The organism is candidate division KSB1 bacterium, assembly GCA_034506335.1.
Taxonomy (GTDB): domain Bacteria; phylum Zhuqueibacterota; class Zhuqueibacteria; order JANLFK01; family Oleimicrobiaceae; genus Oleimicrobium.
This window is the reverse complement of sequence record JAPDPR010000024.1, coordinates 1-48,022: the sequence shown is the minus strand read 5'-3', so window position 1 is coordinate 48,022 and position 48,022 is coordinate 1. Positions and strand designations below refer to the sequence as shown.

Sequence of the window (48,022 nt, the reverse complement as noted above, 5' to 3'; positions counted from 1 at the left end):
ACCCCTGGTGGCTGAACCCCGTCCACCAGCGTCTTCACCCTGCGACCGAGGGCATCGAACACCACCAGGCGGACATGGGGCATTCCCTCCGGCACTTCGTAGCGTATCGTCACTGTCGGGTTAAAGGGGTTCGGATAAGCCTGGTAGAGCCGGAGCTTGGCAGGGGTGGGCGTAGACGGATCATCCACCCTGACTGTGGTGGGGCGTGCCAAGCGCAGGTCGTCAATAACCAATGTCCCCCTGACTGCAGCGCCCGGCGCGTAGGAAAGCTGAATACTGTCGAAGCCGAGCGTGCCGTCGAGATTGCCGTCGCCCAGCCAGGTGCCGGTGCCGTCGCGGGACATGTCCCAACTCACCAGGCGCCACCCTGCCCAATCCACCACGAACCAAGGGCTTACCTCGTGGTTGGTGGCCTGATAGTCTGGCACACGGTCGTCCACGCAGAAGCGGAACAAAGTGCCGCTGGCGTCGCCGAACACGTAGGCCTGCAGGAGGTAGGAGCTGTCAAAGCGCACGTTCTTGGGAGCGCCCCCTGCCAGGTAGACGCGGATCAGCCATGCGGACGCCCCTGTGTCCCATGCATAGTTGACGCGCATGGCCGTTGTACTTTTCGTCAAGAGGTTGACGACCTCCCCCTCTGGCAGTCTGGCTGTGGCGTCGGTCACAACACCAGTCGTGCTTCCGCTCTGCTGCGGCGCCCACCAATTGCCCAGCCCGCTCTCGAAACTATCGATGCCGGCAAAATCCAAAAATGTACCAGTGGTGACAAAGCTGTAGGACCTGGTGTTGAGAACCACGTTACCAAAATAGTCCCGCAGACCCGCGAAAATCCTGGTCACATACGTCTCCCGCGGGTATAATGGGGCCTCGGGGAAAAACGTCAAGATGCTCTGCGCATTCACCACATAGTGTTTGATAGTGCCCGGCACGTAGGTGTGGTCAACCCATCGTTCCACCTTGTACAGCGCGCCAAAGTCGACAGTGCTGTCCAGTTCCTCGTCGTACCAGGCGCTGATGATGGGGTGCAGCTCCACGTTAGTGGCATTCTGCTTGGGATACATCTTGACTATCTTGGGCGGGGTGATGTCGGCACGGCTGGTGCGGAAGCGGACCACGAAATCATCCCCGCCAACACCGTCACTATTGCCGTCCAGAAAGTAGCCGTGGATACTTCGCGCCGTGCCGGCGATGGTCAGCACGTAGTCGGTGGTGAACTGCAGCGTGTCGGTGCGCACCGTGAGGCGGGTGCCGTCGGAGGACCATGAGAACGATACATCCGCACGCGGCTGCAGGGCAAAGGCACTTTCCACCGTTTGCCGGTCCATGGGCCTGCTAAAGGTGATCACCATGTCTGCCCACGCCGGGAAGGCCGTGTCGCCGTCTGCAGGGTAAGTGGACTTTACCACAGGTGGCACGGTGCTGTACATTCCCACGTCGACAAAGGTGAAAAAGGTATCGGACAGCACCACTTGCACGTGCTCTGGCACGTAATTGTCTGCCTCTACGCTCAGCTCGACGCTCCCTGTGCCCAAGCCTTCAACGTAGTAGAAGCCGTTATGGAGTTGGTTGGGGTCACTTGAATACAAGTGGAAAAGGGATTCGTAGGTATCCGTCACGTACGTGGTGCCGCCGACGGTGACCCGAGCACCGTTCAGTGGCACACCAGTCTCGGCATCGTAGACGATGCCGGTGCAGATACCCGGCGCCGGCCGCGGGAGGCCATGGAAGCGCAGAATCGACCAGAAAAACGTGCGCGCCTCCAGCCGCTTCCAATCTGCGTTCATGAACAGCTGGTTCTGCCGGGGATTCGTGTGGAAGCCTGCCTCGCTCAGCTCTGAGGGCATGGTCGTTTCGCGATTCACATGGAGGTAAGGCCCGCCCGAAGTCCGACAAAAGTCCGACCAGGTGTAAAAGCTGCAATCGCCGATCGAACCCCTCGTGGTGGTTCGCATGCCCTTAGTGAGCAACACCACCATGATATCCGCCATCGCCTTACCCCCACGGGGGTACTTTTCCTGACCGTTGTAGTACTGACCCCACAAAAGGAGCGTGCTATTAGCCGAAGGATCCCCTGCATCGCTGTGTATGGAGTGAAACCACGCCGCGCCTACCCGATTTGCAAAGTCCGTGCGCTGGGTCAATGACACCTGCTGCTGGTCATTGGTGCGCGAGATGTACACCGTGTCAATGTCCGTCTCATTGAGGAGCATCTCGCGTAGACGCAAACCGACGCGGAGATTACGCTCAGCCTCGGAATAGCCATATACTCCCATGTTTTCTTTCTGACTGTGCCCTGGGTCCAGAAAAATGTTCCACCCGGCCAACCCCGTGACCTGGGCCGATGCTCCAGAAAGAAGAGCCATCCACAGCAACAGCATCGCCCCAAGTGTCAAATCCCAATTTCGCCTCTGCATCCACTTCCTCGCTATTCTTTCGCACGAAAACCGTCGTCTCTGCTTATCAGTGCTCGATCCGCACCTTGCTCGTGTCTAGTTCCACTTGGACCACATAGATGGCACCCTCGTCCATGGTGTCGAAGGCGATCATGCGCCCGTCCGGTGACCAGGAGGGGTTCATTTCCAACCGGTCTGCGGTGGCGGTGATTGCCGTCGTGGTGCCGCCTTCCAGGTCCACACAGTAAATGTCCGAAGAGATGAACTGGTGCCCGTCATCTTCAGCGACCATGTAGGCCAGGTGACGGCTATCCGGTGCCCACTGGGGCCGGTTCCCCCGACCCAGGTCCACAAGCCCGGTGCCATCGATATTCACCACATACAGGTTGCCGCCCAACACCTCGAAGGCCAACCGCTTCCTATCTGGGGAGAGGACCTCGTTCAGGTATTGCTCGCCCGGCAGCGGGTCCAGCGTGGCCACCGGCTTGGCACCAGGTCCGGCCACTACGATTGCCCCTCCTTTCTGGTAGCAGAAGTAGCGCGGCGTTGCCCGCACGGTCTCAACCGCCTCCTTCCCAGAGTCCAGCACTTCCACGTCCCTGGAGCTGACGATGACCACCTTTGCGTCTGCCTCTGCCCAGTGCGGAAGTTCTGGCATCGAAGTGCGAAAATCGGTTAGAAGTCTGGCCTCCCCGGTGTCCACCCGAAAGATCTTGGCCGCGTTGTAGCGAAAAGGGCCTCGGTACTGCGCCACCCTGGTCAAAATCGCCCGCGAATCTGCAGACCACTCGAATCCGTACCCGGCAGCTGGCTCGGCAGTTAGCTCCCGTACCCCATTGCCATCGGCGTTCATCACCCATAAGCCCTCGTAGCGCTCCCCGGTAAAAGCTATCATCCGGCCGTCTGGGGACCACATAGGGTTCATGAAAAAGGCGCCATCGCCACCCACCAGCTTTACCGGCTTCCCCACCACCCTAACCCCTGCACCTACCTGCCCGCTGACCAGGGCTATTGCCAGAATCAGAAATACGCGTCGCATATCCATTTCCTCACGAGTAATCCTTGCGTGCACAACAGCCCCCAGGTCACAACTTGATAAAGATCTTCCTCCGATACAGAATGGTCAAAATCCCCGCCCACAAGAGAATATGGAGAACGGGGTAGAGCAACGAGCCACCCCAATTGCCTGCCACCGGTACGAGGACCTTATTGTAAATGAGGCCCTTGACGGACTGCCGCGTACCATCAGCCATAGCAAACTGCCAATAGTAGAGCAACTTGGCCAGGAGCGAAGAACCAAAGTACGCGAGGATGGCATTACTGCCATAGACGATCGTCGGCTGCAGTCCACGGCGCCACCCCTTGATGTCGATTGCCCAATAGCTCATGGCCAGGAAATGCAGCGCCAGGCCGGCGGTGTGCAGCACGTAGCTGCTCGTCCAGAGCTGCTTGTTCAGCGGCATCCAGGTCTTCCAGATCAGGGCGGCCACCAGGAACAGGTTGGCCACCACAAACATACCGCTCACCTTTTCCATCGGCGTCCGCTCGCTGCGCAGCCACTGGCCGGTGCGGTAACCCAGCAACGTAGTGGCTATGGCCGGAATTGTGCTGAGAAATCCTTCCGGATCAAAGTCCGGCTTCCACATGTGTCCTTTTAGGAGCACGTTATCCACGTACTGGGCCAGATTGCTGCCCAATGCCCACGGGTCAGCACCACGCCCAGGAAAAGGCACCAACACCATGAGGGCCCAGTAGCCCAGGAGCAAGAGGAGGATAGTCACGACCTGCCCTCGCTTGCCCACGTGCAGCACCACCAAAGAGGCGAAAAAGTAGCACAGCCCGATGCGCTGCAACACACCAGGGAGGCGCATCTGCGCAAAGTTGAACTCCGGGAACACATTGAGGAACCACCCAAGAAACAATAGGAGGGCGGTCCGCTTGAGCACCTGGAGGTACAAGGGGGTCAGCTTGCCAGCAGATTCCAGTCTGCGCGCGAATGAAAAAGCCATCGCCACGCCCATGATGAACAGGAAAAAGGGGAAGACGAGGTCAGTCGGCGTACAGCCATGCCATTCCGCATGCCGCAGCGGCGGCAGCACATAGCGCCAGCTACCTGGGTTGTTGACGAGAATCATAAAGATGATGGTCAGGCCGCGAAAGGCATCCAGGGAAACCAGTCGCCTTGTTGGGGGTTGCTCCATGGGGGTTAGTCTCCTCTGCGTCGTCTTCTTCGGGGTCAGGCTCTTACCGCAGCACAATCATCTTAGCGGTGGCCTCGTGGCGTTCCGTCACCAGCCGGTAGAAATAGACCCCCGAAGGAACATCCTGGGCATCCCAGCGAACCGCGTGGGCGCCAGGGGGCATCACTTTGTCTACCAGGATCGCTACTTGCTGTCCGGCCGTGTTATAGACCCGCAACTGGACGTGCGACTCTTCGCCAAGCTCATAAGCAATGGTGGTGTGCGCATTGCACGGGTTGGGATAGTTCTGTTCCAGTCGAAAACGAAGCACCTGCCCTGCGGGATGCGGCTGGTCCACCAGCGTTACTTCCTGTACCAGCGCGAACTTGATCGCGTCAGCACGCAACACTACACCCTGAGGGTTGGTGTTCTTGCCGGTGTCGATGACCCGCACCTGCACCGGTACGCCAGCGGGGAAGTAGTAACGGCCTACCCGCACCCATGAGCCGCTGCCCTGGTTCTGGTCGACCACCACAGAATCCAGCACAATCCCGGCGACGCTGACCTCATACAGTGCGTGGTTCGTGGTATTCACGGTGGTGGGTACTATCTCGAAGAGCTCGTACACGCCCGCCACCTCCAGCGCGCCGGTGAAGGTGGCGTAGGCCCTCGGCGTCTGGTTCAAAGGGGCATAGCGACTGGTGGGCCCGTATGCTTGGGCGACACTGTAGCGCCACTGGCCAAATTCATGATAGTGTAGCGAGTCCTCATTGTCCACGATGAGGAAATAGTTTTGCACTCGCGCGGTGATTGGCACGCTCAGCCGCGATCGGCGCGGGTCATCGCTCAGCAACACGAGTGAATCAATAGCCGCTCCTGAATTCGGCCAGAAAGCGAAAACCGGTAGTGTAACGCGCCCCATGGTCGGTACTGTGAAGGGCGTAGCCAGACCAGCCTGGACCATACCCCGGGCTGATGAAGTCGCGGTGACGGTCACCTCCTCTACGCCCCAATTTTGCAGCTGAAGGGAAAAGCGTACCGTGTCGCGGCGACTCACCTCGCCGAGGTCGACAACCTGCGGCTGCACATGCAGGTCACGGTCCCGCACGAGGGCGGAGAACTTGGCCACGTCTGCGACCGCAGTTCTTCCCACTCCATCACCGTGAGCAGCCATTTCCAAGAACGTGCCTGAACCAGGAGACAACCGAGCTGTGCCCACGTAAACCCAGGTACCCGCCGGCAGCCCTTGCTCGAACGAGCACTGGCCCACCAAAGCCCCTGCGCTGCGCAGGCGGAACTCGACCCGTCGCGCCGCGTTGCTCACGGCAGCCACCTGCACGAAGACATTATAAAGCCCTTCCTCGGTCAATCGTGGATACCAGTGCACTACCGCACTGTCACCCGCTGCCACACTGGCGGTCAAGGCTGTTCTGCCCCACGCTCCCTGCGGCACTGAGCGCCACGACCCCACCACTGGTTGGAGCTCACCGCTCTCGTCGTCGCAGAAAAGATCATCGGGCAAGAAGCTGTGGACAAAGAGCGCCTGGTTGCCCACCGTATCGCACACCGCCACACCCACCTTTGCCATGGGACGCGCGGGCAATGAAACCTGCCACGTTTTGTCGCCGACTTGTTCTGCGAATACCAGCCCATAGTCCTCGTACACATCCTTGAAGGCCACAACCGGCTGGGGCTGGAAAAGGGGTTCGTCGCTCTGAATAAGCAATTGGACCTGCTCGGCAGTGCCCGCCACCTGCACCGTGAGCCGCGGCGCTTGCACGTCGTCGCTGCGAAGCCAGCGCTGCATTGCCTCCACCGCCGTGCAATAACGGAAGCTCACCCCCGGATAGCGCGCCGCCGCAGCGTGAGCCGCACTGTCGACCTTGGCGATGTTGCTCAGAAAATCCGTCTCGGGGAGGTGACCCCAGATGCACGCCACCTGGTCGATGCCCTTGTCCGCCTCCGCAAATATCTGGTCCAGGTACCCCCTGGCCACTGTGGTCGAAAAGTGCGCGGAGCGGACATTCCATCCTCTCCCGTTTCCCGGTACCTGATAGTCGTCCTCCGACGGGTGGTATGGAACCCACTGGCTTGGCGCCCGCGACCAATCGATCACATTGTCCAGGGGCTCGGCGGTGTCCACACCTCGCGCTGGGTAGTCGTTGTGCATGCTGAAAGGGAGAAGCCGATTCAGGTACCGCTGCCAATCGTTATCCATGTAGTGCCAGCCGCTGCGGAAGGAGACCGGAAAAACCCCCTCCTCGAGCAGCAGCTGCGCCAGGGTCACATCGAAATCGTCCCGGCACTCCTGGAAGGTATGCGCCTGGTTCCACCACCACCTGCCGTCGCCATCATAGTCGCTCCAGAAGAAGGTGTGGTAGTGGAGGGAGAGCTCATCGCCGTTGGCCACGACGTTGTCGCCGTGGTACTTTTTCATCAAGTACATGGTCATGACGTTGGGCACGGGCACGTTCGTATTGCGCGCGTAGCGGAAAATGTTCCCCGCCATCATCCACCAGGTCATCTTCAGAGGCTGACCATAAGAGTCCACAAAGCGTTGGCGGAACGCGGGGGCCATCACCTGATAGGCGTTTCGGGCGGGCTCTGTGTAGAGGCTTAGATCATACAGACAGTCATAACGGCCGTCATCCATCCCATCCCAGATGGCGGTGTCAGAGCCCAAAACAAGGTACACGGTTCCCCCAGCCAAGGCCAAAGCAGGCAGAACGAGGAGTGCAACTGTGCTGGCGATAAATCGGCGTGCCCTTTTCGATGACATCTCCCTTTTACCTCACGCTCTCGTACTACACAAATTTCGGCAATATGCAGGCCAAAATCAAGGGTGAAAATACCGCCGGTCAAAAAAAAGGGCCGTTGGTCTTTGCCAACGGCCCCTCTGCCGACCAAGAATAAGGCCTGCCTACTTCACCAGGGTCATGGACTTGGTCATGATCTTGCCGTCCACCACCAGGCGGTAGAAGTAGTGGCCGGTGGGGAGACCAGAGGCGTCGAAGGTGACCTTGTGCTCGCCCTCGTTCATCTTCTGGCTGAGCAGGGTCTTGATCTCACGCCCGTTCATGTCGTAGACCTTCAGCTCCACGAAGCTTGCCTTGGCCAGCGTGAAGGGGATGGTGGTCACCGGGTTGAAGGGGTTGGGGTAGTTCTGCATCAGCCCGTAGTCCCGAACCACGCTCCCGTTGTGCACCTCGACGACGCCGGTGTAGGGGTTGGAATTCTTGAAACGCTTAATCACGTTGCCGTCGAAATCTGCGGCCAGGGCGTACCAGACATTGTCCTTCTCATAGAAAGCCACGCCGCGCGGGGAGAAGATCTTGCCACCGACCGGCGGGTTGGGGTCGGAGCTCGGATTGCCAGCTGGCTCGCACAAGCTATCCACCACGGCATAGCCTTTGCCCGGGTCAAGCTGGTACCAGCTCTTGAAGTCGACTGCGGCATTGTCCCAGTAGGTGCCAACCCACATCATGCCCCAGGGGTCCCAGTCCAGGCACTGCGCCCACATGTTGCGCGCCACCGACTTGTCGGGCTTAAATATCGTCCCCAAAGTGTCTACCAGGGTGTATGTGCCATCCGGCCCGTCCGGGCTGTAGTAGTGCCGCACGCCATTCGGACCAGCGTAAATGGCACCTACGTATACGTCTTTGCCGTCTTTGCCAGCAATGACACTCCGCTGGATGCTCTTCACGGTGTCGGCAAAGTAGCTGTAGAGCTCAAAGTCCTCATCGTAGATGTAGCCCGGGTTGCCGGAGAGCACCGTCGTCACGTACACGTAGCCGTTCTCGTCCATTGCGGCTTCGGTCAACGAGGAACCTGCTTTCGGGAATATTTTGTGCAGGCCCTCCAGCGTCTGGTAGTTGATGTGGTAGACGGCATCGAAAGCGGTGTACAGCACGTTGCCGTCCTTGTCCAAAGCAATGCCACGAGCGCGGTTCCACAGTGTATCCGGAGTCCCACCGATGTTCACGAAACGCAGCTTCTGTACAAGATTGCCGTCGAGGTCGTAGATCAACGGCACACTGGCTGCGACGTTCCGCATCGTATCCGTTCTCCCGTAGGGGGCGATCCAGACCTTGTTGTCAGGGGTGATCACAATCCCGTGAGGTTGACTCACACGCACGAAATCAGCGTCAAACACCCACTGCGCCGCGGCCAGCGAAACAAGGGCCGTCATGGCCAACAGCGTGAACAGTACCTTCTTCATCGCTTGTCTCCTCCACGTTTGCTCCTAACAACCGACGCAACCACCTTTCCCCCATCCCCTTCAAACCCTCTCTGCTGGTCTACCACCTCCTTTCAGCCTCCTGGCTTCTGTGCGCCCCGCTCGACCATTTCCCATTCACCCTTTCCAACGACATCAAGAGCAAAAGCTCTGTGAAAGATACCGAAGTCAGGGGACAAAGTCAAGCCTTTTCTGCATGCAGGCGGACAAATGTCACGTGCGACCGTAGTACGGCGCGCCCTGCTTGAGCATATTCACCTTGAGCACCGCCTTCTTCTTGGGGTCCTCGCTCCGGCGGCAAATATAGAGGAAATTGCTGTTCCCCCAGGCCAGGTAGTTGCTGGCCGGCTCGAGGACGCCCGGGTAGAGGGGCTCAAATGAGCCGTCGCGGTGGACCACTACTACTGCCTGGGGTGCATTCGTGCCGATGTACAGGTCGCCGTCCTGGGCAAAGGTAATCGCCTGGACCTCCGAGGTGGTGTCAATACGGCTCCCCCAATCGAAATAAACCTCCTTGGGCGCCAGCGTGCCGTCCGGGTTAATCCTGTTGCGCCATACGTAGTGGCGACCGGTGGCATCGTCTCTCCCGCCGATGTAGACGTAGTCTTCAAACACCCGGACAGCGCGGATGTAGGTATTGGGGTAATCGGCGACGGCGGCCGCGCTCCCGTCCGGCTTGATGTTGTAGAGGAAATCCCCCTTGCCGCCCGCGTACATGGTCCCGTCCGAGGCAAAGTCAAAGTCGTCGATGCGACCCGGGGCGGTAATCCACTTCACGGCCGCCCCTCCACCCGGCGGAATGCGGTAAAAGCTTGTTGACCGCCGCCCCACGTACAGATAGCCTCCTGGCCCCATCTTGATGCCACTTGGCAGGGAAAACGGGACTGTTCCGTACACCTGTTTTTCACCCGCCGGGGTGATCTTTTCCACATTCCTGCTGCCTAACACCACAAAAACGTTTTCGTCCCGGTCGCACTCCACCACATATGGTTCGTCGAACTCGCCGTAGCCACCGATCGTGAACACGCCACGCACGAGCTTGTAGTTGACCACATTGCTGAAGGAGAGTGCACCCAAAACGGCAACCTTGACGGGAATTGCGTCGGCCACCACATTCGGGCTCTTGACCACCAGCCGCACCGGTGACGCCTCCAAGGTGGGCACCCTCGTTTTGCCGAAATAGACAAAGTTGTTTTGCGCGATCGGGGAAAAATTCTGACCGTTCACGGTCACCGTGACCAGTCCGGCGAGGGCGCTATCGGCCGGCTCCAGCGACGTAATGATGGGGTCCGGATTGTACTTCTGCGCCGGGTCATACAGGCCAATTGGTCTCTCCTTCTCACAGTTTAGCCCGGCGGCCACTAAAACCGCGCCAACCACCAGGGCACAGGCGAATCGCCTCATGTCCGCTCTCCTTAGCGAATGATCACGAATTTGCGAAATGCTCTCTTGCCATCCGGCGTCTCGAAGACTGCGATGTAGACGCCACTGACGACCACCTGCCGCGAGGAGGTCACCGAGGTCCACTCCTCATCGCCGCTGCCATCGGTGTGCTCAATGGTCTGGATGAGGTCACCTCGCTCGGTGAAGATCTTAATCGTGCACTGCGGGGGGATGTCCAAGAACATCAGCTTGTCCGGCTCTCCGGTGTACTGCAGGTCCCTGGCCCCGATGTTGTAAGGGTTGGGCACCACCCGGATTTGGCTCAGCGACGTGCCAGCGGCCCGTCGCAAGTATGCGGGCTCAGTGGTCCTTGTGTAGAAGCGTCCGCTGCAGAGCGGCCCGGTCGGGTTAGCCTCGCCCGTGGTGTTGTTGCTCCCGTCATTGCAAGCTACAAGGTAGTAGTAGTACGAAAAGCCGCGCGCGGCAGTCAGGTCGTCATAACTGGTCTTCCCTTTAGGCACGGTGGCAATTTCCTGATACACCGTGTCCGGCTTACCCACGGCTCGGAAGATTTTGTAGCCGGCAAAACCAGGTTCCTCTTCCGAAGGGCTGGGCGCCCAGGAGAGCATGATGCGGTCACCGCCCGAGCGCACCTCGAAGACCGGAGGCGGCAAGGGTGGTTGCGGAATCCGGTAACCAAGGTCATAATTGCGTTTAGCCCGCCCAAAGGTCTGTAGAATGGAATCCTTACCGGTGTAGACCCAGGCATTCTTGTAGACATCCTTGTTGTCGGTTGTGGAGCCGTTGGGGAGCGTGAATGGCCCTTTGTCGCTCGGGTTGTCGTAGGCCTGCTTCCACCGCTTGCCAATCAGCTCGCACATCTGTCGATTCAACCCACTGACTCCCTCCGCCTCGACGATGGTGATGCTCTCGCCTGGCTCAAGGTCAAAGGGCCCATAACAGATCCAGATATTCGTGCCACCGCCGTCGTTGTGGACGGTGACCGGGTCGGGATTCGTTGCCATGTACTTCTCGTCAAAGCGCTCGTTGCCACCTAGACCAAGGTGGGGATTGCCGCTCAACATGTCGTAGAGCAGAATCATGTTCCCTTCGTCGGTAGGCTGAAGGTTCCCCACGCTGGGGTAGGTGTCGCCTGCATGCCAGCCCAGTACCGTCGGTTGGTAGGGGTCATCGCTCTTGTCCTTGGCGCTCTTGTCTACGTGCAGCACGGCGATGCCCGCATGCTGTGGCGCGCACAACCGGCCATTGGTGCGAATATCAGGGCCACCCACATTATCGAAGGCGTTCTTGGTCGACTGACCCGCCCAGGCAAATCCGCATCTGATCCACTGCACGATCGGGTTCTGCTCGGTGATGCGCTCCTGGAAATGCGAGGGGTAGTCCTCCCCACGCTTGGTGACCCAGGTGTGCTTGCCCCAGCTTTGCCCGTCACCAATCATATTGGCCCCTTCCCGGCAAACGCTATAGCGCACGCCCCAGCTGATGCGCACCCCCTTCAACGGTGCGTGCAGCTCAATCTCATCATCGTAGTCGACGTTGCCGGTGTTGGTAAACGTGTACTCACGGATAAAGTAGTTGTCGTGGTACTGCTGGCTGAAGGCAAAGATGCGGCGGGTCATCGTCAGGCCCATGGTGGTGTTCACCACATTGGTGACGATGCGATCTGGGATTTGATTGGGGTCTATCTCATCCACGTCGCCAGCGTACGGGGCAGTGATGTTGTTGCCGTCGACATACACAGTGGGGGGCTCAAACTTGGCCGTCTGCTTGAGCACCATGGGGAAAAGGGAAATGTCTACATAACTGGCCGCGAAGTAGATGCCGTACTTGCTCCAGTGGTAGCCCTTCGCGTCGGTGAAATCCTCGCAGGCGATCCACTGCCGCTGGATGACGGCATTGTCCTGCTGCGGATAATCGGCCGGCCAGATCATCCCCTCATAGTAACTGTTGTTCCAGGCCCGCTCCGAGCCATAGGCGGAGAAGAGACTCTGCAGCGAACCCACGCGCACGTAGCGCTTTTCTGTGCCGGCCACCTGGCCGGTGCTGCTGGAAGCAAGGAGCGCGAGGAGCAGCAGCATCGCACTCACCCGCACTGCCGCGATTCCTGGTCTTATTCGCATGTCACCTTCCCAAATTCTTTGGACTCATAGTGGTCACCGCTCTTGTCCACCCTGCCTAAAAGTTCACCTTGATCCCGAACTTGACATCGCGCGGGTCAAGGAAGGTGAAGTACGTCAGATTAGGCATATCGATGTAGGCTTTGGTCTTGAGTATCCTCTCCAGGTCCTCTTTGGTCTTTGTGGGGTCGCTGGGGTCATACGGCTCGTATTTTACCCCTTCCTTTCGATACTCCCCGATGCGGTCGTTACCGTGCTCTGCCCCTGTCTCCCACGGGAAGTGCAGGGACTCTAAGTAATCCAGGTAGTCGTAATAGTTCGCGAAGCCGGCGTAGCTGAGTCGCTTGATGTTGAGGGCATTGGTTACATCCATGTAGAACTGCACGTCATACCGGCTAATGCGGAAGGTCTTCGCAAGGCGTAGGTCGAGGTTGTAATAATCCTTCCACTGCACATTGTCCACCAAGCCGGGGATGTTGTGGGGGTTGTAGGTCTCGTAGGCGCCCGCGCGCCAGCTCGCCAGGACGTTCAGGTTCCACAGACCCAACGGACGCAGCCCCAACACCTTCGGGCCGAATTCCGGCGGGGTCAGAAAATCGATGTTTGCCCGCGCATAGGGACGTGGGTGCGGCCTCTCCTGGTAAGGGTTCTGCCGCAAGTAGTCCCTCTGCATGTTCGGGTCCTGGTAGTAACGCAAAAGGCCAAAGTAGCCGCTGGTGATGACCTCATAGGTGTAGTTGACGAAGCCACTCACCCAACCGCCAGCCCGCTTGGTCAAGGTGACCTCAAAACCACGCACGTCCTGGTAGTTGTTGTTCTCGGTAATGTTGTACTTGACCGACCCGGTCACATTCTGGTAGTACACCCATCCCGGCTGGTTGGTGATGTCCCGGTAGTACGCCGCGATGTTGAGCAAGAACATGTCAAACAGATTCTGCGAGTACCCCAGCTCATACGCGACGGTCCGCTCCTCCTCCAGGTCCGGGTTGCCAATTGAGGTCACCAAACCATTGGCTTCACGCTGCAGTCGGAAGCGATACGTGGACGCCGCCTCCTGCAGGAAGTGACCGTAGTTGAAGTACAGCTTCGAATTCTCCGTGATGGGGTGCGACACCCCCAAACGAGGGCTCAGGTAGAGGTGCGACTTGGCGTCGGTGACCGGCGCGGCCTTCTCGATAGTCTTCCCATATCCTTCTCGGTACAGCTTATCGTACGGCTGCAGGGCGTAACGAATCCCGTTGGGGTCGGTATAGTCCAGACGCAAGCCCACATTGGCGATAAAGCCCTGGAACTCCAGCTTGTCTTGCACGTACGCGCCAATTCGGTAGGGGAAACGATGATAGGTCTGCGTCCGGTTCCAGGTGCTCATGCCTGGGTTCTCGGTGTACGACTTGATGTTGAGGTCGTTGTACACAAGCTGGAAGCCAGCCTTGACCTGGTTCCGGTTATCCACCTGGCTGGTCAGGTCGAAGCGAAGCGAGGAGGTCTGAATGACGCTCTTGTCCCGACCCAGATTCATCCAGCCGCCGATGATCATCGCGTCGCCGATGCCGGTCACGCCATAGCCCCAGTAGCCCCACGGTGCCTCATCCACGCGGATACCCGGCACAGGTTCGTAGCGCTTGGTGGTATCGCGCAGGGACATCTGGAACGTGTTGTAGCGATTGATGTTGTTCTGCAGGCTCACCTCATAGAAGGTGCGTGGGGTGAGCACATGGGTGAATTTGAGGCCCACCATGTTGCGGTAGATGGAAGCCGGGCTGTAGTACCCAGGCATGTAGAGGATCGCATTGCCGCTGCTGCTGCTCACCAAATCTGCCACCGAGTAGGTGCCGCGCAGTAAGTCCCCGGTGGGGGTGGTAGTCCAGTCGTACGGGGAAACGGAATGCACCTCGCCGTACATGCCGGTGAGGACCAACTTCATCGAGGGGCTGATGTCGGAGATCAGTTTCAGTTGGCTGACGTTTTCCCCGTATGCATCGCGCGAGAGCGGGAACACGAACATCTCGCGCAGGCGCTGGTGGGAGAGGAAGAAGCGGAGGCCACCCAGATACTCGTCCACCAGCGGTATCGGACCCCCAAAGGAAAAGTCGATGACATAGTCCGGCTTGGTGATGTCGCCCTGGCGGCGGTGCTGCCACTTCCACAGCCGCTGTGCCCCCTCTGGGGTGAGGTCATTGGACGGATCACCATCCTGCACCGTCGCATCGGCCACCGCGATCCAGCCGGCAAACGATGGGTATTGGCGCTGGGTGTAGCTGTCCCACCCGCCGCTTGCCGTGCCCGTCCAGCAGACTGCCGGGTCCAGATAGGGCCGCGTGAAGTATGTGTTCGGGTCGTAGATCGAAGGACCAAAGTGCTTCGGGCCAGGCGGGCGGTACAAAGCGGAAATCGTCCCGCTGTAGCGGTGGCGGTCCGCCTCCTTAGTGATCACATTGACGATGCCTGAGCGCAGGTTGCCGTACTCCGCGTTGAAGCCCCCGGTCTGGATCTGGACCTCCTTGACGGCCGAAAGTGGGACAGTGGTGTAGGGCGTATTGGAGCGTTCATCGTTGAGTGACAGCCCGTCCATAAGCACTGCGGCTTGGCGCGCGTCGCCCCCGCGGATGACCAGCCCGCGCACACCTGCCTGCAGTCCTACTACCTGCGAAAGCTCCTGCACCGGCAGGCTGGCGATCACCCGCGACTCGACGTTGACCTGGCTGGCGGAGACATCCTTCGGTACTATCGGCCGCTCGGCCTCCACCACCACCTGCTCCATTGTCAACACTTCCGCCTTCAAGCGGAAATCGACCGTGGTGGTCAAATCGACGTTCACCACCACGTTGGTGGCAGTCACCCTGGCGTACCCGATCATCGAGGCCTGCAGGGCATAGGTGCCGGGCGGCACGTTCAGGATCACGTAGTAGCCATTGACGTCGGTGGCAGCACCGATGCGCGTGCCCTCAATGATGACGTTCACCCCCGGCAAAGGCGCGCCCGTTTCGGCATCTACCACCCTGCCGGCGATTTTGCCGGTCGTACCACCGTAGAGCAGACCGGCGGCAAGACCGCACGCGATAAGCACGAAAAAGACTCGCATTTTCACAATATCTGCCTCCTGGCTTGGACATTCGGCAGCAGGACAGTCCCACGGGAGGACAGTATGCATCCCCCACTCATTGCGCGCCTCCCACCGCTGGGCGGCGACCCCACCCGCCACACGGGCCCATCACCTGCCTATGCAACCGCTATGGGCCACTGCTGCGCCGCGTTGCAGGGTCAGCTATTGCCACCCATAGTACGGCGCACCCTGCTTCAGCACATTGATCTTCATCATCCTCTTCTGAGCAGGATCGGTATCGTTCCGCTGATTGGCGTAGAGATACGAACCCGCACCCCAGGCCAACGAGAACACGTACGGTTTGAGCAAACCTTCATAGAGCGGCTCAAACGACCCATCCGGATGCACGATCATGATGCCGGCTGCATGGTCGGTGCCCACGTACATGTCGCCGTCTTGCGCAAAGGTCAGGGCATAGACCTGGGAAGTGGGGTCAACCTTGGTGCTCCACGCGAAATAGACCTCAGTCGGGCCCAGCTGTTCGTCTGGCAGGATCTGGTTGCGCCAGATGTACTGCGCGCCAGTGGAATCTCTACCGCCCACGTAGACGTAGCCGTTGAATACCCGCACCGCCCTGATGTACACCTTGCGATAACTGGCCACCTTGCTGCCGGTACCATCGGGTTTGATCAGGTACAGGTCATTGCCATCGCCGCCCGCGTACATCGACTTGGTGGGCGCGAAGTCAAAGTCATAGACCTTGCCTGGGGCGTCGACCCACTTTGCTGCCGCACCGCCACCCGGTGGAATGCGGTACAGGGCGGTGGTTGTCCGCGCCACGTAGAGATAGCCGCCCGGCCCCATCTTCATGCCGGTACCCTTCACAAAAGGCACCGTCCCGTAGGTGCTGCGCACATTGTCTTTGGTCACTAGGTCGACGTTCCTCGTGGTGAGGTCCACGTAGAGGTTCTCATTGGCGTCGCAGGTGATCGCCCACGGGTCATCCGCGGCCAAAAAGGCCCCCCAGTCCCAGATCGCCGTCAGGAGCTTGTATTTGACGACGTTGCTGAATAGCAAGGCCCCGTGCACTGCTACCTTGACATTGAGCGAGTCTCCGGTCACATTGGGGGTCTTGACCCGGAGCTCGGTAGCGCTGGCGGACAAGAGCTGAGCCGCGGTTTTGCCGAAATAGACAAAGTTTTCCTCCAAAACCGGGGAAAAGTTCTGGCCCTGGATAATGATCTGGCCGATGCCCGCCAGGGCGCTATCGGGCGGAATGATCGCAGTGATGACTGGGGTGGGTCTCCCCTGGAAGTTCGGGTTGTACAGGCTCTCGGGGTATTCGTTCTCGCATCCCGCCAACCACGCCGCCAGCAATCCCAGAGCCAGAATGGCTGCCAACCTGGAGTCTCTCGCGCTCATGGTGCGTCTCCTGTGTTTCAGCACGTTCGGTTGTCTCGCGCGCTGGGCACTACAATGCCAGCCGGAAAGACATCATCTGCACCGCATCAAACACACCGAACGGGATGTAAGCGTAGTCGAGGGCGATCAGGCGGTCGCCAAAGAGCTTTTGTACGCCAAACCCAAAGCTAAGCCCACGATCCGGATTCCCGTACTCGCCCTTCTCCTTTTCGGTATGACGATAACCCGTGGTGTAACCACCTCGCAGCGCCAACATCCCCATAAAAGTGTACTCAGCCCCTATGCTAAGCTGCTCGGGGTAGTCGCGCGGGTGGCTGGCGTCCACGGAAAGGAGAAGCGAGTGCATGTCGTTCTTGCCCAACACCAGCTCCAAGAGCTCCATGGACACACCGATCCTGAAGGTGAGGGGGAGCTGGAAGCCTTCCTTCTGGAATTTGATCTCTTTGGAAAAGTTACGCACGCTCATGCCAAAGGCCAGCGTGCGAAAGCCGGTGCGATACAGTGTCCCAAAGTCGAATGCCAAGACATCCTGGAAATTCTCGACCTTCTCGGTCACACCGGCGCTCACATCCCCCACTGGCAGCGTGCTGGTTCCCAGCTTTTGGTAGCAGTAGCGTACGTGCCCACCTACGCTGAAGCGGTCGGTAAGCGAACGCGCATAGGCCACTCCCGCCGCGAATGCCGAGGGTGTGAAAGTCTCGGTGTCGATATAGCCCTTCTCGGTTGTGGGATCGACCATCGTGCCCAGAAACTCGCCATAATCCACCGCCAGGATGCTGAAACCCAGCACTCCGTATTCCCCCCGCCACGGATTGACTGCGATGGTGCCGGACATATGGTTGATGTCGGCAATCCATTTGTTCTGGCTAATGGAGATGTCCACCAACGAGTTGACGCGCGCCATATTGGCAGGGTTGTAGAGCATCGACCCCGAATACCCGGCTACCGTGGTGAACGCCTCGCCCATTGCCGCAGCCCGCGCCTCGGTGGGCACGCTAAGGAACTGAAACCCTGTCTGCGCCAACTTTTTGTCGGCTGCAGCACCCGTCATGACGCTGAGCGCCACGACAAGGAGCACCGTCAACAGACTGACCATGCGTCTTTCCATTATCGACGTCTCCCTTAACTTGTGGTGAACTTCGGTCTACCTACCGACATCCTACCGAATGATGACAAACTTCCGGTAGGTGCTCTGCCCATCGGGCGTCTCGAAGTAAGCGATGTACACGCCGCTGACCACCACCTGCCTGGAGGAGGTGATGGAGTTCCAGGCGGCGTCGCCGCTCCCATCGGTGTGCTCGATAGTCTCAATCAAATCGCCCCGCTCCGTGAAAATCTTGATGGTGCACACCGGCGGAATATCCAAGAACATGATGCGGTCCGGTGCCCCGTAGCCATACTGCAAGTCGCGGGCGCGAATGTTGTAAGGATTGGGCACCACCCTGATGTCCGCCAGACTCTTGCCTGCCTGCCGCTTCAAGCGTACCGGCTCATTGGTCCGTGTGTAGAACAAGCTGCTCTCCAGCGGCCCAGGCGGGTTGGCCGACGTCACATTGCGTGAGCCATCGTCTACGCTGGTGATGTAGTAGTAGTAATCGAACCCGCGCACCGCGCTAAAGTCTTCAAACTGATTGACGATGGTGGGGTGATCGGTGCCCGGCCCACATGCAAAAACCAGCTGGTAGGTGGTATCCGGGATGTGGATGGTGCGGTAGACACGGTATCCGGCGAATCCTGGCCACGACTCAGGTTCGCTGGACCACTTGAGGATCACCCGGTCGCCACCGCCTGTCACCTCGAAAATCTTTGGCGGCGGAGGCGGCATGGGGATGTTGTAGTTCAACTTGTAGGTCATGATTGCGCGCTGGAAGGTCTTGAACAGCGAGTCGCGCCCCGTGAACACCCACTTGTCTTTGTACTCGTCACGATTGGTGGTTGTAGAGCCGTCAGGGAGCGTGAAGGGACCGCTCCCCCCGGCCAGCCATTTCGCCCCCACCTCAATGCACTTGTCCCTACTCAGGCCCGCTACCCCCTCCGCAATCACGATGTGAATGCTATCGCCAGGGGCCATGGTGTACGGCCCAAATCCGGCGCAATGGGAAAAACCACCGGGGGTGGAGCCCCAGATGTCGGCTGCCTGCCCCGACTCCCACACGGCATCGGCGTGCATCTTCAGCGGGTGACCTGCAGTCATCGCCGCATACTCTTCGGCCATCTTGCCGGGGTTGAAAGCGTCGTTGCCCGAGGTGATCGGCACATCGGAGCCGAGGAACTGCGTGGTGGTCGGCTGCGCCGGGTCATGGGACTTGTCGGTGGCGGACTTGTCGGCGTGCAGCACCACGATGCCCACATGCTGCGCAGCCCCCAGGCGGCCATCGCCATTGGGCCGAATATCCGGGGCACCAATATTGTCGAACCCCGCTTTGGAGTGGATGCCATGCCAGGTGTACAGCGACAAATAGGGCTCGCCGGTCTGCGGGTCGTACACAAGCATGCTGTCGTTCATGGCGTTGTGCCCCCAGGATGACGACTGGGGCATCCAGTAGTATCCATACGGGCCGACCTCGCGGCATGGCGAGTAGCGATATTGGAAGAAGAATACGACGCCTTCCAAGGTCAAATTGTGCTTGGTCCCCTTGGTGTCGACGATGCCCGTATTCTTGAACACATAGTCGTAGATGAAGTAGTTGTTGTGGTGCTGCTGGCTATAGGCATAGATGGTGCGTTTCTCGGTGATGCCAATCCCTGTATTGACCTCGTTATACAGGACACGGTCGGCCACCAAGTTGGGGTCCACCTCATCGACAAAATCCAGGTAGTCTAAAACCCCGCCGGGGATGCCATCCACCAGCACCAGTGGCCGTTCGTGCTTGCCGTACATTTTGAAGGTGACCGGCATGAACTCGCTCTCTTCGTTCAGCACGCGCGGCCCGCAGTGAACAACCTTGTAGTTGAAGGTAACGCCCACCAGTGGATCTGGGTAGTTGGTGGCGCCGATCCATAGGGCCTTGGCCGCCTTGCAGTCTTGATAGCGGAACTGCGCAGGCCAGCGCAGGCCGTCCTGCTGATCGGAGACCAAATGGCGGCGGCCTACCTCGATCTCACAGCCCGCGCTGGAGAACCAATCGTGGAGCATGCCCACCGCCATCCACTTCGTCTCGTCGGCGCGCCCCGGCACCGGTAGCAGCGCCAGCGCCAGCAACGTCGCCAATAGCCAATGTGCGATTCCTCTCATGGTATGCCCTTCTGCTTGGTGAATCCTCTTGTTGCCTCGCTACAGGCGAAAGTCGATCGTGACTCCAAAGAATACACTCCGCGGGTTCAGGAACGTGAAGTGGGTCTGGTTGGGCATGTCAATATATGCCTTGTCGTCCAAAAGTTTCTTGATCTTCGGCTCGGGAACCATGACCCACTGGCCGCCAATGCACTCAAAGTACTTCTGCCTGCTCAAATCGTAGTAAATAACCTGCGGATTCAGCTTGCTCACGTCCTTCATGTCCGGCACCGGTTCCATGGGCTGGAACGCCACGCCGTCTTTGCGGTAGTCGCCCGGTTGGTCATCGCCCGGTATGTACAGGTAGCCCAGGGCATTACCCACGTCTTTCGGCAGATGCAGCGACTGCATGTAGTAGTTGTAGTCGAACACATTAACGTGGGATAGACCGGAGAACCGCTTGATGTTGAACAGGTTGTAGATATCAACGAAAAGCTTGACGTCGAACTTGCCGATGGGGAAAACCTTGGACAACTTCAAGTCCACGTTGTAGTAGTCCTTCCACTGGACGTTGTAGGTGATACCGGGCACATTGTTCGGGTTCCAAGTGAACCAGCTGCCTGCGGTCCATCTCCCCACCAGGTTCAGGTGCCAGTCGCCCAGGACCTTTTGCCCCACAATCTCAGGGCCGTAAGAAGGAGGCGTGTGCAGATCCACATAGGCCTTGAAGCGAGGCCGTGGCCTGGGCTTAGATTGCACCGGATTGCGCCGTTCGTACTCCCGCTGGTCAGCCGGGTTTTCGTACATGTAGGCGCGCCCAAATTGGCCAGAGGTCTCCACGCGGTATTCATAGTTGAGGTCTCCGGTCAGCCACGCCCCCCATAGCTTGGTGATGTCCGCCTCAAAACCGCGAATGTCCTCATAGGCATTGTTCGTCAGCTTGTAGTAGTTGACTTTGCCGTCAAAGCTGATGTAGCGCACCCAGTATTCTTCGTCGGTGATGTCCTTGTAGTAGGCGGAGAGGTGCAGCAGGTAGTCCCTGCCCAGCGCATGGTCGTAACCCAGTTCGTAGGAGACCGTCCGCGCAAGCGCGATGGTCGGATCGCCGAGATAGTCCACCGCGTTGATGGCAGAGCGTTGCACCCGGTAGAGCCGCTCAGAGGTGGGCATCTGCCGGTAGTGGCCATAGTTGAAGTAGAGCTTGGAGCTGGCCGTGATGGGATGCGAGATTGCCAGCCGTGGGCTCAGGGTCCACCGCGTCTCCGGCTTCTTGGTTCGATACTGCGACTCGCGCTCCTCACGGTACTGCTGCGAGAAGAACCCCCGGTCGTAGGCATCGACATCGAACCAATTGCCGTTGGGGTTGCTGTAGTCCAGCACAAGCCCAAGGTTGGAAATGAAGCCTTCAAACTCGATCTTGTCGGTCACGTAGAACGTGCCTCGATACGGGCTCTGGTCAACCCTAGTCCAGGTGTTGCCTTCGGGCAGGTAGGCGTTGTACTGGCCAAAGGACATGTCGAAGATGTCATATACGAATTCAGCACCCGCCTTCACCTGGTTGCGACGGTCTACTTGGCTGACCAGGTCCGCACGCCCGGTGTAGGTTGCTAGCCGGCTGTAGTCTCGCGACACGCTCACTGGCCCACCCATGATGAAGACGCCGTCGATGCCAAAGATGGGTTCCTCAGAAAAGCCGAACGGCCGCTCATCCAGGTAGTAGCCGGGGAAAACTTCGTATAGCTTCGAGGTATTGCGATACCGGCCGGGCCGGGTGTAGTACTTCTTGCCCATCCGCTTGAGCTGCACCTCGTAGAAGGTGCTGGGGCTCAGCACATGGGTCCACTTGAGGGTCGCGGTGTGGTAGAAACGGGAGGTTGGCGACCAGTAGATGTTGGTGTAGTAACGGGTCGGCACAGTGAAGCTTCCAGTGGTCATCTGCTCTGCAATCTCTTCGGCAGTCTCGAAATATGATGTGCCGCCGGAAAAACTCGAAGAGACTGCATGCGTTTCGCCGTACAGGCCAATAAACGAAAGCTTCATGGAGGGATTGATGTCCGATGACATCCGCAACATGAAGCTCTGGTCCAGAATCGACTTGCGTGAAAGCTCGATGAGGTACTGGTTCTCCTCCCGGCGACCGGAAGCAAAGAACCGCAGATTACCCAGATACTTGCCGACAAGAGGCACTGGCCCACCGAAGCCCGCGTCAAACAAGTAATCAGGGTCTTTGATGTCACCTTGCTTGCGGTGTTCCCACAAGAAGACCTGTTGCGCCCCCTGGGGGGTGAGGTCGTTGCTGGGGTCATCGTCCTGCAGTGTGAGGGCTGAAACTTTGTTCCAGCCATCAAACTCTGGGTACTGACGCTGGGTGTACGCGTCCCAGGCACCGTTCTTGGTGCCTGTCCAGCACACGGCATCATCCAGGTAGGGTCTGAGCCAGTATGAATTGCGGTCGTAGGGAGAAATGCCAAAATGTTTGGGGCCAGGAGGACGAATCTTGAAGGTAAGCGTGCCGCTGTAACCTTTTGGGTCTCCTTCCCGCGTGACGACGTTCACCACCCCGGAGCGGACGTTGGTGTACTCTGCGCTGAAGCCGCCGACCTGGACTGACACCTCACGCACGGCGCTGAGGGGCACACCGGTGATGGGCCGGTTGTCTCGCTCATCGCGCAGAACCACCCCGTCCACCATGAAAATGGCCTGGTCGGAGCCACTGCCCCTGATACCCAGGCCAGAGGTGACACCAGCTTGCAGCCCAATGGCATCGGTCACCTTCGTGACCGGAAGCGCAGTGATCTCGCTGGCAGTGACGTTCTTTTGGCTGGCGGCCACGTCCACCTGGACCACCGGCCGCTCGGCCACCACCACCACTTCCTGCCCCAGTAGGGTCTGCGGCGCTAGCTTGAAGTCCTGGGTGGTGGTGAGGTCAATTTTCACGCGCACATCGGTGACCGTCACGGTGGCGTAGCCCATCATCGAGGCACGCAATGTATAGACACCAGGGGGCACGTTAAGAATCACGTAGTGGCCGTCTAGTGCGGTTGCGGCCCCCATCGTGGTGCCCTCGATGACGACATTAACCGCCGGGAGTGGTTGGCCTGTCTCGGCGTCGGTCACCACTCCCGCGATCTTGCCGGTGGTGCCAGCAAAGACCAGACCGTACGCCGCCAGCAACATCCCGATAAAGGCAGTTCTCATCCTCATGTGCCACACTCCCTCGTAAGGTTATGGTCGGATATTTGGAGACAAAAGCCTTACCGCTTGATGCCGCGCACCTCCTTCCTCTGTGTCCTCCGCGTTCACCCAGAGCGGATGCGCCCTCGCACAGAGAAAGACAGTTAGGAACACTCAACTCTGCAGGACGTTCCGCTGCCGGCCTGGCGCCAACTGCTTTTCCTTCTGGGAATATAAGTAGCCCGCCAGCAAAAGTCAAGCAAAAAATTCCGTTCAGTCTTGATTTGTGCGTCCTTCCAGGTCACGGGTGCGCCGCACCGGGAGGTTCCGAACCTCCCCTGGTCTTTCTACTCGTCACAAAGAACTGTCGAAAAAACTGGCGCCTAGTCACAGCAGATCCTTAACTCTTGCGGCGACGTTGGCGACCAGGCCCGCGCCTTGACTGCCCGATGGCGTCGCGTTCTTCCCGGTCCAATAAGGCCTCTGGCGCCACAGGAAACGGACGTGTTCGTGCAAAGGGCGGCCGGACGCACTCTCCGCGCCACCATCCGCAAGCCCATAGGTCACTTGAGCCGCTTGAATATGGAGAAGCCGATCTTGGTCTCGACTATGTCGCTGATCTCCCCGACTTTCAGGGCTGTGATCACCCGCGCGAAAGCAGGGTCAAAGTCGTCGGGATTGAAGTAGCCCAGATCACCACCAGCCGCAGCGGTGGGGCCTATGGACTTTTTCTTGGCCACCTCGGCAAAATCCGCACCGGCGCGGAGTTCTCGCAGGATCTCCTCGGCTTCTGCTCTTGTCTTAACCAGGATATGCTGGGCGCGCAGCGCCGTTGTTTTGTCAAATGGACGCGTATAATTCACCGAAGCCTTCCAGATCCACGCGGTGACCTGTACTCGCATCCACTTGTCCGTCTCCTCCAGCACCTCAAGCGACGCACCACGATTCACCTTACCAATCACCTGGCCAGCCGGTGCCGCTCGGAGATTTTCGCTTTCGGCGCTCACGTAGACAATCCTCGCCACCCTTTGTGCATGCAGCGGGCCGGCAAGAATCACAAATCCGGCCAATGTCACGGCAATTATGGACATCGCTCTCTTCATCCTCTCACTCCTCGTTCTCTTTCGACAATGTTGGGTCTTCGCATCTACCTACGACACATCGCCAATGCTGAGTCCATCACGGCAAGGAAAGCAACTGGTGAACGATAGCCGATTGGGTGCAGCAGCTTCTCTCCCTCGGCAGTCATAAACAAGACGTTCGGGATACCCACCCCGTTGTATTTGCGCGCATTGGCATTGTACTTGTTGGCAACTTCTCCCTGCTTGTCCACGTCGATGCGCACAGCCACAAACTGGGCCGCCTTGCGAATCACTTCTGGGTGGCTGAACGTGGAGTCCTCCATGGCTTTACACGGCGGACACCAGGTTGCCATAAAGTCGACCATCAATGGCTTGCCTTCCACCTTGGCTTGGGCAAAACCCTCGTCTAGGTTGTAAAGCCACGGGATGCCGCCCTTGAGCTCGTGCTTCTTCGCCGAGCACCCAGCCGCCATGAACACCGCCACCAGCGTGACCGCAAGCACTCCCCTTTCCCTTTGCTTGCTCTGTTCGCGTCCCATTGTTTTACCTCCGTTCACACGTCCGCAGAAGAGGCTACCGTTTTGCCAAGCTATATTCGGGCCGGGCCCGCAATGGACCTGCCCACCCCAAGTCCCCCTTTTCCCGTAGACGCAGTCCCACGGTTATCTGTCCGGAGCGCGCTCCGTATGCTCACTGCCCGTGGCGTGCGGCAAGAAAGCGCCGCACCTGCGCGAAGGAGGGCAGAGCGGCCTGGGCCCCGAGTCTTGTGCAGCTCAGCGCGGCGGTAGCGCTTGCCCACCGTAACAGCCTGGGAAGTTCCCAGCCCTGGAGCACACCGAAAAGGAAAGCGCCATGAAACACGTCACCGGCGCCCGTGGTATCCACGACTTTTACCTCGAAAGCCGGCTGGTGAATGATCTCATCGTGTGTGGCGCACCAGCATCCGTGCTCGCCAGCGGTCACCACGGCCACGCGCGGCCCGAAACGGAGCAGACTGCGAGCAGCGTTGGCCAGGTTCCTGCCGCCCAAGAACTGGTGCACAAATGTGCGCGAGACTACGGCATAGTCTACGAAGGGGAGGAGAGCCTCGGTGTTTGCCCGCACACTGCCCAGGTCACAGACCACTGTGCGGCCAGCGTGCCTTGCCCAGCGTGCTGCGGCCAATGCCACCTTGCTCTCCCTCCCGTCCAAGTGCAAGATGCGCCCTTGGAGGACGTAGGCGCGGCTGACCTCCCGGCGCGTAAGGGCGAAATTCGCCGGCCTGTTCAGCACAACCGTCCGCTGGCCTGTACGACCGTCCACCAAGATCATGGCCCGCGGAGTGAACCCCCGCTTGGCACGCACTACCATGCTGGTGTCCACACGATGCCGGGCAAGCTGGCTTAGCACGAAGTCGCCCTCCTCGTCACACGCAACCTTTCCTACGAACGCACATCGTGCACCGAAGCGGGCGGCTGTGGCAAGTGCTGTGGGCACCGGCCCACCACCCTGGATCACGTAAGCCAAGGCCTCGGTCTTTTCGTCCGCTCGCGGGTATCGCGCCAAGAGCGACACATGGTCAACAGCACAGACGCCGATGCCCACACAGTCGAAAGCCGGCACCACACCGTCCCCTGATGACGGAACCTGATCCTTGCTCTTGCCCGACTTAAGAACCAACGGCGGCTTCATCAAGCCTCGCAAGCTCGACCACCAACTCGACGGCTGGGCCTTGCACCACGCGCACGGTCTGGTGGCAGGACCTGTACCCTTGGGCCATGACAGCGAGCTGGTAAAGGCCAGGTTCCAGAAGACGGAAGAAACGGCCCGTTTCCGGGGCCGTCATGCGGGGCCACACCGCCTCGGAGTCCAGCTCTTGCACGATCACGCGCGCGTGGAGTGGCGCACCTGTGCGCGCATCCACCACGCGCCCACGCAACCCCGGGCCCGCCACCCGCTGGATCAGCCACATCGCCGCAGCGAGCGCGCAGCCCATCTCTCGCTCTGCTTCTTTCCTTTCCGGAAAGAACTCCGTTCCCAGCTCCACCGTAAAGTCCAATGTCCCGAGGGCACCGTAGAGCCACACCGAACTTTGCCCTGACTGGGCGTTGAGCGGCAGAACGGCGTAGCGTGCCCCACATTGGCGCATGCTTTTCGCCAGAGACTGAGCCATGGCGCGCAGCAGGACTTGGTCAGGGGGGGTGGGCCCATTTCCCCAGGGATAGAGCACCTTGTGGCCGTGGCTGTGGAATCCTATGCCTGCCACAAAACGCCGCGCTACCGCCAAACTCTCAAATGCCGCCACCTCCCACTCGGAAAATGGTTGCGGCCCGCGATAATACCAGCTTCCTGGCTCCGAACTGCCGCCATGCTCCCAGTTGAACCCAAAATTGCGATTCAGATCTACGCCGTCGTGCTCCGGCTCGAAACGCCCATTGCCGTTGTTATCCCGGAGGTTCTTCCGCCACCAGGGATAATGGACCTTCCCGCTCCGCACCAGCTCATACCCATCGGGATTGAGCAGGGGCACGATCCAGAGCTCATTGTCCTCCACCGCTTTGGTGTAACGCGGGTCCACCCCGTATTTCGCGCAGAGTTCCTCACACAACGCCAGACATGCCATCACCCCAAGGGCCTCCTGGGCATGAAGTCCCCCGTAAAAGAGCACTGCTGGCTCGTCTTCCTGGAGGACGGGGTTATCCGAGATCTTCAGCGCTCGGATGGCCCCTCCCCGGCCGAGGCGATAACATGCAGCGAGATGGGGAAACGACGCAGCCAGTGCCTCGAGTCTGGCACCCACCTCCTGGGCTCGGGGGTAGAAGGCGGGAATCCCTGGCTCGTTGTCCAGCTCCACTACCAGGGATACTTCATAACCCCGCGTGCTGAGGCTCAAGAACTGGCGCTCCGCGAGGCGCACAAGCGCATGCCTGCTGTTGACTTCCAGCAGGCGCAGGCCTGGCACAGCCTTCAAGCTATCCAGGATCCACGGATCTGTCAGCTCCACGTGCGCGGTGACCTGCGCAGGACGAGGCCCACAACCGTGGCTGGCAACGGCCAGTAGACTGGCAAGGCAAACGGTCGCGACAAGGCGCACGCGCAACAGGCTCCTCACGAAAGCTTGCCCGCAACAACATGCAACACGCGCTCGGCCATGTCCTTGGCTTGTCTTTCCACCCGGTCGGCAGTGGAGCGCGCAGCGGCCACAAACTCTTCATCCTCGAGGGAGCCAAGATTGATGCGCACGTTAAGCGCGGCCCCTTCCGCAGCCGCTCTGGCCATGGCCGCGGCAACCCCCGCATCGCTGGCCGCGTTGGCCAAGCCATGTTCGGCAACCACCATTGCCAACTCCAGCACCTGCAGTGCCAGCTCCATGACCTTCGCTGGCACCTCGGTGGCTCGGCGCGTCGCCTCCTGAATTGCCACATGCCGGGCCTGCTTCTGCTCCTCGCTCTTCTTGGGCAGAGCAAAAGCATCCATGACTCTGTTGAAGGCCCGGGTGTCCTCATCCACAGCCAGGAGCAAGGCGTCTTTGAGCTCCTGCGCCTTGATTGCCACGTCTTTCAACTGGGAGGCGACACCTTCGTACCCCTTCTTGCCTACGGTCAGATTGGCCACCATTGCCGCCAAGCCGGCAGCAAGGGCGCCAGCCAGAGCCGCTACGCTCCCCCCACCTGGGGCGGGCGAATCGGTGGAGAGCTCGTCTACAAAGTCGCCAACATCCATGCCCACGAGCGTCCCGCGCCGCTCGCCAACCTGATACTCGATGATCTTCTTGGCAGGGTCAAACGGCGCGATGTCGTTCAACCCCAATGAGCGAACAGCGATGTCGACCAGGTCTTTCTCCGGCAGGCCTGGGGAACGCCCCTGTTTTTCCAGATAGTACCGGCCAGCCATGAGCAGCGCCTCCAGCGGGATGAGCCCAACCAGCTCGCTGCCGGTCACGCGCAGACCCAGGAGCTCCGCTTCCTTACACACCTCGTCAAAGACCACGTGGGGCGGGGTAATCTTGTAGTTGACCAGGTTGATAGACACCTGCGCCTGCTTGTATTGCGGAATGTACCAGCCCACCGCTTTCACTGCCTGGAACTTGCCCGGACGCCGCAGCGGGTTTCCATGCTCATCGCGGAGGATGTTACCCTCAGCGTCGCGCTGCAGCCGGCCGCTCTCGCGAATGTTGAGCGCGATCTCTTGTGCCAACCGTCGGTCGCGCGTGTTCAGGTTGATGTTGTAGGCAATGAGGAATTCCCGAGCGCCAATTACCGCGGCCCCAGCCTTGGGATTGAACACCGCCGGCCCAAAGTCGGGTGCCCAGGCTGGGTCTTTGAGCTTCTCGGGCAGGCCTTCGTATTCGCCTTGGCGAATGTCGGCCAGATTCTTGCGCTCCGGACGGGTGGCCGCCTCCTCGTAAAGGTACACGGGGATACCTAACTCCTCTCCGACCCGCGCACCGAGCTGCCGTGCCAACGCCACGCAGTCGGCCATGGTGCAGCCGGCCAGAGGTACAAAGGGACAGACATCCGTGGCACCAATGCGGGGGTGCGCCCCGCGATGCTTGCTCATGTCGATGAGTTCCGCCGCCCGCTTGATAGCCTTGAACGCCGCCTCAACCACTCCCGCCGGGGTGCCCACGAACGTCACCACCGTGCGGTTGGTGTCAGCGCCCGGGTCCACGTCCAGCAGCTTCACTCCTTCCGTATCGACGATTTCCCTCACAATGGCATCGATAACGGCCCGATTCCTCCCCTCGCTGAAATTCGGCACACATTCGACCAGTTGCTGCATGCGCTCCCTACCGTTCCTCAAATGACCATGTGTAACTGTGCCTGACCTTGCCAGCGACGCCTTCCAGCGCAAAATCGGATATCACCATCAAGCGCGAGGTGCCGCTTGGTTCTAAACCAAAGTTCCTCAGCCAGCGACCGCGCACCCGCGGCCAAAGGAGTATGTTCGTCCCTTTGGAGACGATGATGCGCTCATTGTCCAGATGGGCAAAGTACCGCTTAAGCACCGCCTCAGTGGCCTGGCTCGGGCTCGCGCGCTCGGCCGCAGCCGGATCGGCCGGCACCCAGCCGTAATTGGGCAGATAGAACTCCGCCCAGACGTGAGCACCTCGGTCGCCAGTGGTGTAATGTCCGCAGACTATGCGCGCGGGGATGTCCACCGCACGGCACATGGCAACAAAGAGCATGGCAAGCAAGGCACTGTCGCCGCTTCCCGTGGACAAAGCCTCGCGCACATCGTAGCGCTCCACCTTGTCAGCATAGCTCATGTTGGCCACAATCCAGCGAAAGAGGAGCCGCGCGCACAGATAGGGGTTTCGCTCCTCACCCACTGCCTCGCGGGCTAACCTGCGCACCTGGCCACCTGCCTGGATGCCATCCTCCGACCTGGTGTAGCGCCGCACAAGCTCACTCCGTCGATCGTAAGAGCCCACCTGCTCTGGGTCGATCGCGTAGGTGACTTCGAACGAGGTGATGAGCATGCTCCGTCTGATGATCAACGAGTCCCCTGCCAGCCCGATTTCCTTGACCCAGGCATCTATCAGGTTGCCGTGGTGGGGGTCAACAAAGGTCAGCGCTGGGCGCGCGCCCTGCCATCGGGGCTCATGGGCCCACTGCTCATCCCAGCTTCGCGGTCGACTGATCCAGACCAGCAGCCGGCAGGACTGACCTTCTTTGCCTGCACGCGCTCCCTCTTCCGGCTGCGTGGACGGTTTGGCCACGCCCTTCCAGGAAAAGTCCACGAGCCAGGTGCGCGGATTGGTGTAGACGCCTGCAGGCCTCGTCTCTATCTGCTGCGCCCAACAAGAGCCCCACCAGAGGCCCACGAGGCCGAGGACAAAGGCGAGCCCGCTTCGCCTACACCGCCTTAATCCGATAGCCTGCGATCTTCGGGTCGTTGTTGAAAATCCAGGCGACCACTTCACCGATGCGAATCTCCTTCCACAAGTAGGTGGACAGACCAAAGGCTGCCGAGCCCTCGCTGACGAAGCCGGCAGCCGAGCGCAGCATCTCCCGGAAGCGTTCCTGCCACAGGGCCCAGTTTTGCGGCCGAAGGTCGACCCACCCCTTGGCAGCCCAGCGCTCAACCGCCTCCGGTGTCACCGGCACCGTCCACTCGCCACGATATTCGGGGATGTTTACGCGTGGACCGCGCATGATATGCCTGCCATCAGGCAAAAGGATGGGGAGCCCGATCGAGGTGATGACGTGCCGAATAGGGTGACGTTTCAGGTAGTTGCACAGCGTCCGTGAGATCTGCTCGGGCCGCTCCGCCACCACCGCCTCAAGGGTCTTGTACTTGATCTTCAGCAGGTGCGCCTCGTACAAGAGCTTGGACAACTCCGGCGGGCCCAGCTGGCCGAGCGCCACACTGTGGGAGTTGGTGCGCTTCTCCAGGGCTTGCATCTCGTTGATCACCGGTTGCCTCAGGTAACCGGCGCGATAGCTGGGGTCCATCACCGCGCCGTCGATAGCGGCGATCACATCCTTGCCGGTGTTGCTGCCCTTGATTTCCAGGACTATGTTCTGCGCAATCTCCTCCGGCGTCACAAACTCCATTTGGTACATGGAGGTAATGGCCTCGAATTCACCCAAGGTAAAAAATCCATTCTCACCCGTGTCCACGCCCACCATCATCAGCTCGCCCACCTCGGTAAAGTCACGGCGCGGTGCCAAATTCATCTGCTCACCGAGCGACTCCACCTTGCTGGCAAATAGTCTGACCGGCTCGTTGTGTCGACGAATGGTGCGGTAATCAACCTTGCGGTACCCGATCATCGCGGCGGGCTTCAACTCCTTGACGATGGGCCCTCCTGGGGTGCGGGCCAGTAGAAAGAGGAGCCCGGTGTGCGCAAAGGCGACCGCGGTCTTGGACATGAGGCGTGCGCTCGGCTTGTCTTCGCTATGGGTGTAGGGGATGTTCAACCCCATACCACCCGTGCCAGTTGTCCCCACTTTGACCAGCACGCGCGTACCCACTTGCACCATAGCATCCCAAACTAGCTGCACGTGGCGAATGAGCTGCGGAATGGATTGGCTGACGAGCAATGTTTCGATGAGCCGCACGTCGGCCTTGCTCAAGTGCAGCTCGCTGTGACCGCTCTTGACGGCCTCCTCCCACCTGTCGCGCAACATGTGCGCAATCTCCAGGGACGTCGTATGCACGTCCTGATAGCTTATGCCCGTAGCAGTGTTGATGGTATCCACGATGACGGCCGGTTTGTATTGTAGTATGATTTCCACCAACTTGGAGGTAGCGAAGGCGGATTCTTTGTCGCCAAAGACGTCGTCAAATACCGCGCGCCGCCAGGTATGGCTCTCGAGGATCTCGGCGCGATCCTTTTGGGAAAACTCCGCCCTCGTGAACACATTCCCCCAGCATCCCTCGAACTGCACCCCTGGGAACTCTTTCTGCAGTTCCTTCAGTGCCTCGCGCACTTCGCGCTGGTACAGCGAGGCAACCACCAGACGCGCCGGCTTCAAGTCTTTGGCAATGCGCCGGCAGACCTGGAACCCTACCAGCCCAGCCCCACCGAGGACCAATACGGTCTCTTCGCTTCCGCTCATAGGCTCCCCTCAGCTTCGTTCTTAGTCTGTGCATGCCCTTCTGTGGGCCATGCGTCAATTTCTTGCACAAGTCGCTGCACGATCTCGGCTTCCGGTATCTTGCCCACCACGGTGCCGCGGCGGAAGAGGAGGGCGGTATGTTTGCCGCATGCCACCCCCAGGTCGGCCTCCCGTGCCTCTCCCGGACCGTTCACTGCGCATCCCATCACAGCCACAGTGAGCTTCTTGTCCATGCCCACAAGCCGGTGTTCAAGCTCCTCTGCGATGCGCACCACGTCCACCTCGGTGCGGCCGCACGTGGGGCAGGCAATGACCGTGAGGCCGCCCCGGCGCAGCTGGAGGCTCTTCAAGATTTCGTGGCCCACGCGCACTTCTTCCACCGGGTCGCCTGCGAGCGAGACCCGGATGGTGTCACCTATCCCTTCGGCCAGCAGCGTGCCGATGCCCACCGCCGACTTGATGGTGCCGGTCCATTTCGTGCCTGCCTCGGTTATGCCCACATGCAAAGGGAAATCAACCTGCGTGGCCACAAGCCGATAAGCCTCAACGGTGGTGCGCACGTCGGAGGCCTTCAGGGAGAGGACGATGTCTTCGAAGCCGAGCTCCCGGCATAGCGCCACGTGGCGCAGGGCACTTGCCACCAGCGCTGCAGGCGTTGCTCCGCCGTGTTCTTCGTACAAGTCCTTTTCCAGTGACCCCGCGTTCACGCCAATACGGACCGGCACGCCCCGGCTCTTGGCCTCGCGCAGCACCAGGCGGGCGCGCTCCGCGCCACCGATGTTGCCGGGATTGATGCGCAGTTTGTGTACCCCGGCCTCCAGAGCTGCTAACGCCAGGCGATAGTCGAAATGGACATCCGCCACCACCGGGATGGGCGATCGCCGCACGATCTTCGGCAGGGCCGCGGCCGCGTCGCGGTCTGGCACCGCTACGCGCACGATCTCGCACCCGGCCTCCGCAAGCCGCTGGATCTGGCCAAGGGTGGCAGCAACATCGGCAGTCTTTGTCTTCGTCATCGACTGCACGGAGATCGGCGCACCCCCGCCAATGGCAACGCTGCCCACCATCACCCTGCGCGTCCGGGCACGGGCACCAGCCTCTGCGGCACCTGGAAGTTTAGACATTTCCACCCCGAAATTCAAGCTCTTTTCACCCTTGATTCACAGTGGGCCGCTCACGCTTGTTGCTTACCGCTAAGAGTCGCATCCCCTCGTGTCCGCCACTCATCGATCCGCTTGAGCTCTTCGGCCAGCTGCTTGTAGTACATGACTGCCTCAGTGGTGCTCTGTCGTGCCGCCTGCAGCTCTTTGATGCGGACGCGCACCGCCCGCTGCTCCTCCTCCAACGGACGCCGCCTGAGCACGGCAATGGCGTCCCTCATAAGTTGCTCCCTTTCGGCAAGAGAGAGCCCGGGTTGGCGCTCTTCTTCGGTCGTAGCAGCCACAACGAGGGAGGCCAGGTCCGGATCGGCATGAAAGGCGACGCTGCCTGTGGGGTCCAGGCGCTGGCCGCGGTCCTCGGCAGCCCAAAGCTCCGCCACGAAGGCCTGGAGCCCCGGATGTCGAAAGTGATCGGCGTTCAAGTACTGGCGAACCTTGGGGATAATCTCGGGATAGCTGACCATGAGCGAGACCAACAGCTTTTCCGCCTGATCAGCACGCGATAGTGCTGGGCCAGTCCCGGCCACCGCACCTGTCTTGAGGTCTTCCCACCGCTCGCCGCGTCGCAGGCGATTGACCGTTGCCGCAAGGAAGCGCTCATCCATCTCTAGCATCTGCGCCACTTGCTGCACCACCAAGTTGCGCTTGATGTCGTCGGGAATCACCGCAACAGAGTTCAGCACGGTGTGAATTGCGCGTGCTTTCTTCTCCGGAGTCTCAAAAAACCCTGCCTGGCGCAAAGAGCCGATTTTGAACTCCACCAGACTTTGCGCTTGTCCCACCAGAGTAGCCACCGCCTCGGCGCCGTGCTCGTTGATGAAACTGTCCGGGTCATGCCCACTCGGTAGACGCGCCACCCTCACATCCAAGCCCTTGGCGATAAGAATATCGGCACCGCGCACTGCCGCCGAAGAACCGGCCGAATCGGCATCGTACAGGACCACGACCTGCTCACAGTAACGCCGTAACAGTGCGGCCTGTTCCTCGGTCAGCGCCGTGCCCGAAGAAGCCACCACGTTGCGAATGCCCCGCTGGAACAGACTCAGCAGGTCTATGTAGCCCTCCACCAGAATGGCAGTCTCGCTCTGGCGAATATAGTCCTTGGTTTGGTAGAGGCCATAGAGTGTGGTGCCCTTCTTGTAGACAATCGTCTCCGGCGAGTTCATGTACTTGGCCTGCTCGTCTTCTCGGAGGCGCCGACCACCAAAGCCCACCACCTTGCCCATGACGTCGAAAAAGGGGAACATCAGTCGATGCCGGAACCGGTCGTAGTAGCCGCCGTCGTCCCTGGCCACCACCAGGCCCGCTGCGTTCAGAGCCTCCACGCTCACCTTCTTGCTAGCGGCATGAGCAATGAGAGCATCCCACCGGTCAAGTGCATAGCCGAGGCCGAACTTGCCCAATACCTGCAGCTCCAGGTGCCTGGACTCCAGGTAAGCCCTGGCAGGAGCTCCCTCTGGGGCTTGGGCGAGGTTGCGATAGAAGAACTCGGCGGCCAGGCGATTGGCGGCATACACACTCTCCCGCAAGCGCGCCTCCTGTTCGTCCAGCGTCTGGAGGGCAATGGAAATCCCAGCGCGCTGCGCCAGTCGCAGCACGGCCTCGGGGAACGTGATGCCTTCGATACGCATGAGGAAGGTGAAGACGTTTCCCCCCGCACCGCACCCGAAGCAATGAAAGATTTGGCGTTGCGGGTTGACGCTGAACGAAGGGGTCTTCTCGGTATGAAAGGGGCACAGGCCGAAGAAATTGGTGCCTCGCCTTTTCAGAGTGAGGTAGGCAGAGACTACCTCGACAATATCAGATGCTTCGCGGACCTCATTGATTTTGTCTTCAGGTATGCGCACCGCCATCCTTGCGTCAGAGCGGCCTGTTCCTGTCTGTTGGCTTGCCTGCTGGAAGGAGAGGAACGGTACGGACCGCAAGCAGCCGCTAGTGGAACAGCCGTTCCAGTTTCTGCAGTGGTACGCGCGCGGCGTAGCGCTCCGCAGGTTCAGCACTGCGGAGGTTGTAGCCCCGTACACGCACCACCCTATCTCCCCCCACTACGGTCGCAAGCTCCGCAGTCTGGTCGCGCTCCACAAACTTACGAACCCATCGCCGTCCGTCGATGGTCACCAACTTGCTCCCCTCACTGGCCCTCTCCATCTCTCGCGGATTGGTGAGCCACACCATGAGATCACCGGCCGCCAGAGAACCTATTGTGATCTCCACCTCCACCATCTGCGCGCTATTGGACTTTGCATACTGCCGCCACACCCTGAGCCCTGTGATGAGCATGTCCTCATCCGCATCCGCATTGGTCATCTGGGCTTCCCAGCCCCGCTCGGGCTCAGGGAGCAGCTGCTCCACGCCAGCCACGATCACCTTGTTGAGCTCGGACAGGGCCTGGCGCAAAAGCTTCGCTCCTTCCAGGTACCGGCCCTGTTCGCACGCCTGTTGCGACCTTTGGAACAACCCAGTCAGTGCGTCTTTCTCCTGGGCCTGTAGTGAGCACCCTGTCACTCCCAGCAAGAACAGAAATAGGCAGCGCAACCCCATAGTACCCTCCCCTCTGTCTAGGTCTTACTCCGACGAACCCCGCAGCTGGCCAATCATGCGCGCGGCAGTCTCCTCCTCTACCCGTGCCAGTTCGGCGTAAAGGTCACCTGAGCGAGGTTTATCCTCAGAAGCTCTTCCCTCGGCCTCACACGGCTCGCATGCCGGACGTCCATGGTCCAGTCCCAGCCTCTGGCGCAAATCCAGCAATTGATTCACGCGCTCCGTTTCCAGCACATTCACCCTACCCAGCTGTATCGCCACCAGCATGATCTTAGCGAAATGCTCGATGGTTTCCATCCGGTAGTGGGCCTGGATGAGGGTACGGCCGATGGTGAGCGCCCCGTGGTTCGCCAGGAGCACTGCGTCGTGGTCTTTGAGATAATCGCGGATCACCTGCGGGAGCTCTGGCGTGCCGGGTGTGGCGTATTCTGCAAGAGGGATAGCGCCCAAGCTGATGATGACCTCCGGCAGCACGCACTTGGTGAGAGGGATTCCCGCCACTGCAAATCCGGTGGCTGTAGGCGGGTGGGCGTGCACCACCGCCCGCACATCCGGTCGATGCTTGTAGATGTCCAGATGGAGCAGGGCCTCTGAAGAGGGCTTCAGCGTGCCACCGATCTGGTGCCCTTGCATATCCACCATCACCAATTGGTCAACCTTCAGAAAACCTTTGCTCATCCCTGTGGGCGTCATGATCACTCGGTTCTCGTCAATGCGCACGCTCACGTTGCCGTCATTTGCCGCCACATAGCCGCGCTGATAGATGCGCTGGCAGATGTCGATGATCTCGCGCTTGATCTGATAGACTGATTGTGTCACTTGTCACCCTCTGTGTTCTGCGATCATGTCAAAATGGTCAATCACCCCCACCACCACGCTGCGCACAGGCACCTGTTTCATGCCCAAGATGTCGGCGGCTGCCCTCCCCTCCTGCGCCACCAGAACCAGGTCCCCCTCCCCAGCATCTACACTGTCAACGGCAACGATCAGGTCGTGCAGGGGCGTCAGGTCCGGAGCTACCGGCTGCACCAGAAGCAGCTTTCGTCCGTTGTAGCAGGACTTTTTGATGGTGGCGTGAATGTTACCCACTACTCTGCCGATGATCATGCCTCAGGCCCCCTTCTGCTCCGGAGCGACATAGATGTCATCCAGTATACCCACAATGGAACAGTCGGAAGGGATGGAGCGGCCGTCGATGGCATAGCACGCTTCGCGCGCGCTGACCCAGTAGACGATTTCGCCCTCACACGCGCCCACCGCGTCGGCAGCAATAAGCGGTTTGCCCAATGGTTGCAGGTTCTTATCCAGCGGCTGCATGACGTACAGCTTCACTCCTTCCAGCTGTTCGTCCTTGCGCGTGCACCAGAGCTTACCGATGACTTTTCCCAGCTTCATCAACCTCGCCCTTCCGCAACCACCAGGCGCCTACTCCCTGAATTTCTGAAAGACTACCTTCCCCTCCAGCTCCAAGGTATCGACAATGCCGATAATGCTTGTGTCGGTAGGCGTGGTCGTCATGTTTTTTGCCATGCGTGCGGAACTGCCACGCACGATGAGCACCACCTCTCCTTCGCCTGCGCCCACGGTGTCTACCGCCACCAAGTAGGTCGAGGTAGGCTTTGCCTCTGGGGTAAGCACATTGACGATGAGCAACTTGGTTCCGTCGAGTTTTTCGTCCTTGCATGTAGACACTACCGTGCCCACAACGCGAGCAATTTCCACCTTGGTCTCCTCGGTTCCTCCGTCCTACCCTATGGGACCATTATCCAGCTCTTTATCGTCCCTCGTTCACAACAAACCCTCGTCTGCAAAGCTGAAGTACGAGTCTTTTCCTACGATGACATGGTCCAAGACGGTGATCCCCACCAACTGGCAGGCCTCTTTGAGCATCCTCGTGATGTTGCGATCCTCCGGCGAGGGGGACGGATCGCCGCTTGGGTGGTTGTGGACGAACACCACTGCGGCTGCCTGCTGGGTCAATGCCTCATAGACTACCTCGCGCGGACTGACCACGCTTTCGGTGAGGCTCCCTTCGAAGATGGTCTTTTCCGCTAACAGCTTGTGCCGACTGGTGAGGAGCAGTACCTTGAACACCTCGCGAGGGAGGTCGCGCATGTGCGCACGGACCACTTCGTAGACATCCGCGCTGGAGGCGACCCTCTCGCGCACGCGGCTCTGCTCTCTGAATAGGCGCTTGCCGATTTCCAAGGCCGCTTTGATCTGTGCGGCCTTGGCCGGGCCGATGCCGTCCTGTCGACAGAGTTCGGCGGCCGAGCGCCCATCCAAGCCGCGGAACCCTTGGCATTCCTGGAGCAGGTGCCGCGCCAGGTCCAGCGCCGTGGCCTGTCCGGAGCCGGTGCGAAGAATGATGGCCAACAGCTCCGCGTCAGCTAGTCGCTCTGGGCCGTGGGCCAAGAGCCGCTCTCGTGGCCGCTCCTCCTCCGGCCATTCAGGAATCTTTGCCACATAACGCCCCACCGTAAGACCCCTCAGGATCGGTCTTCGTGTGCACTACAGCGCTTGCTCCACGAGTTGGGCAATATCCATCACCCGCATCTGTTCCTCAGCGCCTCGGTCTTTGACCCCGTCATCCAACATCACCAGACAGAAGGGACAGGCCACCGCCACTGTCTGTGCGCCTGTGGTCAGGGCCTCATCCGCGCGGGCATGGTTGATGCGTGTACCCAGCTTTTCCTCCATCCACATCCGTCCACCGCCTGCACCACAGCAAAAGCTTCTCTGCTTGCGCCGCGGAAGCTCACGCACACCCGTTGCAGCAACTGCCCGCAGCACCTGTCTCGGCTGTTCATAGATGCCGTTGTATCGACCAAGGTAGCAGGAATCGTGGAAAACGACCGTGCCCTCAGCCGCGCGTGCTGGGCGCAGGCGTCCTTGCGCCAACAGTTGCGCCAAAAGCTCGCTATGGTGCACCACCTGGTAGGTGCCGCCAAACTGCCGATACTCATTTTTCAGCACGTTGTAGCAGTGGGGGCAGGCCGTGAGCACTTTCTTGACGCCGTAGCGGGCGAAAAGCTCCACGTTCTGCTGCATGAGCGTCATGGCCACGTACTCATTGCCCGAGCGGCGGGCTGGATCCCCACAACAGCTTTCTTCTGCGCCCAGAATGGCATAACTCACACCTGCGGCGTTGAGCACTCGCGCCAGGGCGCGCGAAATCTTGACCGCCCGATCATCAAATGAGCCCGCACACCCCACAAACCATAGGTATTCGGCATCCGGACGGTCCTGGATCGCGGGGACCTCCAGCCCTTCAGCCCATGCAGCGCGGGAAGCACTGGACATCCCCCAAGGGTTTGCGTTAGTCTCAAGGCCCTTGAACGCCAGGCTGAGTTCCTGAGGGAAGCGCGCCTCCATCAGCACCAATGCTCGACGCATGTCCACGATCTTGCGCACATGCTCCACGGCTACCGGACAGTGCTCCTGGCATGCGAAGCAGGTGGTACAACTCCACAGCACATCCTCGGCAATAGCGCCACCCAGCAGCGCCCTGGCAGCTCCGCTATCACCTCCATCCCCGCGAACCTTGGCCTCCACGTCCATCTGTTCGCGCAAGTCCAGAATGAGTTGCTTAGGCGAGAGGGGTTTCCCGGTGGCATGTGCAGGGCAGACATCTTGGCACCTCCCGCACGAGGTACAGGCGTCCAGGTCGAAGAGCTGCTTCCATGTGAACTCGCTCATGCGCGAGACGCCGAAAGTCTCTGAACCCTCGAGGTCTATGGGGAGCAGCTCACCGCGCGCTCCCAAAGACCCGAAGTACACGTTGGCCGGCGAAACAAAGATGTGGAAAAGTTTCGAGTAGGGAATGTAGGCTACAAAACCCATCGACAGTACCAGATGACCCCACCACAAGAGGCGATGCATGGCCAACTTTTCTGCCTCCGGCATGGTCGCCAAGAAGGACGCCAGCCAGTTGCCCACCGGTGACCATGCCCTCCACGGCGAACGCGTCACCGCCAAGCGTGTGGCTTCGATGAAAAAACCGCTGATGCCGATGAGCAAAAGCATGCTGAGCAAAACCGCATCATCTGCGCGGTTGTTCAGCCGCTGCGGCCGCAGCACATAACGGCGAAACAACGCAATCAGCAGCCCCACTATGAAGACCACACCGAAAAGATCCAGGACCAAGGAGTAGTACAGGTAGAACCGCCCGTACAGAATCTTGAGCCCAAAGTCGGCCTGAAGCAAGACGATGAGGGTACCGATAAAAAGCACCACAAAGCCGAAAAAGATGGCGGCGTGCATCAGTCCCGGGAATGCGTCTCGCACCACAGCCCTCTGCAAGATGCCCTCCACGAACACCTTCCACAGCCTGCGCAGAGGCTGGTCAAAGCGCTCCTCAGGCTTGCCCATCCTCCACAGCCTGACCCGGCGGTACACGCCATAAGCAAACACTGCTAACGCGACCGCGAACAGGAGGTAAAGCCATCCGTAGCCGGGGATGTTCCAGTAGATTTGCCGCGTCGGCTTCGTGAGCATCTCTGTCATATTGCAGCCCTTCCCGTCCTACTTCACCATGCCGCTCGTGTCCGAAACATGCAAAGGTGGCGTTCAGCTTCTTAAGTTCTCATCGGACCAACAGGTCCATCTACCCGCATTCTCGTTCAGCCGTTCCGAATTTATCACTCTTTGGCAAAAAGTCAAAACCTTTTTTCTGCCGCAGCCTTAATGGGGGTGCGCAACCAGACCTTGTACGAAAAGATCTGCTACTTGGTCCGCCAAGTCGCTGAGGCCGCGTTTGGTCCTCTTGGACAGAATCCAGTTGGTGGCCAGACCGTCCAACGCCCCGAAGATGGCCTGCTTGGCGATGCTGGGATGGACATCTGCGCGGAATTCACCGCTCTGTTGCCCCTCCTCGACAATGCCAGCAATGACGTCCAAGTACTCCTTGAACTTTGTTCCCGGGTACTCGTGCATGAACTTGGCGCTCTGCCGCAGCTCCACCACAATCACCATGGCCAAATCTTGGTTCTTCTCCACCATCTGGAAGTGGAGCGAGGCGAACCTGCGCAGCTTGCTTGTCGCTGAGGTCTCCTTTGCCAACTCCCGGCGCACGTGGGCCAGGATGGGCTCCATCTCGGACTCAAACAGAGAAATAAGGATGTCGTCCTTGCTCCTAAAGTACAGATAGGTCGTACCATCGGCCACCCCGGCGCCCCGCGCTATCTCCGACACTTTGGTGTGGAAAAAGCCCTTCTTGGCAAACATCCTCATCGCCGACTTCATGATTCGCTCGCGTTTGTCTTCTCCCATGGCCCGGCTCCTCCTACGCCAGAATCTGCTCCCAACTCACGTCTAGAGACGACCGACATCTGCACTGAATGAACTGCCATTCATAAATGTACGACTTATTCGTTCAAAATCAAGGCCTTTGTTGAATGAGCTTCAGAGGTCTGAACTCCTTTATTCTTAGTGAAATAAATCTTGACAATCTCGCAATTTTTGCTATCTTAGTAAACAGGTTTGGCGGTGAAATCTTTTTCCGGAGTCCCCAAGACGTCTGGCACCAACTAGTGAGGAGAACATGATGCAGGTGGTCTTTCTTGTCGGACGAATAGTCGTGGGGGTCTATTATCTATTCAACGCAATCAATCACTTTGCCAAGTTGGGACCGATGAGTGCCTATGCGGCCTCGAAAGGTATTCCAGCTGCAAAGGTGGCGGTGGTGGTTTCTGGCCTCCTCCTCCTGGTGGCAGGCCTGAGTTTTCTGACGGGCTACCGCCCCACGGTGGGAGTGGTCGCGCTGGTGATCTTTCTGGTGCCGGTCACATTCAGCATGCATGCGTTTTGGAAGGTGCAAGATCCCATGGTGAGAATGAGCGAGATGATCAACTTTACGAAGAATCTGGCCCTGCTTGGTTCGAGTCTCATGTTCCTTGCAATACGTCAGCCGTGGCCTTTTTCGCTCCGATGAGTGAAACAACCAACGCCGAAAGGAGGTGAGGTGCTCGGATTCAAGAAAGGAAAGTCGCTGAGAAGCAACGGTGTGGCAGGATGGGCGGAAGTGGAGCAAGTCAAGGGAAGAAACAGCACGGAGGAACGCATGAGAAGACCCCTTTTTGCCCTGTCACTGGCGGTTGTGCTCGCTCTGGCATCGCTCACTGTCGTGTTTGCATCGGGAGTAGCCTTGACCGGCATTGGGGCGCGGGCAACGGCCCTGGGGGGTGCATATCGCGGCTTGGCCAATGACTGGAGTGGCATGTACTGGAACCCCGCCGGATTGACCCAGATCAAAGGGCTTCACTTTGGCGGCAGCTTCGAGATCGTCGCCCCCAAGGGCAAGTACCTGGCTAGTCCAGCGATAGGTGCGCTGCGGGACGCCGAGGTGGAAAACGAGCCGCAGACCTTCTACCTGCCAGCCGCCGGGTTTGTTTACGGCATGGACAAGTTGGCCGTCGGCATCTCGGTGTTTGCCCCCTTCGGCCTGGGCTCCAAGTGGAATCTCCTTGAGACCGGCACGTACAACCCCCTGTATCCCGACATCGATGTGGAGGACGACCTGAAGGTCATCGATATCCACCCCTCCATCGCCTACCAGGTGACTGACAAGCTGTCCGTTGGTCTCGGAGTGAGCATTGTTAGCAACCAGATTGAGATTCGCCAGCCAGTCTTCACACCGAATCCGTTGAAGCTCACCCCGCTGAACCCGCTGCTGACGCAGCTTGGGCTTCTCGCTCGGCCTTTTGACCATTTGCTGACCGAACAGAAGCTGGTAGGAGACGGATGGGGCTTCGGGGCCAACCTCGGTCTCCAGTACAAGGTCACCGAGTGCCTGACGGTAGGTGTGGCCGGGCGTTACTACCTTGACCAGGGTTTGGAAGGGACCGTGTCGATGCTCACCTACACGGCAAAGCCCACTCCGCAGCAATTCAACGCGCTAAAGGCGCAGCTAGACGCACTCCTGGCCGGCGGCCAAATTGACCAGGCAAGTTACGCCAAGGCGCTCGGCGTCTATTCCGGGGCAACCATCAACCCGCAGACGCAACAGCCTGCTACTGCGCCGGTGGAGGTCGACGTCACCGCCGATCTGCCGTTGCCCATGGAGGTCGGATTTGGCGTCGCCTACACGGGCATCCAGAATCTCCTTGTGGCGGCGGATGTGGCCTTCACGCAGTGGTCGGCTTGGGACATCATCAAGATCAAGAAGGCGGACGGGACCGACTTGGGTGAGCTGACCGAGGAGTGGAAAGACGCTATCCGCGCCAGCCTGGGCCTGGAGTACTCGTTGCAGGCGTTCAAGGTGCGTGGCTTTTTCTACACCGAGCCAGGGGTACCTCCTGACCACACGCTGAATCCCACCATCCCGGACATCAACCGTCGCTACGTGGCGGGAATCGGTGTGGGCTACCAGCTCCCCTTTGGCATGGTGCATGCCAGTGTGGAGAAGATGTTCATCGGCGATCGTACCGTGAGCACCTGGGCCGAAGTCAAGGATGCCACTGGCATGGTCACCAGCTACGACAATATGGCCGGCACTTACAAACTTGACGCTCTGAACTTCATGGTGGGTGTCGATATCAAGCTGTAACGCCGGTCCGAGGCACATAGGTGCCCCTTCTTCGGGCGCTACGAGGGAGGGGCACCTTTTTTTGCGCAGACTTGAGGGCACTTGGCCAATGAGAAACCTGCTTACAGCCCTCGCTGCTTTGAGCCTTGCGCTCGTGGCGTGCGAGGTCGACAAGGGGCTTGGTCCCCTCACCAGCGGCATCAGCGGCACCATTACCTTCCATGGTACCTGGCCGGAGAATACCGAGCAAATCCTGGTGGTGGCTTCCACCGACTTTCCACCCAAGGGAATAAGTCAGCTGGATGTGGGCGAGCCTCTCCCGATCGGTGTGGATTCCGCCCACTACACCATTTTCCTGCCACCAGGACTCTATCGCGCCGTAGCGGTGGTTTGGAAGGAGAAGGGCCACGAGTGGAATGTGAACAACATCATTGGTGTCTACTTCGTCGGCAGCGACTCGTTAAGTCCTGGTCAAGTGGAGGTGCCTCAGAGGACGGTGGTGAAAGGGATCAACATGGGAGCCAACTTCAAGCGGGCACGCCCCTACTTCGAAAGCTCCATCAACGGCGCTCTGCACATTCACGGCTCCTGGCCCGCAGGCGCCCAGAACCTCTTCGTGGTAGCCTCTCTGAGCCCTTTGTCCGTGACGAAACTGCCGTCGCTCCTGGACCTCTACATCAGCGGCTCCCTGCCCATTGGTGGCACGGAGGTTTCTTACACCATCTCCGCCCCACCGGGCACCTACTGGTTCCTTGCGGCTATTCTTCTCGAACAGGGGGCCCCCATCGGCTTGACGAGCATCAAGGGATTACGCTTCGGGCCGGTGGTGGTGCCTGACGGCAGCACCAGGCTGCAGGGTATCGATATCGATGTCTTTCTCGGCGGCAGCCAGTAGCCGCCAAGCGAGCAGGACCAGCCATACGGTTCAGCCAACAAACCATCGCCATTGAGGGTTGACCATGCAGCTACAAAGACAAATGTGGGCCGCCCTGACGACAGTCGCGTTGTGGGCTGCAGCTGCGGCGCCGGCAACAGCACAGCGATACGGTTCCATTGCTGGGACGGTGCTGTCGGCTCAAACTCGCCAGCCGATCCCGGGAGCAAGCGTCATGCTAGAAGGCACCCTTTTGGGGGCGGCCACCGATGCGCGCGGCAATTTTCTCCTCCCTCGAGTTCCTCCCGGTCGGTACTCGGTGAAGGCGTCGATGATTGGCTTCGCCATCGTGTCAAAGCCCAATGTAGAAGTTCGCGCCGGCGAGCGCACTGAGCTCGTGATCCTTATGGAGGAGACTATCATCGAGGCGCCTTCAGTGGTGGTCACTGCAAGCAAGCGTTATCAAGAGATTGCCGATTCACCGGTGAGCGTTTCTGTGGTCAGCCAGGCCCGCCTAAACCAGATCGGCGAGTTCAATCTTGAGCAGATACTGCAATATGCGCCTGGCGTCAACTTTATGGGCAGCCAGGTGAACATCCGCGGCTCTTCCGGCTACAGCCACGGCGCCGGCACGCGGGTGCTCTACCTTGTAGACGGGGTACCCATCCTCCCCGGCGATAGCGGGGACATCAAGTGGGATCTTATCTCGCCCGGCCAGATAGACCACATCGAGATCGTTAAGGGCGCGGGCTCGGCTCTCTACGGTTCCAGTGCCATGGGAGGGGTGATTAACATCATCACCAAGGAACCCACCCCGCGTCCTGTGACACAGGTCCGTTTGCTTGTTGGCTTCTACGACCAACCTGCTTACCCCGAATGGCGCTGGACCGATAGGCTTCTGCACTTCAACGAAACCAGCATCAGCCACAGTCGGCGCTTTGATGGCGGGGAGCTGATGATTGCCGGCGGACGGACAGAATCGCTCGGTTACCGCGAGAACGGCAACCTCTTGCGTTACAATTTGACTGCTAAGCTTGGCTGGCGAATTTCGCCCCAGGTGCACCTGGCGTTGACCAGCAATTGGAACGGCTCGGAGTATGGCAGCAGCTTCATGTGGCAAAGCCAAAACCACCCACTGCAAGCGCCCGAAGCAGCAGTGGGCGACAAAGTCAAATCCTGGAAGGCAAATTTCAACGCCGTGTATCGGCATGCGCTGAGCGAGAAGGTGGGGCTCAAGGGGCGACTGTCCTACTTCCGCAACCGGTGGGAGAACTTTTTCCATGACAACAACGACTACTCATCTGCGGAGAAGGTGGGGTTTGAAGTGCAGAGCGACTTTCTGCCCGGCCGCGGTCATGCGCTAACGGCAGGTGTGGAAGGTACATTCGATCGGGTACAGTCGACCATGTTCGACAATCACGAAGCTTACAACCTTGCCTTCTACGCGCAGGACGAGTTCAAGCTCCCGTGGCGTTTCCAGCTCACTGTCGGCGGTCGCTTTGACCTCAGCCACATCGACATCGGCATCGATGACCAGCAACTGAGCCCCAAGGTGGGCCTGGTCTGGAAGGCGCGGCAGGGGACAACGCTCCGCCTGTCCTCCGGCCGCGGTTTCCGCGCGCCGAGTGTGGCAGAGCGGTTCACAGACGTAGTGGTTTCCGGCTTGCGGGTAGTCCCGAACCTCAACTTGCGTGCGGAATCAGCCTGGTCGCACGAAATAGGCGTCAACCACCAATGCACTCGCTACTTGCTGGCCGATCTGGCCTTCTTCCACAGCCAATATCGTGACCTGATCGAACCGGAGCCTGACGCCAGCGGCACGGTGAGGTTTGTGAACGTCACGGAGGCAAGGATCCGTGGCCTGGAGGTTAACCTCCAGGCTAGCCTCTGGCGGGGACGGTTGACGCCGGCGTTGTCGTACACGTTTCTCGAGCCCTGGGACCTTACTGACGATGACTATTTGGCCTACCGGGCACGCCACTTGCTGACCGCTACGGTGAGCGTGAGCTACGGCCCGCTGCGCGTGGGCGCGGACTACCGTTACGTGAGCCGATTGGAACGGGTGAAGGTTTATCCCCGGGATCAACGTGTGCCGCAAAAGGTGACCGACGTTCGCTTGGGGTACCGCCTGTTAGGCGCCGAAATCGGGTTTGATGTGGCCAACCTGTTCAACTATAACTACACGCAAGTGGAGCGCACCTTGATGCCAATCCGCCATTACACTTTCACCATCGTCCGCACCTTCTGAGCCCCGGATGCGGCCGGCTCGGCCATCCCCGGCGTTGCAAAGTGCAAAGGGAGACCCATTTGGCGGGTCTCCCTTTTGCACGCTCAGGTGGGAAGAACCAAAAAAAATGCCACTCCTTCCTTAGCCTTCCACCACCGGGATGCGCTCAATCTCGGGGTCGGTGAAAACGTCGGCCTCGTCACGGCTGGTGGTGGAAAACTCGGAGACTATCGCCCCTTTCGGTCCTGCCTGAAACCAGTGCAGAGTGTCTGGGGGGAGGGTATACTGCATGCCTGGAGTCAATACGACCTCATGCCATACGGTATACCACCGTTCACGCCCCTTAGGAGGTTTAGCCTTAGGGCTGGGCGTCGGTTCGCCGGGTACGTACAGGTACACGGTACCCCAACGGCAGCGAAACGTTTCCTCCTTGCCAGGTTCGCCGGAAACTGGCGGATGACGATGCTCAGGACAGGTCTGAAAGGGAAAAAGCACCAGCTCCTTGGCACACACGCGGTCGGTGTTCACGTACACCACGAGCTCCAGCCCAGTGCTTTCCAGCTCTCCAAGGCCAAAGTCGGCCACCTCGATATTCCGCTTCTCGTCCTCTGTGAGGACGATACCCGCTTTCTTGAGCAACTTCAGTGCCCGCTTTCGCGCCTTCTCGGCCTGTTCACGAGTAATCATGCGCGTCGCCTCCTCGCTTTGTGACGCCTGTCCCTTCCATCGGTTCACTATGTGGGAGTAATGCGCAGGTCCTGCTCAAGCTCTCTGCGCATCCCTTGCTCGTCGAATCCGCGTTTGAGAATACCCTTGTAAGCGATGGAAATGGTTCCTGTTTCCTCGGAAATCACGATTACCACCGCGTCGCTCTCTTCGCTGAGGCCCACTGCAGCCCGATGCCTCGTGCCGAGCGTCTGGTCCAGCTCCTGGCTTTCTGAGAGCGGCAAAATGCAGCGTGCAGCTTCGATGAGCTCGTTCTGAATCACGATCGCCCCATCGTGCAGGGGTGACCTAGGATTGAAAATGGACACAATGAGGGGCATAGAAACCTCGGCCTGCAACCGCACACCCGTCTCCACAACTGTGCGAAGGCCTGTCTCCTTTACCATCACTATGAGCCCACCGTAGCCGCGTTTGGAAAGCTCGATGCTTGCCTTAATGACCTCTTCCACCGTGCGCGTCCCAGCAACGCTCACGAAGTAGCGGGCAAGTCGCGTCTGTCCCAAATAGATGAGGAGCCGGCGCAATTCCGGTTGGAACACCACCACGAATGCCACCAGCCAGATGGTCTTCAGGTTCTGAAAGAGCCAGCTCAGAGCACCCAAGTTAAACAGTGGCGCCACGACCGAAAGGACCAGGATCACCACCAGGCCCACGGTCATCTGGGCGGCGCGGGTGCCGCGGATGAAGAAGTAGACGCGATAGAGCATGTAGGAAATGACCACGATGTCCAGCACGTCGAAGGGGGTCACGGGAATGAAGCCTATGCGAAAGAGTACCACCTCGAGTTCTCCTTGCGCATATTCCACTTAGGACACCGATGCTACCTTAGCCGCAATGGCATCGGCTACGGCGACAACCCTCCGTATGGCCTGCACGTCATGCACGCGCACGATATGGGCGCCGCCCAGCACGCAGGCGGCCACTGCGGCTGCTGTGCCTTCCAGGCGCTGGTCTGGGGGCAGTCCGGTGACCGCACCCACGAAGGACTTACGACTCGGTCCCACCAACAAAGGCAACTGCAAACGAGCGAACTCTTTGAGCCGGCGGATGATCTCAAAATTGTGCTGCACCGTCTTGCCGAACCCTATGCCCGGGTCCACCACCAGGCAGGAACGAGGGATGCCTGCCTGTTCGCACGCCGCGACGCGCTCCTGGA

36 protein-coding genes are annotated in these 48,022 nt (G+C 59.5%); 4 read left to right on the top strand and 32 right to left on the bottom strand.

The annotated features are described in order from the left end of the window. The 29 genes from ONB25_08690 to ONB25_08550 all read right to left on the bottom strand — a co-directional run. The coding region (locus tag ONB25_08690; GenBank protein ID MDZ7392955.1) for an Ig-like domain-containing protein at positions 1 to 2,414 on the bottom strand (2,414 nt) is incomplete at its 3' end. Between the two features lie 46 nt (positions 2,415 to 2,460). Further along, a complete protein-coding gene (locus tag ONB25_08685) occupies positions 2,461 to 3,432 on the bottom strand; it encodes a hypothetical protein (GenBank protein ID MDZ7392954.1) in 972 nt (323 codons plus the stop codon). Positions 3,433 to 3,478: 46 nt separating this feature from the next. After that, complete coding sequence (locus ONB25_08680; protein MDZ7392953.1) at positions 3,479 to 4,594, bottom strand: DUF5009 domain-containing protein; 1,116 nt, start codon at positions 4,592 to 4,594, stop codon at positions 3,479 to 3,481. Between the two features lie 43 nt (positions 4,595 to 4,637). Then, positions 4,638 to 7,352: a T9SS type A sorting domain-containing protein gene (locus ONB25_08675; protein MDZ7392952.1), complete on the bottom strand. Its 2,715-nt coding sequence runs from the start codon at positions 7,350 to 7,352 to the stop codon at positions 4,638 to 4,640. A 141-nt stretch (positions 7,353 to 7,493) separates the two neighbouring features. Then, complete coding sequence (locus ONB25_08670) at positions 7,494 to 8,792, bottom strand: T9SS type A sorting domain-containing protein (GenBank protein ID MDZ7392951.1); 1,299 nt, start codon at positions 8,790 to 8,792, stop codon at positions 7,494 to 7,496. 231 nt (positions 8,793 to 9,023) lie between these two features. Next, the gene (locus ONB25_08665; GenBank protein ID MDZ7392950.1) at positions 9,024 to 10,214 is read right to left on the bottom strand and encodes an IPT/TIG domain-containing protein; all 1,191 of its coding nucleotides are present in this window, start codon (positions 10,212 to 10,214) and stop codon (positions 9,024 to 9,026) included. Positions 10,215 to 10,225: 11 nt separating this feature from the next. Next, positions 10,226 to 12,334 (bottom strand): fibronectin, encoded by a 2,109-nt coding sequence (locus ONB25_08660; GenBank protein MDZ7392949.1) that lies wholly within the window; start codon positions 12,332 to 12,334, stop codon positions 10,226 to 10,228. A 55-nt stretch (positions 12,335 to 12,389) separates the two neighbouring features. Continuing rightward, positions 12,390 to 15,413, bottom strand: coding sequence for a TonB-dependent receptor (locus tag ONB25_08655; protein ID MDZ7392948.1), 3,024 nt, complete (start codon positions 15,411 to 15,413; stop codon positions 12,390 to 12,392). A 183-nt stretch (positions 15,414 to 15,596) separates the two neighbouring features. Next, positions 15,597 to 16,796: an IPT/TIG domain-containing protein gene (locus ONB25_08650; GenBank protein ID MDZ7392947.1), complete on the bottom strand. Its 1,200-nt coding sequence runs from the start codon at positions 16,794 to 16,796 to the stop codon at positions 15,597 to 15,599. Between the two features lie 49 nt (positions 16,797 to 16,845). Next, on the bottom strand, positions 16,846 to 17,904 hold the full coding sequence (locus ONB25_08645; GenBank protein ID MDZ7392946.1) for a PorV/PorQ family protein: 1,059 nt from the start codon (positions 17,902 to 17,904) through the stop codon (positions 16,846 to 16,848). Between the two features lie 51 nt (positions 17,905 to 17,955). Beyond that, positions 17,956 to 20,031 carry a fibronectin gene (locus ONB25_08640; GenBank protein MDZ7392945.1) on the bottom strand — a complete coding sequence of 692 codons (2,076 nt, stop codon included), beginning with the start codon at positions 20,029 to 20,031 and terminating at the stop codon, positions 17,956 to 17,958. Positions 20,032 to 20,070: 39 nt separating this feature from the next. Next, on the bottom strand, positions 20,071 to 23,214 hold the full coding sequence (locus ONB25_08635; protein ID MDZ7392944.1) for a TonB-dependent receptor: 3,144 nt from the start codon (positions 23,212 to 23,214) through the stop codon (positions 20,071 to 20,073). Positions 23,215 to 23,747: 533 nt separating this feature from the next. Then, a complete protein-coding gene (locus ONB25_08630; GenBank protein ID MDZ7392943.1) occupies positions 23,748 to 24,287 on the bottom strand; it encodes a peptidylprolyl isomerase in 540 nt (179 codons plus the stop codon). A 44-nt stretch (positions 24,288 to 24,331) separates the two neighbouring features. Next, positions 24,332 to 24,805, bottom strand: coding sequence for a thioredoxin family protein (locus tag ONB25_08625; protein MDZ7392942.1), 474 nt, complete (start codon positions 24,803 to 24,805; stop codon positions 24,332 to 24,334). 151 nt (positions 24,806 to 24,956) lie between these two features. Then, positions 24,957 to 25,937 (bottom strand): PfkB family carbohydrate kinase, encoded by a 981-nt coding sequence (locus tag ONB25_08620; GenBank protein ID MDZ7392941.1) that lies wholly within the window; start codon positions 25,935 to 25,937, stop codon positions 24,957 to 24,959. Then, a complete protein-coding gene (locus ONB25_08615; GenBank protein MDZ7392940.1) occupies positions 25,915 to 27,339 on the bottom strand; it encodes a M14 family zinc carboxypeptidase in 1,425 nt (474 codons plus the stop codon). Before ONB25_08615 ends, ONB25_08620 begins: the two co-directional genes overlap by 23 nt. Before the next feature lie 14 nt (positions 27,340 to 27,353). Next, positions 27,354 to 29,027 (bottom strand): glutamate formimidoyltransferase, encoded by a 1,674-nt coding sequence (gene ftcD, locus ONB25_08610; protein ID MDZ7392939.1) that lies wholly within the window; start codon positions 29,025 to 29,027, stop codon positions 27,354 to 27,356. A gap of 7 nt (positions 29,028 to 29,034) precedes the next feature. Then, the gene (locus ONB25_08605) at positions 29,035 to 30,072 is read right to left on the bottom strand and encodes a transglutaminase-like domain-containing protein (GenBank protein MDZ7392938.1); all 1,038 of its coding nucleotides are present in this window, start codon (positions 30,070 to 30,072) and stop codon (positions 29,035 to 29,037) included. Positions 30,073 to 30,103: 31 nt separating this feature from the next. Next, a complete protein-coding gene (locus ONB25_08600) occupies positions 30,104 to 31,813 on the bottom strand; it encodes a hypothetical protein (protein MDZ7392937.1) in 1,710 nt (569 codons plus the stop codon). After that, complete coding sequence (ispG, locus tag ONB25_08595) at positions 31,810 to 32,937, bottom strand: flavodoxin-dependent (E)-4-hydroxy-3-methylbut-2-enyl-diphosphate synthase (protein MDZ7392936.1); 1,128 nt, start codon at positions 32,935 to 32,937, stop codon at positions 31,810 to 31,812. Before ispG ends, ONB25_08600 begins: the two co-directional genes overlap by 4 nt. A gap of 50 nt (positions 32,938 to 32,987) precedes the next feature. Then, positions 32,988 to 34,820: a DNA primase gene (gene dnaG, locus ONB25_08590; protein MDZ7392935.1), complete on the bottom strand. Its 1,833-nt coding sequence runs from the start codon at positions 34,818 to 34,820 to the stop codon at positions 32,988 to 32,990. Positions 34,821 to 34,905: 85 nt separating this feature from the next. Next, a complete protein-coding gene (locus ONB25_08585) occupies positions 34,906 to 35,514 on the bottom strand; it encodes a hypothetical protein (GenBank protein ID MDZ7392934.1) in 609 nt (202 codons plus the stop codon). A 24-nt stretch (positions 35,515 to 35,538) separates the two neighbouring features. Beyond that, entirely contained in the window at positions 35,539 to 36,333 is a 795-nt protein-coding gene (locus ONB25_08580) for a class II aldolase/adducin family protein (protein MDZ7392933.1), read from the bottom strand. 3 nt (positions 36,334 to 36,336) lie between these two features. Then, positions 36,337 to 36,621: a EutN/CcmL family microcompartment protein gene (locus tag ONB25_08575; GenBank protein ID MDZ7392932.1), complete on the bottom strand. Its 285-nt coding sequence runs from the start codon at positions 36,619 to 36,621 to the stop codon at positions 36,337 to 36,339. Between the two features lie 3 nt (positions 36,622 to 36,624). Next, complete coding sequence (locus ONB25_08570; protein ID MDZ7392931.1) at positions 36,625 to 36,909, bottom strand: EutN/CcmL family microcompartment protein; 285 nt, start codon at positions 36,907 to 36,909, stop codon at positions 36,625 to 36,627. 30 nt (positions 36,910 to 36,939) lie between these two features. Then, positions 36,940 to 37,236, bottom strand: a complete 297-nt coding sequence (locus ONB25_08565) for a EutN/CcmL family microcompartment protein (protein MDZ7392930.1) — start codon at positions 37,234 to 37,236, stop codon at positions 36,940 to 36,942. A 66-nt stretch (positions 37,237 to 37,302) separates the two neighbouring features. Next, entirely contained in the window at positions 37,303 to 37,992 is a 690-nt protein-coding gene (gene radC / locus ONB25_08560; GenBank protein ID MDZ7392929.1) for a DNA repair protein RadC, read from the bottom strand. 33 nt (positions 37,993 to 38,025) lie between these two features. Then, complete coding sequence (locus tag ONB25_08555) at positions 38,026 to 40,020, bottom strand: heterodisulfide reductase-related iron-sulfur binding cluster (GenBank protein MDZ7392928.1); 1,995 nt, start codon at positions 40,018 to 40,020, stop codon at positions 38,026 to 38,028. Between the two features lie 177 nt (positions 40,021 to 40,197). After that, positions 40,198 to 40,785: a TetR family transcriptional regulator gene (locus ONB25_08550; GenBank protein ID MDZ7392927.1), complete on the bottom strand. Its 588-nt coding sequence runs from the start codon at positions 40,783 to 40,785 to the stop codon at positions 40,198 to 40,200. Between the two features lie 271 nt (positions 40,786 to 41,056). Here ONB25_08550 and ONB25_08545 point away from each other — a divergent pair, with 271 nt between their 5' ends. The 4 genes from ONB25_08545 (at position 41,057) to ONB25_08530 (ending at position 46,161) form a co-directional block, all read left to right on the top strand. Beyond that, positions 41,057 to 41,446: a DoxX family protein gene (locus ONB25_08545; protein ID MDZ7392926.1), complete on the top strand. Its 390-nt coding sequence runs from the start codon at positions 41,057 to 41,059 to the stop codon at positions 41,444 to 41,446. A gap of 129 nt (positions 41,447 to 41,575) precedes the next feature. Continuing rightward, positions 41,576 to 43,060 carry an outer membrane protein transport protein gene (locus tag ONB25_08540; GenBank protein MDZ7392925.1) on the top strand — a complete coding sequence of 495 codons (1,485 nt, stop codon included), beginning with the start codon at positions 41,576 to 41,578 and terminating at the stop codon, positions 43,058 to 43,060. 88 nt (positions 43,061 to 43,148) lie between these two features. After that, on the top strand, positions 43,149 to 43,934 hold the full coding sequence (locus ONB25_08535; GenBank protein ID MDZ7392924.1) for a hypothetical protein: 786 nt from the start codon (positions 43,149 to 43,151) through the stop codon (positions 43,932 to 43,934). An 82-nt stretch (positions 43,935 to 44,016) separates the two neighbouring features. Beyond that, on the top strand, positions 44,017 to 46,161 hold the full coding sequence (locus ONB25_08530; GenBank protein ID MDZ7392923.1) for a TonB-dependent receptor: 2,145 nt from the start codon (positions 44,017 to 44,019) through the stop codon (positions 46,159 to 46,161). A 120-nt stretch (positions 46,162 to 46,281) separates the two neighbouring features. On the opposite strand, the gene ONB25_08525 is transcribed toward ONB25_08530, so the two are convergent. The 3 genes from ONB25_08525 to ONB25_08515 all read right to left on the bottom strand — a co-directional run. Next, positions 46,282 to 46,827, bottom strand: coding sequence for a D-lyxose/D-mannose family sugar isomerase (locus ONB25_08525; protein ID MDZ7392922.1), 546 nt, complete (start codon positions 46,825 to 46,827; stop codon positions 46,282 to 46,284). Positions 46,828 to 46,874: 47 nt separating this feature from the next. Next, positions 46,875 to 47,645, bottom strand: a complete 771-nt coding sequence (gene cdaA, locus ONB25_08520; protein MDZ7392921.1) for a diadenylate cyclase CdaA — start codon at positions 47,643 to 47,645, stop codon at positions 46,875 to 46,877. Between the two features lie 27 nt (positions 47,646 to 47,672). Then, a partial coding sequence (locus tag ONB25_08515) for a dihydropteroate synthase (protein MDZ7392920.1) occupies positions 47,673 to 48,022 on the bottom strand: 350 nt, incomplete at its 5' end.

Bases quoted from the DNA above. Each gene is read 5' to 3' on its own strand.
- ONB25_08545 (MDZ7392926.1), top strand. From the start codon at position 41,057: ATGATGCAGGTGGTCTTTCTTGTCGGACGAATAGTCGTGGGGGTCTAT.
- ONB25_08570 (MDZ7392931.1), bottom strand. From the start codon at position 36,909: ATGAAGCTGGGAAAAGTCATCGGTAAGCTCTGGTGCACGCGCAAGGAC.
- ONB25_08685 (MDZ7392954.1), bottom strand. From the start codon at position 3,432: ATGCGACGCGTATTTCTGATTCTGGCAATAGCCCTGGTCAGCGGGCAG.
- ONB25_08625 (MDZ7392942.1), bottom strand. From the start codon at position 24,805: ATGGGACGCGAACAGAGCAAGCAAAGGGAAAGGGGAGTGCTTGCGGTC.
- ONB25_08600 (MDZ7392937.1), bottom strand. From the start codon at position 31,813: ATGAGCGGAAGCGAAGAGACCGTATTGGTCCTCGGTGGGGCTGGGCTG.
- ftcD (MDZ7392939.1), bottom strand. From the start codon at position 29,027: ATGCAGCAACTGGTCGAATGTGTGCCGAATTTCAGCGAGGGGAGGAAT.
- ispG (MDZ7392936.1), bottom strand. From the start codon at position 32,937: ATGTCTAAACTTCCAGGTGCCGCAGAGGCTGGTGCCCGTGCCCGGACG.
- ONB25_08635 (MDZ7392944.1), bottom strand. From the start codon at position 23,214: ATGAGGATGAGAACTGCCTTTATCGGGATGTTGCTGGCGGCGTACGGT.
- ONB25_08650 (MDZ7392947.1), bottom strand. From the start codon at position 16,796: ATGAGCGCGAGAGACTCCAGGTTGGCAGCCATTCTGGCTCTGGGATTG.
- ONB25_08585 (MDZ7392934.1), bottom strand. From the start codon at position 35,514: ATGGGGTTGCGCTGCCTATTTCTGTTCTTGCTGGGAGTGACAGGGTGC.
- ONB25_08525 (MDZ7392922.1), bottom strand. From the start codon at position 46,827: ATGATTACTCGTGAACAGGCCGAGAAGGCGCGAAAGCGGGCACTGAAG.
- ONB25_08535 (MDZ7392924.1), top strand. From the start codon at position 43,149: ATGAGAAACCTGCTTACAGCCCTCGCTGCTTTGAGCCTTGCGCTCGTG.
- ONB25_08575 (MDZ7392932.1), bottom strand. From the start codon at position 36,621: ATGATCATCGGCAGAGTAGTGGGTAACATTCACGCCACCATCAAAAAG.
- ONB25_08645 (MDZ7392946.1), bottom strand. From the start codon at position 17,904: ATGGAAAGACGCATGGTCAGTCTGTTGACGGTGCTCCTTGTCGTGGCG.
- ONB25_08660 (MDZ7392949.1), bottom strand. From the start codon at position 12,334: ATGCGAATAAGACCAGGAATCGCGGCAGTGCGGGTGAGTGCGATGCTG.
- ONB25_08555 (MDZ7392928.1), bottom strand. From the start codon at position 40,020: ATGACAGAGATGCTCACGAAGCCGACGCGGCAAATCTACTGGAACATC.
- ONB25_08655 (MDZ7392948.1), bottom strand. From the start codon at position 15,413: ATGCGAGTCTTTTTCGTGCTTATCGCGTGCGGTCTTGCCGCCGGTCTG.
- ONB25_08680 (MDZ7392953.1), bottom strand. From the start codon at position 4,594: ATGGAGCAACCCCCAACAAGGCGACTGGTTTCCCTGGATGCCTTTCGC.
- ONB25_08550 (MDZ7392927.1), bottom strand. From the start codon at position 40,785: ATGGGAGAAGACAAACGCGAGCGAATCATGAAGTCGGCGATGAGGATG.
- ONB25_08530 (MDZ7392923.1), top strand. From the start codon at position 44,017: ATGTGGGCCGCCCTGACGACAGTCGCGTTGTGGGCTGCAGCTGCGGCG.
- ONB25_08675 (MDZ7392952.1), bottom strand. From the start codon at position 7,352: ATGTCATCGAAAAGGGCACGCCGATTTATCGCCAGCACAGTTGCACTC.
- ONB25_08640 (MDZ7392945.1), bottom strand. From the start codon at position 20,031: ATGAGAGGAATCGCACATTGGCTATTGGCGACGTTGCTGGCGCTGGCG.
- ONB25_08630 (MDZ7392943.1), bottom strand. From the start codon at position 24,287: ATGAAGAGAGCGATGTCCATAATTGCCGTGACATTGGCCGGATTTGTG.
- ONB25_08665 (MDZ7392950.1), bottom strand. From the start codon at position 10,214: ATGAGGCGATTCGCCTGTGCCCTGGTGGTTGGCGCGGTTTTAGTGGCC.
- ONB25_08670 (MDZ7392951.1), bottom strand. From the start codon at position 8,792: ATGAAGAAGGTACTGTTCACGCTGTTGGCCATGACGGCCCTTGTTTCG.
- ONB25_08540 (MDZ7392925.1), top strand. From the start codon at position 41,576: ATGAGAAGACCCCTTTTTGCCCTGTCACTGGCGGTTGTGCTCGCTCTG.
- ONB25_08620 (MDZ7392941.1), bottom strand. From the start codon at position 25,937: ATGAAGCCGCCGTTGGTTCTTAAGTCGGGCAAGAGCAAGGATCAGGTT.